Raw genomic sequence first — 42503 nt, 5'->3', positions numbered from 1 at the left:
CTAATTCACATTTGTTACTGGGATTCAATCATTTAATTGCAGCCATGAATCAATTTAAACCCTTTTATGCTTCTGGATGATTTAGCTCCTGAACTACTTGCTTATTCCGGAAAGTGACAGAAGAGGGATACCAGTGAAATAAATCTACAAATTAAAAATAGCAAATTCTGGTGTTGCATTTTTAGTTTCTTATTGCCACCTTATTTTGCTTTAGTGACAAATTGCTCACTATAGCCAAATTCTACTTGTTTTTATGCAAGTAAAAGCTAATTTACTTTTCAATTAACTATACCTTAAGAAAGTAGTACGGTCACATGAAAGAAATATTTTTTTGTCCTGAAGAATCTAATTTCTATTCAAACTGCTTAGAAAATTTTGTCCTTAGAGATTGTCAAACTCCTGAATTTATTGTTGAATTTGGTTCAGGAGATGGCAGTCCAGTGATCAACTCATTACTAAGAAATAAGTTTGAAGGACTGATTCAGGGATACGAATTAAATACTGCTGCTTGGAAAACTGCAAATTCAACAATCGATGAATACAATCTTACTAATAAGTATATAATTCATAACTCATCTTTGTTTGATTTTGATAAACCTCAGGCTAATTATCTCGTAGCTAATCCTCCCTATCTCCCTGCACCAGATAATGATATTTACATGCCTTTATTATTTGGTGGTATAGATGGAGCTACAATTACTAACGAGCTTTTGTCTTTGGGTTATGAAAATGTTTTAGTTTTAGTATCTAGTTTTTCTAACCCCATAAGCACTATTAAAAAAGCAGAAGATAATGGCTATAATGTGAATAATTTTGTAGTTTTACCTCTAAAATTTGGCTGCTATAGCTCTGAGCCAAAAGTTAAAGAACATATAGAGAAATTGAGAAAAAATGAAATGGCATTTTACTCTGGAGATTATTATTTTTTAGCTGGTGTTTTATTTAAAAATAACCAGAAATCAGAGATTGATTTATCTAATGAACTAGCTCAAGTGATGACAAGCTTGTAACTCATAAGGATATTGCAGAAGCCCAGACATACACAAAAAAAATAGGGTATTACAGAAATGTTAATTACTCTTAGAGGTTATTTGAAAAGTCCCTGGTGATGTATCAAATACTTTCATATCCCTCTGAATTCCCATTAAAAAGGGGGACTTTGATTCTATTTCCCTCCTTATAAAGAAGAGTTATTAGAGGGGGATCAACGAGTGTTTAAAAACATAGCCAACCACTTTTAAAACATCCTCTTATAGCTATTTTCTGCGCCTCTGCATGAAAAATAAATAAACACTTTTAACCAGAAAGAATATTGAGCATCTTAAGCACAATAAGTCTGGACTAAAACCTCTTCTATTGAACCGACACGTTGGAAAACTTCTATAAGTTCATGAGATTTTGTTTTGCGCTGCTCTAGCATGACTTTCAATGGTGTTAATAATTGAATATCTGGATCATCTCCAAGCGCAACTTCCGCTGCTTTTAAAATTTTTGTTGTATTTGCAAAAATATCTTCGTTTTCAAACCCTTCTTTTGCCGATAGTTGATGTAAACTTGCATCGGGTGTAATTGCTCTACCTAGCAAAGTTTCGTCTAATATTAAACCTTTCAATAATGCCAACAAAGCTGCATAAATAGTAAAATCATCACAACTGTCACAAGCTTTAAATTCAATGCGTCCAACTTCCGCAGGAATGCGAGCAACTTTTGTCAATGATGGGACACTAGGAATTAATTCTTCCTGCTTTTCGACAAAAACTAGTGTAGCTGAACGTTTACCTGTTCTAATAAAAGTTCTGACAGAAAGCCCTTCCCACACACTCCCATTATAAAAAGGAGAACTATAGCTAAAAGGGACAATATAAGGACTGTAATAAGTTAACTTTTTACCAATATCAATTAAATCTTCAGTAGACAAATCTGCTACAGAAATATTCAAATCTGGCCCGTAACTAACCATATAAATATTAGCTGTTTGTTCGTCAGGATAAGCTTGTATTTGTTTGATTTCATAATCGTTTAATGGGGGTTGCGGTTCAAAAACAGTTTTATAAGGATTAAAACTAGCTAAGACTGGGTAGTAACCAAAAGTAGCTGCAACCTCCCGCAGTAAATTAAAACTTTCTGATAATTCATTTATTGCACCTTGAATATGAGAATGTATGGTAGTTCTAATTTCAATTCCTTTAGCTAAACAATCTATGGGCTGATCGGAATCAGCAAATCTTTCAAATCCTTCGATATACCATCTCTTCTTCTTGATACCAGCATCACCGACACGTAGTTGAGGATAGTCGCTGGGGTAGGTAGGTAATCTTTCTATAATTTGATCAAAATCGGCAAACTTAGTGTGGGCAAAATCTGCAAATTTGCCTTCTTGATTCAGAAAAGCTACTTCATGCTCAATACCAAAATAAAACACCATGTATACCTCGATTATGCTGATTTGGGGTGAGTCTCATCCTTGATAATCTAACAATAATCTTAAATGACAATTTTTTGCAACTATCGTTTAAAACGAGTCCAATAATTAATCCGATATCTGTACTGAGTAAAAATCGTTTTTTATGGGTTTTGGTGTGTGCAGTTCATGGTTTGTAATTACACCAAGGTTTTCTGCTTACGTAAACTTTGAATGGTTGCGATGGGCTACGCCCGCCGGAGGCGATCGCATGTTTCGCTACTTTATGAATTTACTCGGCAGCGTTAAATCTGCCAAAGTTGTTTTACCCAAGCAATAATTGTCTATGGTAAACACCTTTAACTCGTTAAATCGCTCTAAAACCCATGCCAGTATAGAGAAAGTTTGAGCTAGAGATATGTGGCATCTCACCAGTCATCTCAATCGTAAAATTTTAGCTCATACCGTCTGTTTCTGGCTTAATCGTCACAGTTGCGACCCTCTTCAGTTCGGCCAACTTGTTACGGAATATTAAGTCGTACATCGCGTTAGATAATACCAATTTAAAAAAAGAATGCGACAGATGCGTAGGTTGGGTAGTAGCTTGCTTCCCGTTCGCGTAGCGTCTCCGTCAGGAGAAGGGTACGAAGTGAAACCCAACATCTACAAGGTTTTAAGGCGTTGGGTTTCGTCCCTCAACCCAACCTACATCTGTAGCGATCATTCTTCAAATTGGTATAACTCCTCCATTTTCTTCCTCAAACTTAGGGGTCTCATATCAATCCAAACTTCCTTAATATATTCCAGACATTCTGATTTGAGTCCAGTTTTACCTGCATCTCTCCAACCAAGAGCATTTTCTCTATCAGCAGGCCAAATAGAATACTGCTCTTCATGATTAACTACAACTTTGTAAATTGTTTGGTCTTCTATATCTACACTACTCATTGTTTATTTGACTCCAGATTTGTTTATTTAGATTGCTTGCGTCCGGAAAAGATAACATGAAGATTATATTCAGCATCTGCTACATTTCCCTCTCTATCATAGATATTAACGTTTGTAAATCCTACACTCTCTAAAGCCGTAACAATTTCTGTTCGAGAATACCCTCTAATCAGATTATTAATATCTAAACGTTGCCAAGATTCTTCTACCTTTTGAAAAATGGTAATTTTAAATTGCCCTATTTTTGTTTCTGGGTTATAGCTATCACAACAAGCCCAAGCAAAATCATCTTTCACATCACCATCTGAAATAGTAGCATTCCAAGATTTATAACCATCTTCTAAAGTTAAACCAAACAAAAAAACTCCATTATCAAGAAGTGAATCATACACTTTGGCAAAGACTTTAGTTAGGTCTTCGACATTCATCATGTGGTTCAGACTGCCACTGGGACAAATCACTGCATGAAACGTAGATGGCAAATTAAAAAATCTGGCATCATCAAGAATTAATTTAGCCCTGGGTGCATTTTCACGAGCATATTGCAACATTCCTTCCGAAATATCAAGACCTGTTACTTGATAGCCTTGCTCGATTAAATGTTGTGCCATGTGTCCAGTACCACAACATAAATCAAGAATATTTGCACCTTGATGAACATTATATTGTTGTAGTAACTCTTCAAAATGGGGCAAAATATGTTTACAATATCTTAGACCCCAATAATCATTATAAATCTTAGCCCAAGGGTCATAAGTAGCATCAGAATTGATTGTTACCATTTTGCTATTTTCCTACTAATTATTGAATTAATTTATCAATTTCATCTTTATGGCAAAAAACCACTTTCTCGTAGTTCTTTGACGCTATCTTGTACAGCTTGAATGATGTATTCTAAGTCTTCGTCTGTATGAGATGTAGATAGTAAACCACCGTTAGGAATAATGAAAACTCCGCGAGAGATAAGATAATAAAATATTAAGTCCATATCTCCTGATGAAGCATCTCCAGAATCAACAGCATTTCCTAAAGGAAGAGAAGTAAATATAGAGCCACAATTTGCCAATTGAATCGGTACTCCATCTTCTTGAAAGTAAGTGTTCAGTTTTTCTACAAACTGAGAAGTACGCTCATTTAGTTTTTGTTGCAGAGCATTACCTTGGCTTTTTAAATACTTCAGCACTGCACGAGCAGCAGCCATAGCTAGGGGATGTTTGCAATAAGTTCCAGCAAAAAATGTTGTTTCTACTTGAGGGAAAGATGCGTCTCCATAGCTCCAAATTCCACCATCAATTCTATCCATATAAGTCGCTTTACCGGCGATAATTCCAATAGGCAAACCACCACCTACAATCTTTCCATACGTTGCTATATCTGCTTCAACACCAAACCACGCTTGCGCTCCACCTAAATGAATGCGGAAGCCTGTAAGCATTTCATCAAAAATTAAGACAATGCCTGATTTTTGAGTGATTTCTCTTAATTGCAAGAGAAACTCTTGAGGTTGTATATCTGGTCTTTCATCTTGAATAGGTTCGACTAAAACAGCAGCTAATTCATGTTGATAAGCTTTGATGATTTCTAAGGATTTAAAATCTCCATAATCCAAAACTAAAACATCTTGAGATACGTTAGGTAAGACACCAGGAAAACTTGGGACTGTAACTAAATTGCCATCTAATTTTTTTCTCTTAACTAAAGTACCATCAAAATGTCCATGATAAGAACCTGCAAATATAGCAATTTTTTGACGGACTGTTGTAGCGCGTGCTAGACGTATTGCCGTCATTACGGCTTCTGTACCTGTATTACTAAAAGTTACCCGTTCCATACCTGTGAGTTCACAGAACAACTGTGCAACTTCACCAGCTAAATCTGATTGTGTCCCGATATGTATACCTTGTTCTAATCGCTCTTCTATGGCTTCTTTAATGAATCCTGGATTATGACCAAAAAGATTGACTCCAAAGCCCATCACAAGGTCTATATATTCGTTACCATCAATATCCCAAATTTTAGACCCAGAGGCATATTTACCAATGATGGGATAGACCATTTCTTTGATGGTTTTGCGAAATCCTATAGAATTTCTTCTATCTGCAAGTACAGAACGATATGCTTGAGTTAGTTGCTTTGATGTTTTTGTTTTGTTGATGTAACGGGCGATGAACTTTTCTAGATGCTGTTGTTGAGAATTTAAGTGAGTTGGAGATGCTGAATCGGTTAATTGCATGGCATTAATATGTGGTAAATGCTTGGAAAAATTAAATGTTGAGTAATTTTTGTTTTGGAGTTTCCAAAAAGCCTTTTTGCATTAGATAAGATAAGTATGTATTCAGCAAATTCTCATCGACTGGCGGACAAGTAATCGAAGTATTTGCCAGTCCGTGAAGTGTATTTTGGCAGTCAAATTTTAATAATGCTGAGGTAGAATTTTTCTGTTGACTCAGCAATGTTACAAGGGGAAATAGTGGATGTTCTGGATGTTGTTCAGCAATTTTAAGCAAATCTGCTTGCCACTGTTTATAGGTAATTTGTTGTAATGGATAGCCAACAGTCCGGAGTAATTTGATTAGTGTATCTGAATGAAAAGGTTGAGGATTTACAAAGTGAAATGCCTTACCTAAAGATTTTTCTTGTCTAGATAAATGGACTATAGCTTTGCTTACGTAATCTACAGGAGCTATGTCTTCAATCATATTACCATCTGGCACTTTTTCAAGTTTTATACAGCCGATGATCAATCTGTATAAAAAATCATTTTGATTGAAGACTCCAGTTTGGCTGTGTCCAGATACTCTTCCTAATCTATATATACATACAGGAAGACCGCGATCGCCTGCAATGGTAACTAACTTTTCGGCAACCCATTTACTCTGGGTATAGCCACCAGATGGGACTTGATAATCATCTAGGCTATCTTGCTCTTGTACTACTTTTACATCCGAATCACCTTTGAGGGAGAACACTCCATCGGTTGACATAAAATGCACAGGTTTAACTTTAACTTGAGTTGCTAGTCTCAAAACTTCCTGAGTTCCTAATACATTCGCCGCTTTCAGTGTGGTGTATGGGGAAGTATGATTAACCAACGCGCCATTATGGTAAATCACATCAATTAACTCAGCCAACTCTTGAAAATTCTGCCGAGAAAGTCCTAAAAGTGGTTCAGATAAATTTCCTACAACTGTAATAATTCTAGAATTGAAATAACTCTCCCAAAGTAAATATGATTCGAGGCTGTTTTTAATTCTTTTTTTGCCTTCTTCTGGATTAGCTGCACGTACCAAGCAATAGATATGTGCCTGAGTTTGTTGGAGGAGTTCATAAAGTAAAAATGACCCTACAAAACCTGTAGCTCCAGTTAATAAAATGCAAGCAGGCTCAGTTGAATATCTAATTGGTGTCTCTGGATGTATTGCAGAATCAAGGACAGTTTCAGCTTGCCAATTGATTGTATTTTGGGAAGTAATAGCAAGAGTAGAAGACCCGATTTTTTGAGCCGTTTCAATACTCTGAGCTAAACTAGCGACGGTTGGCATTTCCCATAAACTGCTTAAAGATAGTTCGATTTGCCATGTTTGGCGTATCTGAAAAACAAGTTGTGTTAGTAGTAAAGAATGTCCTCCTAAATCAAAAAAGTTATCTTCAATACCAACTTGTTGAACCTTCAGCAACTCAGCCCAAATTCTCGCTAGTTGTTCTTCAATTGGTGTACGTGGTGCAATATAATTTGCAGCAATCTGAGAATATGTTTGCTCAGGTATAGGTAGCGCCCGACGATCTACTTTGCCATTCGGTGTCAGTGGTAATTTTTCCAGTAGTACAAATATAGAAGGTATCATGTACTCTGGTAGACTTCCTTTGAGGAATTGTCGTAATTGTGGGGTGATTTCACTATACTCAGAATTTTGATGATTGGAAACGATATATGCTACTAGTCGCTTGTCATTTAGATTATCTTCTCTAACTATCACCAAAGCATCCTTTACAACCGAATGTTGAACTAATTTAGCTTCAATTTCTCCCAATTCAATACGGAAGCCACGAATTTTTACTTGATAGTCTACGCGATCAAGAATTTCAATATTACCATCACTGCGATAGCGTACTAAATCTCCTGTTTTATATAGCTTTTTGCCTTCTTGAAAAGGGTTGGGGATGAATTTTTCAGCAGTTAACTCAGGTTGATTGAGATAACCTCGTGCTACACCTTTACCGCCAATATACAATTCGCCTAGAATACCAATAGGAACTGGTTGTAAATATTTATCTAATATATAAGTTTGAATATTAGAAATAGGTTTGCCGATAGGTACTTCTTGAGTAAAATTTGGTTCTGCGAAATCATAAATGGTAGCTACTATGGTAGTTTCAGTGGGTCCGTAGCCATTAACTAGTTTAATTTTTTTATCTATACACTTTTGCCAAGTTAATACTTTATCTGCTGAGGCTTTTTCACCACCGATAATTACTAATCTCAGAGATGGAGGTAAAGTTAATTTGTGTGCAGATAATTCAGAAGTTAATTGCTGCCAAAAAGCCGTTGGTAAATCTAATACAGTCAATTCTTGTTGTTGACATTTTTCTAAAAAATGAGGTATTGAACTTAACATCTCATCAGTTCGTAACACCAAAGTTGCTCCCTGCACTAAACAAGGAAAAATTTCCTCGGCGGCTGCATCAAAGCTAATGGAGGCAAATTGGAGAATACGATCGCTAGAATTTATGTCATATTCTGTTATTGCTACTTGTGTGTAATTAACTAAAGACTCTTGTTCAATCATCACCCCTTTGGGTTTGCCTGTTGACCCGGATGTGTATATTACATATGCTAAATTGTCAAGTTTGCTGTGATTGATGAGATTAGTGTGCGGTTGTTGTGCTATTTCTGCGTTATCTATACAGATAAATTTGGCTGGGATGTCGGGAAGATTTGTTAAGAGAAATTCCTGGGTAAGCAACACCGATACTTGAGCATCAGCTAACATGTATGCCAAGCGCTCTTGCGGGTATATTGGGTCTAGCGGGAGATATGCCCCGCCAGCCTTGAGAATTGCCAATAATCCAACTATCATTTCTGGGGAACGCTCTACACAAATCCCTACTAGTATTTCTGGCTTTACTCCCAATTTTTGTAGATAATGGGCCAGTTGATTTGCTTTTTGATTGAGTTCTCGATAGGTTAAAGATTTTTCTTCAAATACTACTGCAACTGCATCAGGTGTTTTCTCAACCTGTGCTTCAAATAGTTGATGAATGCACTGGTCTTGAGGGTAATCAATTTTAGTATTATTCCAGTCAACTAATAAAGTTTGCTTTTCTGCTTCTGTCAATAAAGACAAATCTGATAGGCGCTGCTGGGGATTAGCAACCATACCTGCTAATAAATTTCCCAAATGACCTAACATCCGAGTTATGGCATTATCATCAAAGCGTTGGCGTAACCCGCCGTAGGCATCGCAATTATAGGCAATTTCTAATGTCAACTCTTGTTTAGGTAAGACTGTCAAAGTTAAAGGATAGTTTGTCCAGTCATCCGCAACAACATTCGATATTTCTAGATTATCAATTTGCCGTTTTGCAGTGTCCACTGGGTAGTTCTCAAACACCAAAATGCTGTCAAATAGAGGCATTCCTCGTGGTACTTCACTCCACTTCTGCACTTGTACTAAAGGACTGTATTCATATTGAGAAATTTCTGCTTGTTTAGCTTGAATTTGTTTGAGCAGAGCCAAAATTACAGTGTCATATGATACTTCAATCCTCAGAGGTAAGGTGTTGATGAACAATCCCACCATAGATTCAGCACCCGCCAGCGTTACCGGACGACCAGAGACGGTGACACCAAAAACTACATCTGATTCGCCACTGTAATAGCTAAGAAGCCAAGCCCAAGCGCCTTGTACTAAAGTATTGAGAGTGATTTGCTGCTGACGAACGAGCGATCGCATGGCTGCGGTTTGACTAGCTGATAGTTTGATTTGTTGGGCTGCATGATTTAAAGATTTGCTACTCAGTGTTTTTTGGATACGTAGATCAGTAGGAGCAGAAAAACCACTTAATGTCTGTCGCCAAAAAGTCTCAGCCTTTGATAAATCCTGTTTCTGTAGCCATTTAATGTAGTCTCGGTAAGGACGGGGAGACTCTAACTGTAATTCTTCACCTTGGCAGAAGGCAGTATAGAGTTTAAAAACTTCCTCCAGCAACATTGATGTAGACCAACCATCAGTAATTAGATGATGGGTGCTCCAAACAAATTGGTAAGTATTTTCGCTTAGTTGAATTAACGCCAAACGCATCAACGGTGCTTGGGTGAGATCAATACCGAAAGTGCGATCTGTCTCTAAAAAAGCGGCTAAATTTTCTTGCTGTTCAGTAGATGAAAGACCTTGCCAGTTATAATGTTTTAAAGGCAGTTGTACCTGACGCAATACCACTTGTATAGGCTCTTTTACACCTTGCCAGCGAAAACAAGTCCGCAAAATTGCATGACGCTGAATCACCTGCTGCCAAACTTTTTCAAATACAGGAATATTCAGTTGTCCAAAGAGAGTACAGACTAACTGATTGAAATAAACTCCTGTATCTGGTGCAGATAGAGTATGAAACAATAACCCTTGCTGCATTGGTGAAAGAGGATAGAAATCCTCGACATTTTGCATCCCCATTTCAAACGTCTCCAATTGCTGCAATGATGTTTTCGATGTCAGTTTCGATCCACTCAAAGTCCGATAAATCTGCTGGAAGTAATTGGTTATCAGAAATCTGAGAGTCATGAATTAGCGTTGGCGTTGCGCCCAGCGTAGCTGATCGCAATATCTCAATAAAACTCGTAGCGATCGCTTCAATAGTCTCACGTCGATGAATAGCCTGGCTGTATGTCCAATCTAGTTGCAACTTTCCGCTCACAATAATTCCGTTGATATCTAGTAAATAACTCCGCTTACTCTGTAAGCTGCGAGAAGTTCCGTTAGACTCCAAAGCTGTAGCAAACAGTGAAGATTCAGCTAGAACTTGGTCAGATTGTCCCAGGTAGTTGAATCTAATTTTGGCTTGGGGCTGGGTTTGCAACTTTTCGGTAATTTTCTGGTCATTGCTGAGATAACGTAGTACGCCATAACCAATACCTCGATTAGGTATGGCTCGTAGTTGTTTTTTAACGCCTTTCAAAGCTTCACCAAAATCAGGCGTTTCCTCTAAATGCAGCAACACAGGAAATATCGTAGTAAACCACCCCACCGTCTGTGACAGGTCTACATCATCAAAAATTTCTTCTCGTCCATGACCTTCTAAATCAACTAGTAAATAATTACAGCCTGTCCATTGTTTATATGCTTGTACGAGTGCAGTCAGCAATACATCATTAATTTGGGTTTGGTATGCTGCTGGTACATCTTGTAGCAAAGCTTGAGTTTCTTCAACATTCAGGGCTACAGATACACTACAAGCCTCAGCAAGTGTATTTTTAGCCAAATTTTCAGGACAGTCCAACGGGATAGGGGAAATTTCTTGATTGGGTCGAGCTAACCAGTATTTAAATTCTGACTGTAATGCTGATGAAGATGCGTAATCCTGTAATTTTTGCGCCCACTGTTTAAACGAGGTAGTTTTAGACAGTAAGTTAACTGCTTCGTTGCGCCTGAGATGTTCATAAGCTGTTTGTAAATCTTCCAGCAAAATTCGCCAGGAGACACCATCAACAACTAGATGGTGAATAATTAACAGCAGCCGCATGGGTTTTTCTGCACCCAAATTAAACAAGGCTACCTGGACAAGCTTTCCTTCTGACAAGTTGAGACTGGTTTGTAATTGATTATTAGTTGCCTCGACGGTAGAATTCTGTTTATCTGGTGAAAGCGATGATAAATCAACGTAAGTAAATACCTTTGCCTGATCAGAACCAAAACTAGTGTTAAATTGCTCCCAACCAGATTGTCTGCGAACAAACTGCATACGCAAAGCATCGTGATGTATCAGCAATTGCTCTAAAGCCTGTTGCAACAGAACTGGGTCGAGATTTTGCCGCAGTTCTAAGAAAATTGCTTGGTTCCAATGATGAATATCAGGCTGATTTTGTGCAAAGAACCATTGCTGAATCGGGGTCAAAGGTATTTCACCTGTAACCAATCCTTGTTCTGCTTGAATGACTTTATTGTTTTGCGCTACTGCTGCAAGTTCGGCAATGGTTTGATGGTCAAAAATATCTTTGGGAATCAGCTGCAAACCGGCTTGTCTAGCTTTAGCAATAATTTGCATACTGAGGATAGAATCTCCTCCTAATTCAAAAAAGTTATCGTATATACTTACTTCTTCTATTCCTAAAACTTGAGTCCACAGTTGAACCAGTTTTTGTTCTGAGCTATTGCGAGGTGCGACAAAATTTTCTCCCCCTTCTAGCCTGTTTATATCAGGTGCAGGTAAGGCTTGACGATCTACTTTGCCATTAGGAGTTAACGGTAAAGCTTTCAGTCTCATAAAAACCGACGGCACCATATATTCTGGTAGTTGTGACTGTAAAAATCTGCGTAGTTCGTTTGTTGTGGGATTAATATTTTGCTCAGGTACAATATAAGCCACTAAACGCTTATTACCTGCTTCTTCATAGGCTAAAACTATGGTTTTATTAACCCCTAAATGTTTACCTAGTATGGTTTCAATTTCCTCTAGTTCTATACGGAAGCCTCGAATTTTTACTTGGTTATCTATTCGTCCAATAAATTCTATATTTCCGTCTGGTTGATAGAGGGCAAGATCGCCAGTTTTGTATAGTTGTCCTAAACCAAAAGGATTTGGCACAAATTTCTGTGCTGTAAGTTCGGGTCGATTTAGATAACCCCTAGCCAGTCCTGCACCGCCTATATATATCTCACCAGGTATGCCAATTGGGACTGGTCGCTGTTGTGCATCTAAGATATAAATTTGGGTATTAGCAATGGGACGACCAATAGGAACTGTTTGGCAATTTCTACTCGTTTTCTCTGGCTGAATTTGATAAGTCAACACACCTATTGTGGTTTCTGTCGGGCCGTAGTGGTTGAAAATCAAGCATTCTGGGGCTAATTCTTGTAAACGCTCAATTAAACTCCCACTACAAGCTTCGCCACCAAGAATCAGTCTTTGCTTGGGTATAATCCACTTTGGTTGAGAACAGGATAATAAAGCTTCAAGATGAGAGGGAACAATTTTTAGACAGTCAATGGGATGCTGATGAAAGTATTCTGCTAGTGCTTCAGGATGGGTAGCTTTTTGTTGTGATATCAGATGCAGACATCCACCAGTACACAATGAAGAGAAAATAGTCGTGTTACCCAAGTCTGCGGCAATAGTAGAAACGTTAGCAAAGCTAGTACAAACTCTTAGGTCTAATTTTTCAAGTATGGCCTGTAAATAATTAAATATTTGCCGATGTTCAACCGCTACTCCTTTGGGTTTACCTGTAGAACCAGAAGTAAACAGTACATAAGCTAAATTTTCAGCCGTGACATCGCTAGTTGGGTTTTCTGGGCTTTGTGATGCGATCGCATTCCATTGTGTATCTAAGCATACAGCTTGTGTTTGATATTCACATAACCTTGGGAGTAAATGTTGTTGAGTTAAGACTACCGCCGCTTTGGTATCCTGTAAACGGAAGACTAAGCTTTCTGTTGGTAAAGCAGGATCTAAGGGTAGATATGCACCACCAGCTTTAAGGATACCAAGAAGCCCCACTATTAAATCAAGCGATCGCTCCACAAACAGTCCCACAACTACTTCTTTACCAACTCCCATTTGCTGGAGATAATGGGCTACTTGGTTGGCGCGTGCATTGAGTTCGCTGTAGGTTATGTACTGGTTCTCAGATACAACAGCAATGTTATTTTGTGTACTATCTGCTTGCTTTGCAAACCAGTGATGAATACACTCAGCATCGCCATAATCATGGTATGTTTTGTTAAACTCTACTAACAATTGCTGACTGGCATGAGTATTGATAATTTCTAAATTACTAACACTTGTTTCTGGATTTTTAGGAACATTTTCTAATAAAATTTGAAATTGATTTGCTAAGTTTTCGATAGTTTCTATGCTTAACAAATTGGAATCGTAGTGAAATTCTATTGTTAAAGCATCATGTTGATTAATACAATGCAGTTTAACTTTGAATTGTTCAAAACAAACATACTGCTGTAAAACAGAAACAGAAATATCATTTGTTATATATTTGTTTGGTCGTTCTTCAAATTCAAAGCCAAAAGGTAAAAAAGTGATTTTATTTTGTTTAATTTCCCAATTAAAATATTCTTGCCATTTATATATATTTTGAAGATTGACTTGAACCTGCTGAATAACTTCACTAATTTTAGAATTTTCATCTATATCACAATTAAGGGGTAAGTATTTGGCAAACAAGCCTAATACTTTTTCTAACTCTTCATATTTTCTCCCCTCAAAGGCATGACCGATAACAATTCTTTTTTGACTAGTAATGCGCCATAACAATACCATCCAGCAACTAAGTAAAAATTGAGCACAAGAAGTATTGTATTTTTGTGCTAATAAATTAATCTCAGTAAATAAAGAATCTTCAATTTTTATGCTTAAAGTTTTTGGTAAAAAGAGTGTATTTTCAGAAATAATATTTTCAAATGGTAACTTTAGAGTAAAAGCACTGGAAATATCTTGTTCTTGCCAAAATAGTCTTCCTGTTTCTGTAGTATCTGATTCTACTAATTCATTTTGCCATGCTGCAAAATCTGCATATTGGACTGGCTCATCATTATTTAGTTCTTTATTTTGCAAATAAGCTATATACAAATTGCTAATTTCATCAGCTAAATTTCTTGCAGTAAGGGTATCTGCAATCATCGCTGATAAGCAAAGGAACAGTATATGCTTATTCGGGGATAAAGTTATTACAGCTACTCGCAAAAGACATTCTTTTTCAAAATCAAAGGGTAATTGTCGCAATTCATCAATCAACTCTCCAACTCGTAAATCTTGTTCTGAGGATTTCCATTTACTTAAATCGTAGTGCTGGATTGATGGTTTACCACTTTCATTTATCACCTGAAGTGGGATTGTCATTCCATTTAAACAAGGAAAACTAGTACGGAGTATTTCATGCCTACTGATAATTTCCGCTAAAACAGTTTCTAAAATTTCCAGGCGGAAATTACCCTCGATTAAAAGAGTACAATCAGCGCGAAAAGATGATAAAAGAGAATTTTGCTGTAACAACCATATATGTCTTTGCTGAGGAGAGATTGGATAACCTTCTAGTATCTCAGTTTGCATTTTCATACCCTTGCTTTATTGTAAATACCTATGTTTTAAATATCTCTATTAATTTATGAAGAATGGTGAATTGTTTTACGCTTAGTTTGCTTGAACTTTTGCAAACTCACCTTTTCAAGTTCTTTTTCTTTGAGAACTTGTTGCTGTTGATCAGTTGAAGTGAGTAGGGTAGCTAATTCTTTCAGTTGGATATGGGGCTGATTAGCAAATTGAGAAAGTAGTATCTCAAAATGATTGGTAATTTTGTTAATAATACGAGGTTCTAAGCAACTGCGATCGTACATAATATCCAGCGACAGTTCAGAATCAGGTCGAACTCTAAGTGTAAGGGGATAGTGGTTTCTAATGATCGTACGGGTATTATCAATCTCTAAGTCTAATTCATCCTGTAAAGATGAATTGTTGGGAAAATTTTCAAACACCATTACGCTTTCAAATAATGAAACTCCTTGGGGAACTTCACTAAATTTATGTATATCCGCGAGAGGCGTGTATTCATAGTGTCTGGTTTCGACTTGTTGTGATTGAATTTGCTGGAGCCAAGATATGAGATTTTCGTGATGGAATATTTGCACTCGTACTGGCAGAGTATTTATAAACAGCCCTACCATTGATTCAACACCTATCAAAGCTGCCGGGCGATTAGAAACTGTAGCCCCAAATATGACATCTTTGTTGCTACTATAATGGCTCAAAAGTAACGCCCAAGCCCCTTGTAATACAGTATTTAAAGTTAATTTATTTTGCTTTACCAATAACTGTAAAGCGGTAGTTGTTGCTAGGGATAACTTAATTTCTTGCTCGTGGTATTCTGGGTTGTCATTAACAGATTTTTGAGAATTCCTGTTGATTCCAAAAGCTGTTGGAGTAGTAAATCCTTTAAGCACCCTTCGCCAAAAGTTTTGTGCTTCCAAAAAGTCTTGTTGCTGTAGCCAAGCAATGTAATCACGATAGGGGCGAATCTTTTCCAAAGACGGGAATTGATTGCGGCAAAATGCTTGGTAAAGTACAAATACTTCTTGTAGAAGTACAGGTGTAGACCATCCATCTAATAATAGGTGGTGATGACTCCAGATGAATAGATAAGTATCATCAGCCAATTGAATTAATATCAGGCGCATCAGTGGTGCGATCGCAAGATTGAAGCCTTGTTTATAGTCTGTTTCTAGAAGTATTTCTAGACGTGTTTGCTGATCATTGGGGGTGAGTTCTCGCCAATCTTGTTGCTGATATGGTAGGTCAATGTGTTTTAGTACAACCTGTAGAGGTGTATCTAATCCTTCCCAATAAAAAGCAGTACGCAAAATTGTATGTCGTTCAATTAATTTTTGCCATGCTTGCTGAAAAGCCGATAAGTCCAGTTTCCCACGTAGAATACAGCTAGTTTGGGTAACATAAGCTGCTGAATTTTGGTCATACAGGGTGTGAAAAAGCATACCCTGCTGCATTGGTGAAAGAGGATAAATATCTTCGATTTGCTGTTGTTTTTGCAGCAAATCATCAAGTTGTTGTTGATTTATTGTTACTAGGGGAAAATCTGAAGGTGTGTATCCTCCTACTGCTGGACTGGTACAGTGAGTAATGAGCGATCGCAAAGCATCAACAAAACTCTCACTCAAAGCTGCGATCGTTGAACGACGATGAAGTTCTTCGCTATAACTCCAATTGACTTGCAACTGACCATCTACTACGAAACCGTTAATCTCTAGCAGTTCGTTGCGGTTGTTTTGCACACTGCGTGTTGACCCACAAGACTCTGTAGCAAATTTAAATAATGATGATTCTGCAAGTGTTTGGTCAAAATCACCTAAATAGTTGAACACTACTTCCGATTGGGGAATTCGCAGTGATTTAGCGATAGTAGTGTTCTCGCAAGTGTAGCGCAATGTACCATAACCAATACCCCGATTAGGTATAGCCCGGAGTTGTTCTTTAACTACTTTCAGGGCCTCTCCGACAGAGGAAGTTTCTCTGATATCTAACAATACAGGGAATAGCGACGTAACCCAACCCACGGTACGCGACAAATCGACATCATCAAAAATGTCTTCTCGATTGCGACCCTCTAGATGAATCAAAAGCGACTTATCACCTGTCCATTGTGCAAATGCCTGAACCAAGGCGGTTAGTAAAACATCATTAATTTGGATGCGATAAGCAGATGGTACTTCTTTTAGTAGCAGTTTTGTTTCTTCAACATTCAGTTTCACGGAGACGACACCAGTTGAAGCTACTGTATTCGCGCCTCCTGAAAAATCTATTGGCACAGAAGAAACTTGTTTGGTAGCCTTTTCCAGCCAGTAATCCAACTCTTTTTTTGCTACTGTTGAGTTAGCATACTCTCGGAGCTTTTCCGACCATTTTTTGAAAGAAGTCGTCTTTGCAGGCAGTTTAATTGTCTCACCTCGGCTTAACTGTGTGTAAGCTGTTTCTAAATCTTCAAGTAAAATTCGCCAAGAAACACCATCGACAACCAAATGATGAATAGCTACCAATATACGACTGTGTTGTTTATCACCCAAATTAAAAAGAGCCGCTTTTACTAGAGAGCCTTGGAATAAATTCAGACTGGACTGTAATTCGTTAGCTGCCGCTTCTAAAGCAGATTTTTGCTCATTTTGTGGGATTTCTGATAAATCTATCAATGAAAAAGATACTGTGTCATCAACTGGAGCATGGAACTGCTGCCAACCTGATTCTTTTTGCTCAAACCTCAGCCGGAGAGCATCATGATGAATTACTAACTGCTGTAGTGCTTGATTTAATAGTTGCGGGTCAAGTTCTTGTTGTACCTCTAGCAAAACAGCTTGGTTATCGTGGTGTGGATTTATCAAATTCTGCTCAAAAAACCACTGCTGGACAGGTGTTAGAGGTACATTTCCTGTGATGAGTCTTTGCTCTGGTAGAGTTGCTTCATTTGTAATGCACACACCAGCTAACTCGGCAATATTTTGGTACTGGAATAACTGTTTAGGCGTTAGCTGTAAACCTGACTGGTTAGCTTTGGCAATAATTTGAATAGTGAGGATAGAATCTCCGCCTAAATCGAAGAAATTGTCATAAATACCCACCTGCTCTACACGCAGAACTTCAGCCCAAATTTGAGCTAATTTGCTTTCCACAAAAGTACGGGGAGCCATAAACTGTTTGTCTAATTCTGTCCTAACATCATCAGGTACTGGCAATGCTTTTCTATCTACTTTGCCATTTGGTGTCAGTGGTAAAGCTGCTATCTGCACAAATACAGAAGGTATCATGTATTCAGGTAACTTTTGGCTCAGGAAGCGGCGCAGTTCACTAGTTGAAGGTGCAGCAACCTGTTCGCGTGTAACCAAATAACCTACGATACGCTTTTTGTCATGTTCATCCGTCTGGACAACAACTACAGTCTCTTGTATTGCTGGATGCTGGCTGAGGACTACTTCAATCTCTCCAAGTTCTATGCGGTAGCCGTTTACCTTGATTTGATGGTCAATTCGTCCCAGAAACTCAATTTTTCCATTGGGAAGATAGCAAGCCAAATCTCCAGTTTTGTATAACCGCGCTCCTGCTTCTTTGCTGAATGGGTTGGGTATAAATTTATCAGTGGTTAATTCTGGATGATTGAGGTAGCCTCTTGCTAAACCGGCTCCTCCAATCAGTAACTCTCCTGGCAAGCCAACTGGAACAAGCTGAATTGAACTACTGTTGTGGTATGAATTTGGATCGATTAAGTAAATTTGGGTATTTGCGATCGGATGACCAATGCAAACTGGTATATCTGTAGATTCTATCAATTCCACGGCTGACCAGATTGTTGTCTCTGTGGGGCCATACATATTCCAAACTGAGGCACTTCTTGCCAAGAGTTGATTTACCAAGGTTCGAGGCAGTGCTTCTCCACCACAGAGAATTTTCAACTGTTGATTACCCTGCCAATCGGCTGCTAATAGCATTCGCCAAGTTGCCGGTGTGGCTTGCATCACAGTTGCCCTAGATTCCGTTAGTAATTTAATTAACTGGGTTGCGTCGGTAACAACTTCTCTACTTGCTAAGACAATTCTTGCCCCAACTACAATTGGTAAAAAAAGTTCGAGAACGGCGATGTCAAAAGAAATAGTTGTAACCGCAAGCAAAATGTCTTGTGCAGTTAGCCCTGGGACTTCACGAATTGAAGTTAGGAAATTGACCACTGCTTGATGCAGAATTTGTACACCTTTGGGCTTACCTGTAGATCCAGATGTGTAGATGATGTAAGCTAAGTTGTTAGGTATGACATCAACATCTGGATTAGCATCGCATTCTTGGGCAATTGTCTGCCAATCATTGTCTAGGCAAACTACTTTGGCTTGATATTTTGACAGTCCTACTAGCAAGTGGCTTTGTGTGAAAACAACTGACAACTGCGAATCTTCAATCATCCAAGCCAATCGCTTAGAGGGATAGTTAGGATCTAACGGCACATATGCACCACCTGCCTTGAGAATACCTAATAGTCCCACTAGCATTTCCAGGGAACGTTCTACACAAATCCCCACTAATGCCTCTGGGCCAACACCCAATTTTTGCAAATAATGGGCTAGTTGGTTAGCTTGCTGATTTAGTTCTCGATAAGTGAGTTGCTGGTTTTCAAAGACTACTGCAACTGCATCCGGGGTTTTTTCTACCTGTGCTTCAAATAGTTGATGAATACATTTGTCTTGGGGATAATCAGCTTGCGTTTGATTCCACTCTACTAATAGTTGATGTTGCTCAGTTTGTGTTAATAGGGGTAATTCAGAAAGTTTTTGTTCTGGGTTGGCAATGATCTCAGATAGTAATGTCTGTAAATGCCCTGTCATTTTTTGTATAGTTTGCGGCTCGAATAAGTCAATACTGTACTTCAGAGTTCCGACTAATCCCTCGGCCGTTTCTTTCATCTCCAAGGTCAAATCGAACTTTGCAGTCGCACTGTCATTTTCGAGAGTACTTAAGATCAAACCCGGTAACTCGATTTCTGAATTTTGTGCATTTTGCAGCACAAACATTACTTGGAATAGAGGTGTATGGCTTAAGTTTCGTTGTGGCTGTATTTTTTCCACTAGCACTTCAAACGGCGTATCTTGGTGGGTATAAGCCCCTAAGGCTACTTCTTTAACCCGATGCAGCAACTCTTGAAAACTGGGATTACCTTCTAAATTAGTCCGCAACACTAATGTATTGGCAAAGAAACCAATTAACCCTTCTATCTGACTGTGGTTACGATTAGCGATGGGAGAACCGATGACAATATCATTGCTGCCGGTGTAGCGGTGTAGCAGTATTTTAAAAGCTGCTAACAAAGTCATGAACAAGGTACTTCCCTGCTGTTGGCTCAAAGATTTCAACGCCAGAAATTGGTCTGAAGACAAGCAGAAAGAATGAATGGCACCACGGGAAGATTGAATAGCTGGTCGAGGGTAGTCAGTTGGTAACTCTAGTACTCCTGGCGCACCATCTAGCTGTTTTAGCCAGTAAGCAAGCTGGGTTTCTAGTGCTTCTCCCTCAAGCCATTGCCTCTGCCAAGCTGCGAAGTCTGCATACTGAATTTCGAGTTCGGGTAGAGGTGAAGGTTGCCCGTTACAAAAAGCTTGGTATAGTGTTGCTACTTCACGTACAAGCACATCCATTGACCAACCATCAGAGACAATATGATGCATGGTTAATAATGCTACATATTCCTGTTTACTCAGCCGGAGTAATTTTACTCGTAGCAGAGTGTCAGCCTCCAGGTTAAATGGCCGTTGCGCTTCTGCTAGGGCTAGTTGTCTAACCTTGGTTTCACGTTGGGCTGAAGGTAATTCGCTCAGGTCAATTACTGTTAATAGCTGCTGTGTTGTGGGTGAAATAACTGCTATGGCTTGCCCTTCGACTGTTTGGAAATTAGTTCGTAAGACTTCGTGACGGCGGAGAATTTCATTAAAACTCTGTTCTAGTGCTGCGAGATTTAATTGCCCTTCTAGGCGCACAGCAGCAGGAATATTGTAAAAAGGGCTATTCGGCTCGAACTGGTTAAGAAACCATAATCGCTGTTGGGCAAATGATAGGGGTAATTTTGGCGATCGCGCAATACTCTTGATAGGTGGTACTTCTAATCCTTTGTCGGCATTAATTGCTGTTTGAATCTCTTTACCTAACTCGCTTACTGTGGGCAACTCAAACAAGCGACGTAAAGGTATCTCTACCTCAAATACTTGCCTGATCTGGGATATAACACGAGTTGCCAGTAGGGAATGTCCCCCTAACTCAAAAAAGTTATCTTTTACACCTACCTTTTCTAAACCTAGTACCTCCGCCCAAACTCCAGCAAGCATTTCTTCCACTGGTGTGGCAGGAGCTACAAAATTAGATTCAGATATTAGTTGTGTGAGGTTAGGTGCTGGCAATGCTCGTCTGTCTATCTTGCCATTGGGTGTTAACGGTAACGTCTCTAACACCACAATAGCAATTGGAACCATATAGTTTGGTAGCTTTAACTCTAAGAAGCGGCGCAGTTCAGTGATTGTTACTATTTTGTTTGAATGGAGAGTTATATAAGCTACTAAACTTTGGTTGGCGGATTCATCTTGGCGCACTACAACCGCACTTGTTGATACAGATGGGTGTTGATTGATAGCGGCTTCAATTTCTCCCAGTTCAATTCGGAATCCCCTGAGTTTGACTTGGTTATCAATGCGACCAATGTACTCTAACTCTCCATTAGGCAGATAACGAGCTAAATCACCAGTTTTGTAAAGGCGTACATCTGGTTGATGGCTAAAGGGATTGGTAATAAACTTTTCTTGGGTTAATTCAGGACGGTTGAGATAGCCTCGTGCTAGTCCGGCTCCGCCAATATGTAATTCGCCAGGAACTCCTACAGGAACTAACTGTTGGTTTTGGTCAAGGATATAAAATTCTGTATTGGCAATGGGGCGACCAATTGAAATAATATTCTGTAGACGCGACTGGTTCGTATTTTCTACCTTATGGACAGATGACCAAATAGTTGTTTCTGTGGGGCCGTATAAATTCCAAACTTGTTTGCTACGTTCTAGCAACTGATGAGCCAGGTTACTATCTAACGCTTCACCACCACATAAAATTTTGAGTTGCTGACTGCTTTCCCATCCCGCTGCTAAAAGCATCCGCCAAGTTGCGGGTGTAGCTTGCATGACTGTGGCGTTAGATAATATAAGTTCTTTTAATAAGCGAATGCCGTCAGTAGCAACTTCACGGCTAACAATCACTACACGAGCGCCAACAATAAGCGGTAAATATAATTCTAGTGCAGCAATATCAAAAGATAATGTAGTAACTGATAAGAAAATATCTTCTTGATTTAGCCCTGGAGTTTGGCGCATGGTGCTTAAGAAATTAACTAAGCTACCATGAGTGATTTGCACTCCTTTGGGTTGACCAGTTGAGCCAGAAGTATAAATTACATAAGCTAGATTTTTAGTATTAGTTTTGTTTGTTAGATTATCAAGGCTGTGTTGGCTAATTTTCTCCCAGTCGCTATCTAGGCATACTATTTGAGCTTGGTGTGGTGGTAAGGTTGCTACTAAGTTTTGTTTAGTTATGAGGATTGATAATTGAGCATCTTTTAACATGAAGGCTAGACGCTGTTGGGGATAGCTGGGATCAAGAGGAATATATGCACCACCAGCTTTGAGAATGCCTAAGATACCAACTAGCATTTCTAAGGAACGTTCTATACAAATCCCTACTAAAACCTCTGAAGTAACACCCAATTTTTGGAGGTAATTTGCTAGTTGATTGGCTCGTTGATTTAGTTCTTTATAAGTTAAATGTTGACCTACTCTTCTCCTGTCGGAGACGCTACGCGAACGAGAAGCCGCGCTTTGCGCGTCTACAAATACTACTGCAACTGCATCTGGTGTTTTTTCTACCTGTTCCTCAAATAATTGATGAATACACTTATCTTGGGGATAGTCAACTTGAGTATTATTCCACTCTACTAATAGTTGATGTTTCTCAACTTCTGTCAACATCGGCAATGAAGCCATAGGCTGATTAACATCTGCAATCATATTCTCTAATAGAGTGACAAGATGCCCCAGCATCCGGGTGATAGTATCTGGATGAAAGCGTTGGCGTAGCCCGCCGCAGGCATCGCAATTATAAGATATTGTTACTTCCAACTCAGAAGCAGGTATAACTGTTACTGTCAAAGGATAGTTAGTATTATCAACCGAACTAATAGATTGAATCTCTAAATTTTGCATCCCATTTTTTAATGCAGTGTCAATGGGATAATTCTCAAATACTAATATGCTTTCAAATAAAGGTAAACCTCGCGGTACTTCGCTCCAACCTTGTACATCTACCAGTGGGCTATATTCATATTGCCGTATTTCTGCTAGTTGTGATTGTAATTTTCTCAACCAAGATAATAAAGATTCTTCAGCATCAATTTTCACTCGTACAGGTAGGGTATTGATAAACATCCCCACTATAGATTCGGCTTTGGCTAAATCTGCTGGACGACCGGAGAATGTCACACCATAAACTATATCTATTTCTCTACTGTAGCGGCTTAAAAGTAGAGCGTAAGCTCCTTGAACAAGGGTGTTAAGTGTGAGTTGATTTTGTCTGGCTAAAGATTGTAGTGCTGCGGTGGTTGTTTGCGAAAGCTTGATTAATTGCTGATTGTATTTATCTGGTTGGTTGGATGAGTTTTCACTATTTAAATTAATTAGGGGTGTGGGTGCTGTAAAGCCCTGTAATGACTGTTGCCAAAATTCTTTTGCTTTATTTAAATCCTGTTGTTGTAACCAACCAATATAATTACCAAAAGAACTCTCTAATACTAAAGGTAAATCTTTACCTTGGCAAAGTAATTGGTAAATTCCTACGACTTCTTTTAAGACTAAAGCTGTTGACCAACCGTCTAAAATGAGATGGTGTTTACTCCAAATAAAGTAATAGTAATCATCGGTACAGCGAATTAAATTCAGTCGCATTAAGCATGGTTGTGTCAGGTCAAAATTGCAGGTGCGATCGCCTTTGGCGGGGCGTAGCCCATCGCTCTCCAAAAAATCCTGCAATTTCTGCGACTGCTCATTTGAATTAATATCTCGCCAATCGTGTTGAATTAACGATACTTCGACTTCTCGATGCACAACCTGTAAAGGCTTTTCTAAATTTTCCCAATAAAAAGCCGTGCGTAAAACAGTGTGACGTTTGACTACTTCTTGCCAAGCTCTTTCAAAGGCTACAACATTAAAATTACCTTTTAGAGAGTAACATAACTGGACAAAATAAACAGCCGATTCGGGAGCATACAAACTATGAAAGAGAATGCCCTGTTGTAGTGGTGACAGTTCATAAATATCTTGGATGTTTTCAGCTTTCATATGTTTTACTTCCCACTCCCACGGTTGATTTTTGCCAGTAAAAAGTCAAGGTCTTTTTGGCTTACCTTTGCTTTGGAGAAATCAGAAGGGGTATAACCTCCTGCATCAGCCGATTGACAATAACTAATAATTTCTCGCAGTGCTTGGACAAATTTATCGGCTAGGCTTGACACAGTAGTATCTTTATGAATTGCAGTGCTATAAGTCCAATCCAATTGCAAGCGGCCTCCACTTACAAACCCATTAATATCAAATAAATAACGGCGGCTTCCTAAAGGGCTGCGTGCTGCACCACTCGATTCTGAAGCTAATTTGAATAAAGAAGACTCTTGTAAAACTTGGTCAAATTGTCCTAAATAGTTGAAACAAACTTCAGCTTCTGGCATAGCAGCTAAAGTTTCAGCAGTATCGCTGCACAGATAACGCAATACACCATAATCAAAACCTCGATTGGGAATAGTGCGTATTTGTTCTTTAATTGCTTTTAAAGCATCCCCAACTGTTGCACTATTTTCTAGATATAACAGGGCTGGAAACACAGTAGTAAACCAACCGACTGTACGAGATAAATCAACATCATTAAAAATGTCTTCTCGTCCATGTCCCTCTAAGTTAACTAAGAGTGTTTTTTTTCCTGTCCATTCTGTAAATGTTTTTGCTAGTGCTGTTAATAAAACATCATTTATTTGTGTATGGTACTTGGCTGGTACTTGTTGCAGCAGTGCTTGTGTTTCAGTTTCATTGAGAAATACTGACAGAGTTTTACTTGTGGATATAGTATTTAAATTTCCCAGATAATCCACTGGCAAAGGAGAAACTCGCTGTCTTGAATCAGAACACCAGAAATCTAACTGTGATTGCAATGTTTTTGTGTTTGCATATTTTTGCAAATGTTCACTCCATTGTTTAAAAGCAGTGGTTTTTGCTGCTAATTGAATTGCTTGATTTTGCTGAAGTTGTTCTATAGCTGTTTGCAAATCCGACAATAAAATTCGCCAGGAAACACCATCAACAGCCAAATGATGAATGATGATTAGTAAGCGGTCATTTTGCTGAGAACCTAACTCAAATAGTGCCACCCTCACTATGGAATCATTTGATAAATCCAAACTTGCCTGTAATTCTGTTGCTTTGGCTTCAATAGCTGCTTTTTGTTGCTCTTGGGGTAGATGAGAAAAATCGAATTTAGTAAATGGAATTTCTGGCTCAACACTAGTATTAAACGATTCCCAACCATTAGCTGTTGGTCGAAAACGTAGGCGTAGTGCGTCATGGTGTACTAGTAAATGCTGTATTGCTCGCTGTAAAATACGAGGCTCAATATCTTCCAGTAATTCCAGCAAAAATGATTGATTATAATAGTGGGGTTCAAGTAAATTTTGGGCAAAAAAGCTATTTTGAATTGGGGTGAGAGGTACACTACCAATTACTAATCCTTGTTCTGATTCTGTCTTGTATTTAGTATCTGCTACTAACGCTAATTTAGCAATGGTTTGATATTCAAAAATTTGCTTTGGAGTGAGGCGTAAACCAACTTGATTAGCTTTAGCGATCGCCTGAATACTAATAATCGAATCGCCACCCAATTCAAAGAAGTTATCGTAAATACTAACTTGCTCTAAATTGAGAAGTTCTGACCAAATTTTAGCTAAGGCAATTTCTATCGGGGTACGCGGTGCAACAAAATCAGCTTGTAATTCCGGGTTAACTGTATCGATTGCTGGTAAAGCTTTTTTGTCAATTTTCCCATTAGCTGTTAGCGGTAAAGCCTTCAAAAATACAAATTGTGAAGGCAGCATATAATCAGGCAATTTTTGCTTCACAAAATCGCGCAATTCAACCGATTTCAATTCTTTTTGACCAACTATATAAGCTACAAGTTGCTTTTTCCCTGGATGAGCTTCTTTTGCAACTACAACTCCCTCTCGCACTTGCGGATGTTGACGAAGTACTGCTTCAATTTCTCCTAGTTCGATGCGATAACCATGCAATTTTATTTGGTCATCAATTCTACCTAAAAATTCTAAGTTACCATCAGCTTGATAGCGTCCTAAATCCCCAGTTTTATAAAGTCTTGCGTCGGGTTCACTACTGAATGGATTAGGAATAAATCGCTCGTTAGTTAATTCTTGTTGATTTATATAACCTCTAGCTACATTATCACCACCTATATATATTTCTCCTGTCGCACCGAAGGGTACAAGTTGGTAATAGTTATCGAGTAAATATATTTGGGTATTAGCTAAAGGACGACCCAAAGGTACAGTATTTGATGGCGTATCACTAGAGATTTCTTCCACCGGATAGGTGAGTACACCAACAGTAGTTTCTGTCGGCCCGTAGTGATTAAAAATTTTACATTCTGGTGCTAGTTCATGTACCCGTTTAATCAAATCCCAGTTTGCGGCTTCACCACCAAGAATGAGGCGCTGACGTGGTAGAAGCTTTTCGGGGTGAGAACCTGATAATAAAGCTGATAGGTGTGAAGGAACTATTTTAAGACAATCTATAGCATTGCGATCGCCTGCGGCGGAGCGTAGCTCATCGCAATATTCGGCAAATGCAACAGGATCTGTAGCACATTCCTCTGCAACTATATGCAAGCATCCACCTGTACACAACGCTGAAAAAATTGCTGTGTTACCTAAATCGGCGGCGAAGGTGGAAACAGTGGCAAAATTGGCAACACCGGTTAAATTCAGTTTTTCTAAAATACTGTTAACATAATTAACTATTTGGCGATGTTCAACTGCAACACCTTTGGGTTTACCTGTTGAACCAGAGGTGTAGATAACATAAGCCAAGTTTTCTGAAGTCGCAGGTTTGAGAATGTTGTTTTGAAGCGAATCATTTATGTCTGCGTCAATCAAAACTACCCGCGCCTGGAAATTCATTTGTTCTACAAGGTGCTTTTGAGTTAACAACACCGATACTTGAGCATCTTGCAATCTAAAGGCTAATGCTGCTTCGGGTAAAGAAGGTTCGAGAGGTAAATAGGCTGCATCTGCTTTAAGAATCCCAAGGATACCAACTATCATATCCAAGGAACGTTCAACGCAAAGTGCAACGATAGTTTCCGGTTTAACTCCTAATGATATCAAATGATGAGCTAAGTTGTTAGCTTTGGCATTTAGTTCTTGATAAGTTAAATGTTGGTGACCAAATACAACAGCAATATTATTTGGTGTTTTATTTGCTTGTGCTTCAATCCAGTGATGAATACAAGAGTATGGAGAAGGAGCAGTTTTTGTATTATTAAATTCGCCTAATAGTTGCTGGCGTTCTTGTGGTGAGAGGATTTCAAGTTGGGCGATTGAAGTCTTTGAATTGTTAATTACACTGATTAATAATGTCTGAAACTGTGTCGCTAAACGTTCAATGTCCTTTTGCTCAAATAAATTAGCATCATAATATAATTCTGCTGTAAGTGAATCGCTTTGTTGCCAGCATAATAGTTTTACCTTGAAGCGTTCAATACAACTATATATTTTTTGAATCGAGAAAGATACTTTACCAGCAAAATATTTACTGGGTTGGGATACAAATTCAAAGGCGAAGGGGAGAAATAATGATTGTTGACTATCTTCATTCTCAGCAAAAAATTCTTCTGGATTAAAAAAGTCTTGCCATTGAGAAACTTGATTTATTGCTTCATCTAACTGCTTTAATATATCAGCAAGTATATGTTCTTCTCGTGGTTGAATCCGAATAGGTAAAGATTTAGCTAATAATCCGACTGCTGAGTGTAATTCTTCGTAATTTCTCCCGTCACCACACCAAGCTAAAACAGGTTCAGATTTGTTAGTCAAACGCCATAATAGAATTTGCCAGCACGCTATTAAAACTGTTGCAATATCTACATTGTATTTTTGTGCGATCGCTGCAATGTTATTTGTGGTGGTAGAATCAAATTTGATACTGATAACCTTAGGTTCAAATATTGCTTTTTGATTAACTTTTTTTTCGTTTGGTAACTTACCTATAAGAGAATCAGACACTTTTTGCTTGCGCCAATACTCTCTTGCTATTCCTGCTTCTTTTTCAAGTAATAACTCATTTTGCCAAGCAGCAATATCGACATATTGTAATGGTGTATCTTCTCGCTCATGTTCCTGTAAATAAGCATCATAGCTGGCACTAATATCGCCCAAAAGATGATGTAGGGAAATTCTATCTGCACAAATAGCAGATATTGCTATTTGTAAAAGGTATTGATGGTCAGATTTTTTAATTACATTAATCTGGCTAGTAAAACCTTTCTCTAAGTCAAAATAAAATTTATCATTTATTTCACATAAAGTCTCAATATTTATTTCTTGGATTTCTGTATCTGAATAATAGTTAAACTTAATAGAGACTTTCTCTTCAATAGCTTGTAGAGGAACTGTCATTCCCTCCACTGTCGGAAAGCTAGTACGTAAAATTTCATATTTAGCCCAAACATTATGTATAGCTTTTTCTAAAATTGTATATTCAATAATTCCCTCTATTAAAACTGCACACTGCACTCGATATGGCTGATGGTTGTTTTCTTGTTGCAATAACCATAAGCGTTTTTGCTGAGATGAAATTTGAAAGCCTTCTATTGATAGACCTTGCATAATTTTTCTATTATTGATTTGTATAAGGTTGTGCCATACCTACCAAAACTTTTCTCGCTCCAGTAAATGGCTTACGCCCATGAGCAACTAACATATTATCTAGCAGTAAAATATCACCTGCTTGCCAAGAAAATATTACTGTTTCTTGCTCATAGATTTTTTGAATTTCTGCTAACACAAACGCTTCAATTTCCGAACCATCTCCATAATAAGAATTACGTGGTAATTCCTCAGGATTGAGAACAGCAAGTAAAGATTGACGGACTTCATCTTTTAAACTTGAGACATGAAATAAGTGAGCTTGATTAAACCAAACTAAATCACCAGTTTGAGGATGGGTAGCAACAGCTTGACAAACTTGGCTAGTTCTCAGTTTATTGCCATCTAACCATGCAAAATCAATATCGGTAGATTGACAATAAGCTTCTACTTCGGCTTTATCGTTAGTTTGAAACACAGTTTCCCAAGGTAAATCAATGCCTTGTCCATAATTACGGATATACATAATCTTTTTCTGAATAAATCGCTCTTTGATTTTTGGATTTATTCGTTGAAATACTTTACGACTATCAGCAATTGGTGTTTCTCCACCTTGTTCTGCTGCCTTTACACAAAAGAATGCAATTTTCATTGGCCAATTAAGAGAATAGGCCATTTCGTTATGTAAAGGTATTGATTGATCAGGAGGATATTCTGTTGATGTGTATATTTTACCATCAACTTGAGTACGGGGAGTTGAACGATAAGAATATTCAATTAATTCCCCAGCTATACCTTGCATAAAGTTGGCAAATTCACTATGGCTATTTACCTGAAAGTTACGAAAAAGTAAAGCGCCATATTGAATTAATTGTTGTTCTATCCAGTCACGATTAGTACTTGCCCAACTGACTAAATTAACGCCATCTACAGCAGGTTGAATGACAAAAGGTAGCTGTTGCTCAGATTCCAAAAACTTGGTGACAACCAAGTTTTTGGAAGAAACTTTGATTGATTTTCTAGTAAATGTTTTTAGATTCATTTTTCTTTATCTAAATTATGGTTCAATTTTGCCAGTCATCGCCTTGCGTCCAACTTTGCCTAACTTTTGAATCCGGGCTTGTTGTAATTCTTGATTTTCGAGGATTTGCTGTTGCTTTTCTGTTTCATGCAACAGTTTCACTAGCTGATCAAGTTGAATATCAGGTTGTTCTACAACGGTTGTTAAGAGTGTTTCTAAAACAACTGCCATGCGAATAATAGTGGTAGCATGAAATAAATCGGTTTTATACTCAAAAAAGCCTTGTAATCCCTCTGGCATTTCTGTTAATTGTAGCTTTAAATCATGACGAACTATGCCAGTTTCACTTTCTAAAATACTCAGGTTCAATCCTTCCAGTTCCAGATTTGATTTTGGAGCATTTTGGAGGACAAACCATACTTGAAATAGCGGTGAATGGTTTAAAGTACGTTCTAGTTGTAGTTCTGCTACTAATTTCTCAAAAGGTAAATCTTGGTGTGCATAAGCTCCCAAAGCTCTTTCTCGTACCTGTTGCAATAACTCTTTAAAGCTGGGGTTATGAGAGAGGTTAGTACGTAATACTAAAGTGTTAACAAAAAAGCCTATTAAGCCTTCTAATTCACTGCGGTTACGGTTAGCGATGGGTGAACCTACAAGAATATCTTCTTGCTTTGTATAATAATAAAGCAAGGTATTAAAAGCTGCTAGAAGTGTCATAAATAGAGTGACACGTTCTTGCTGGCTGAGAGATTTAAGATTATTAGATAACGTAGGAGAAAGGGTGAGAGAATGTTTTTTTCCTACAGAAGTTTGCAGTTGAGTGCGGGGCTTATCTGTGGGTAATTCTAAGATTGTCTTCGCATTTTCTAACTGTTGTTTCCAGTAAGTTAATTGGGTATTAAGTCTTTCTCCTTGTAAATATTTTTGTTGCCATACTGCATAGTCAGCATATTGAATTGATAACTCTGGTAGGAGAGAAGCTTTTTTATTTGAAAAGGCTTCATAAAGTGCTGAAACTTCACGGATAAATACTCCTGCTGACCAAGCATCAGAGATAATATGGTGCATTGTCACTAATAAAATATGTTCTTCTTGAGTGAGACGCAAAAGCACTAACCGTAATAACGGTGCTTGTGTCAAATCAAATGGTTGTTGGGCATTTTCTGCCTCTAACCTTTGCACTTCTTGTGCTTTTTCAATTGTTTGTAAATGCTGTAAATCGACGATTGATAGAGGTATTCTTAATTCGGAAATAATCTTCTGAATTGGTCGCCCCTCAACAGTTGCAAAGCACGTCCGTAAAACTTCATGTCGTCTGACAATTTCGTTAATGCTTTCTTCTAGTGCTGTTACATTTAGTGTCCCTTGCAGTTGCACTAAGTCAGAGCCATTGTAGGCGGTTGAATCTGGGTCTAATTGATGGAGGAACCACAATCTTTGTTGAGAAAAAGACAGTGGCAATTCTTGATTTCGGTCAGCAGGTTCTAGAGAAGGGACTGAATTAAATTCAGGTTTAGCCTTCATTTCTATCTCTATATGTTTGGCAAGTTCAGCTACTGTTGGTGATGCAAATAAGTAACGTAGCGGGATTTCTAACCCAAAGGCTTTTCGTACTTGGGAAATTACCTGAGTAGCTAATAAAGAATGCCCGCCTAATGCAAAGAAGTTGTCGTGAATACCTACTTGCTCTATTCCCAGAATTTTTACCCAAATTCCTGTCAGCATTTCCTCAGTTGGGTTGCGTGGAGTAACAAAGGTTTGTTCTAAGTCAGGGCGGCTTTGTTCTGGTTCTGGTAATGCCCTACGGTCTACTTTGCCATTAGGTGTTAACGGTAAACTATCTAGCAGCATAAAAACAGAAGGAATCATGTATTCTGGCAAGCATTGCTGTAGATAGTTTCGTAGCTCGTTAATAAGATTTGTAGCGTTTTGATGAAAGACTATATAGGCTACAAGAGATTGATTTTGCTGTACAACCACAACAGATTCTCTCACAGATGGATGTTGAGATAATACTGTTTCAATCTCTCCTAATTCAATCCGAAAACCTCGAATTTTGACTTGATGATCTATTCTTCCCAGATACTCAATGTTGCCATCGAGTAAATATCGAGCTAAGTCTCCGGTTTTGTAAAGCCGACTTTGTGGTTCTTCACTAAAAGGATTAGAAATAAATTTTTCATTTGTTAAATCTGGACGATTTAAATAACCTCTAGCAACGCCAACTCCACCAATATGTAATTCTCCAGCAACGCCAATAGGTACTGGTTGCAACTGGGAATCTAATAAATAAATTTGAGTGTTGGCAATAGGGCGACCAATCGGAACTATAGATTTATCACTTTCTTTTTGGCATTTCCAAAATGTGACATCAATTGCGGCTTCTGTAGGGCCATAAAGATTATGTAGTTCGGCATCTAAAATATCAAAAAAGCGTTGCTGAAGCGCGAAAGATAAAGCTTCACCACTACAAATAACCCGCTTGATAGATTTCAGTTTTTCTACTCCTGGTGCTTCTAAGAATACCTGAAGCATTGCAGGTACAAAATGCAGAGTCGTAATACTTTCTTCAGAAATTACGTTGACTAAATAAGCACTATCTTTATGTCCTTCTGGTTTTGCAAGTACCAAACGAGCGCCTGTTATTAAAGTCCAGAAAAGTTCCCAGACTGAGACATCAAAACTAAAAGGAGTTTTCTGGAGTACGGCATCGCTTGCTGTTAGTTGATAGGCTTGTTGCATCCAGAGGAGACGATTACAAATCCCTCGGTGCGTGTTCATTGCTCCTTTTGGTTTTCCTGTAGAACCAGAAGTGTAAATAATATAAGCCAGATTATCAGGTGTGATTTTGGTATTTGGGTTATCTTTATTATATTTTGCTATGTTTTCCCAATCACTATCTAAACAGATAACTTGACCTTGATATGTTGGCAGTTTGGTTAATATGTTTTGCTGTGTTAATAATAGTGGTGCTTGAGAATCTTCTAAAAGGAAAGCTAAACGCTCTAGAGGATAATTAGGATCTACCGGAATATAACATCCACCAGCTTTTAATATTGCCAATAATCCTATTACCATTTCTAAGGAGCGTTCTAAACAAATGCAAACACGCTCCTCTACCTTAATGCCTAAAAATTGTAAGTAATGTGCTAATTGATTGGCACGATTATTTAATTCTCGATAAGTAAGTTTTTTATCTGCAAAAATGACTGCAATAGCATCAGGTGTCTTTTCTACCTGTTCCTCAATCAAATGATGCAGGCATTGTTCAAGCTGGCTATGAGGAATTTCTATAGTATTTTGATTAAATTCTATTAATAACTGATGTTGCTCAGTGGGTGTTAATAATGGCAATCTAGAAATAGAGCGATCACAATCTGCAATTATCCCCTCTAATAAAGTCTTAAAATGCCCCACCATCCTGTTAATGGTGTCAGCATGAAATAACTCGCTGTTGTATTCCAAAAAGCCGATTAGCCCTTGCTTGGTATCTTCCACATACAAGGTCAAATCAAACTTAGCCGTTCCATTATCTACCATCAAAGGAGCCAAGGTTAAATTTGGCAGTTGTAGGGCTAACATTGGCGCATCTTGGAAGACGAACATTACTTGAAACAGGGGAGTATGGCTTAATGTTCGTTCCGGTTGTAGTTCTTTGACTAGCTGTTCAAAGGGTAATTCTTGATGAGTGTAAGCAGCTAAAGCTGTTTCACAGACTCGTTTTACCAACTCTCTAAAACTCAGTTCTCCAGATACATCAGTGCGGAGAACTAAAGTGTTAACAAAGCATCCGAGTAAATTTTCAATTTCGCTGTGGGTGCGGTTTGCAACGGGAGTACCAACTAATAAATCTGCCTGTCCTGTGTGACGGTAAAGCAAGGTTTTAAACGCTGCAAGCAATACCATGAACAGGGTAACGCCTTCTTGTTGGCTGAAAGACTTAAGTGCATCTGCGATCGCTTGCCCAATTACAATAGTTGTACGCGCACCTTGGAAACTTTGTTGTGCAGGGCGAGGGTAATCTGTCGGTAGGTTGAGAATTGGCGGCGCATCTTTGAGTTGTTGTTTCCAGTATGTCAGCTGGTACGATTTCTCATTTAAATATTGTCTTTGCCACAGTGCAAAGTCTGCATACTGAATTGGTAATTCTGGCAAGGTTGCTGGACTATCCTGACAGAAGCCTTGATATAGGGCTGTTAACTCTCGATAAAAGATTTGCCATGACCAACCATCAGAAATAATGTGATGCTTAGTGAGTAGCAGAATATGTTCTTGCTCACTCAGATGAATTAGAGTACCCCGAAACAGTGGCGCTTGGCTCAAATCAAAAGGTTGACGAGCAAGTTCTGTAACAATCTGGTTGACTTTGGCTTCTGAGTATGTTGGTAATTCTATAGTCGTCAGCGTAAATGCGATCGCCGGAGCAATTATTTGTACAGTTTGCTCGTCTATAACCTGAAAGCTTGTGCGGAGAATTTCGTGTCTTTTAATAATTTCATTAATACTTTTTTCTAAAGCTTTAGTGTTGAGAACACCTGTAAGACGCAATAAACTAGATTCATTATATAAAGGTGTATCTGGCTGTAGCTGATGAAGTAGCCACAACCTCTCTTGATTTAATGATAAAGATAAAATATCTGATGCTATTCTTTTAGAAATTGATGTTGATTTTTGAACTTGTAAGTTTTTCTGCTTTAGCCGCAGTTCAAACAATGCTCGTTGTTCTGGAGATAAAGCGGCAATTCTTGCATTTATATCTTTCACAGTTAATCACCCAAATAAGCTGAGACTTGAATATTTACTTGTGTCTTTTCTTGGCTGATAGTTTTGCTTAAAATCTGTTAATTTATTCAAGCTTGTCATCACTGTGTTGAAATCTAAACCAAAATCAACTAAACAAGCTACTTCATCTACCCCTATTTCTTTAAGACGTGCCATTGTTTGACGACAACTTTCTGGCGTACCAATTAAAACTCTACCTTGTTGGAAATAGCGTTCAAAGGCAAACTCTAAAAGCTGTTGTCTGTCTTCTTCGGTAAAACTTGCGGAATTGAATTGAAAATTGATGCGTTTAGCTAAATTTTCAACTAAGCCAAAATGTGTTTTGAGGTAATTACAAAAAGGCTGTTTTACTTGTTGTTTAACTAATTTTTCATTATCTCCTATGTAGGTGTGCATCATTAGAGAGACTTTACAACTTTTTGGATCGTGACCATGTTGAGCTAAAGTACGACGATAAAGAGATATTTGTTGCGCTAAATCATCAATAGTGGCATACAACAGAGAAGTTAAAACATTAGCTCCTATTTTACCTGCGCCAATAAATGTAGCATCGGCTTGGCAAGTAATCCAAATTGGTACTTGAGATTGTATTGGGCGGGGAAATGTTTTTACTTTAACTTTATTGCTTGAACCATTAACAAATTCAACTTCTTCCCCACACCAAAGTTTTAGTAAAATATCGATGTCGCGCCACATAACTTCTTTACGTTCAGCGTAATTTTCTGGACGTAATAAAAAATCATCAGCGTGCCAACCGGGTGCAAAAGAAAGTCCAACTCTACCACCAGATAAGTTATCAACTACAGCCCATTCTTCGGCTACTCTAACTGGATGTTGTAATGGCATTACAATACTACCAGACCTGAGTTGAATTTTCTCAGTTATCATTGCTAAGGCTGCACTAATTACCGATGGGTTTGGATATAAACCCCCAAAAGGATGAAAATGGCGTTCGGGAGTCCATACTGCTGAAAACTCATTTTTATCAGCAAATTTAGTCGTTTCTAGTAACAGTTGATATTTATCTGATTCAATTGTTGAGCCATCGCCGGAAAAGTATAAAATGCTGAATTCCATAAATAATTCGTAATTCGTAATTCGTAATTAATAGAAACGAACTAATTACGCTAAGTAGGTCGGTGTTAAAAATTGTCGTTATGACAAGGCAGGAGGCAGAGGGCAGAAGGCAGAAGGGAAGAGGTTTTCAAGCTACTTTACTTTCCGTTACATAGTTCGGTTTATTTGCACCTTTCTACTTACTGAAATCTTGTAAAACAGGTGATTTAACTAACTAGTGATTCTTGGGATAGTTGTTTTTGGAGTTCTTCAAGGGATAAGTTTTCTACTTCTGCTAATAATTTGGCCATTTCATCAAGTTCTGCTGATTGTGGTTGTTTTTCAATAATGAGATTAGCTAATTCGCTAACTGTTGGTGCATCAAAAAGTAGGGTACGCAGTGGTAATTCCACTTGAAAAGCTTCTCTGAGACGAGAAATAGTTTGGACTGCTAATAAAGAATGTCCACCTAATTCAAAGAAGTTATCGTGAATTCCTACTTTTTCAATTCCGATGAGTTCTTCCCAGATATGGGCAATAGTTGTTTCAATTTCGTTACGAGGTGCTACATAAGTATTTTCTTGCAGAGTGCGTGAATGTCTGCTGGCAGATACTTGACAAGAATTAACTGGCTTTTGAGCAAATGATAAAGATAAAATTAATTGATTAAGTTGCTCAATTCCTGCTTGTAAATCTTGGGTGGAAACTATAACTTGAGGTAGAGAGTTAGCTAAAATCCGGCTAAAAGCTTCTACTCCTTCTAGTGGCAGAATAGCATTTTTTAAACTTTCTTCGCGCCAGTTTTTCATTTCATCAGGAATAATAGTATTAGCTGCCATACCAACTTCTTGCCAAGCGTCCCAATTAATAGCAAGTGTAAATCGCTTATTTTTTACAGTATTCCAATAAGCAAAGGCATCTAAAAAGGTATTGGCGGCACAATAATCTACTTGTCCAAATCCTCCTTGAATTGAACTTAAGGATGAACATAGAACTAAGAAGTCTAAATCGATGTTTTTGAGAACATTATTTAATGTTAGTGTGCCTTGAATTTTGGGTGCAAAAACTTTTTCAGATATTTCTGGTGTTTTGAGTTGAATTATCCCTGCACCAGCAATACCAGCAGTATGGATGACACCATGAATTGTACCAAAGCGTTCTAGAGATTGCGCGATCGCACTTTGCATCTGTTCATAATTAGTAACATCAGCAGTCAGTACTAATACTTCTGCACCTAATGCTTCTAATTCTTTGATTTTTTCAGTTTTAGTTGCTAAAGAACGTCCTAATAAAATCAGTTTGGCTTGTACATTTTTAGCTAGATATTCAGCTAAAACTAAACCGATGCCACCCATTCCACCTGTAATTAGATATACTCCTCCTTCTTTCAACCGGATTTTATCTTTGGTAGCTAGTTCTAATGCAATGGTTTCAAATGTTTGTATCCAACGGTAGTTATTCCGGTAGGCAATTATTGAATCTTTTGATTCTGCTGTTAATTCATCTATCAATTGACTGACTGATATTGGTAGTAAAATATCAACCAGACGACAACTGATATTTGGATATTCTTGGGGAATTACTTTACAAGCACCCAATATGGTTGTTTTTTCAGGAAATAATTCTTCACACCCTGTTATGTCGTGCAGATGATTAGTGATAACAAAAAGTTGTATGGTATCGCTTATCTGTTGTTGCCCAATAGCTTGTGCCAGGTAAACAAGACTATAGAAACCTAGATTTTGAGTAGTTTCCCAAGATAAATTTTGTGATTGGTTAAGACTCCATAAATGGGTAATTGTATTGGGGATTTTTCCTTGTTTTTGCAACTGTTGCAGCAAGTTATGGTAATCATCCACTTCAGCCGGATTGATAGTATATGTAATGCTATCAAGTTGATTAAATTTTTTTCCTATTTTGACAGTGATAACATCCTGCCCCAGTTGTTGTAATTCTTGAACAAGTTGTGAACCTGCACCATATTCATCAACAAAAATTAGAGAACGATTAGAAGTAATATCTTTGGTTTTAACAAGGGGAACTCGTTTCCAAGAAGGAATATAAAACCAATCGGTAATGTTAGAATTTTTCCCTTGCTTACTTTCAACTTTACCTAATATTTGAGTTTGTATTTCTGGCTCAATCCAGTAACGCTGACGTTCAAAAGGATAAGTTGGTAAAGGTACACGATTACGCTGTTCGTAGGTATAAAAACCAGACCAATTTATTTCAACTCCCGTTAACCACAACCGACTTAAAATGTTGAGTAAGAAATTAACATCTGATTTTTCTTCCTGAGGGTGACGTAAAGAAGGTAATACAACCTGTCCTGCTGCTTGTTGGGCGTGTTGTTTGACGAGAGTACACAAAGTACGCCCTGGCCCTACTTCTAACAAAATGCGTTCAGTTTCTTGCAATAAAACTGACAAACCATCGGAAAACTGTACTGTTTGACGTAAATGCTGCGCCCAATAATCTGGAGATGTAGCTTGTTGTGCAGTAATCCAAGTACCCGTGAGGTTAGAAATAAAAGAAATTTCGGGAGGATTAAGTTTGACTTTTTTCAGTTCCGCCATGAATGGTTCTAACATCGGTTCCATCATGTAGGAATGAAAAGCATGAGAAGTATGCAAACGACGACACTCTACGCCTTTTTCTGTAAGTTTTTCAGCAATTTTATCTACTGCATCATGACTTCCTGAAACCACACATAAAGAAGGTGCATTACTCGCAGCTAAAGCTAAATCTTCGTTGAGAAAAGTTTGAATTTCTGCTGCTGATGCAGAAACAGAAAGCATTGCACCTGTTGACATTTGCTGCATTAGTCGCCCACGCACAGCAACCAAAGTTAACGCGTTTTCCAACGACATCACACCAGCAAGACAAGCGGCTACATACTCCCCAATACTGTGGCCAATCATCGCTTGTGGAGAGATATCCCAAGACATCCACAGTTGAGCCAACGCATACTCAATGACAAATAATGCTGGTTGTGCAAATTGAGTTTGCTTGAGTTGTTCTGTTGCTGCTTTTTCAGATTCTTGTGGATAAATAAGCGATCGCAAATCTAATCCTAAATGCGGTTCGAGTAGCACACAACAACGATCTACCTCTTCGCGGAAAGTAAGCTCAGTCTGATAGAGTTCTCGCCCCATATCTACATACTGAGCGCCCTGTCCAGGAAACATGAAGGTAATAGAGCGTTGAATTGGTTCTTCAAAGTGAGTTAATACTTGTTGAGGATCTATATTTTCTAATGCGTTTATAGCTTCTTGGGTACTTTGACAAACCACCGCACGGCGATAATTAAATACCCCACGCCCTACTTGCAGTGTGTAAGCTACATCTGCCAAATTTAAATCAGGATGCTGTCTAAGATGTTGAGCCAGATTGTTAGTAGCAGTTTCTAAGGCTGAATCAGTTTTAGCTGAAAGTACTAATAACTGATAATCTCTGTTCTGCTTCTGCACTTTCATCACAGAAGCAGCTTCTTCTAAAACGACATGAGCATTCGTCCCACCAATACCTAAAGAACTAACTCCCGCCCGACGCGGTGTGGAAGTTGCATTCCATTCAGTTAATTTTGTATTGACGTAGAAAGGGCTATTAGCAAAGTCAATTTCTGGATTAGGCCGTTCAAAATTTAAGCTGGGAGGAATTAATTTATGATGTAAAGCCAACGCGGTTTTAATTAAACCTGTCACTCCAGCAGCAGCATCTAGATGTCCAATATTGGTTTTGACAGAACCGATCGCACAGAAACCTTTTTTCTCAGTTTCAGCCCGAAATACATTTGTCAATGCAGAGATTTCAATCGGATCGCCTAAAGCTGTTCCTGTACCATGAGTTTCGATATAGCTGATTGTCTCAGCTTCAATGTCTGCTAAGGCTATTGCTTCTGCGATCGCTTCTGCTTGTCCGTTGACGCTGGGTGCTGTATAGCCCACTTTACCAGAACCATCGTTATTGATGGCACTACCTTTAATTACAGCATAGATATGATCGCCATCTGCGATCGCATCCGATAACCGCTTTAATAGCACCACCCCTACACCATTACCAATAATTGTCCCTCTAGCTTTGGCATCAAAGGCGCGACAATGACCATCAGGTGATAAAATTCCTCCTTCTTGATGTAAATACCCTGTTTTTTGGGGTACACGAATTGAAGCACCACCAGCCAAAGCCATATCACATTGATAATTGAGCAAGCTTTGACAAGCTAAAGCTGTAGCGACTAAAGAAGTAGAACAAGCTGTTTGGATGGTGAGACTCGGCCCAGTCAGATTTAACTTATAGGAAACACGAGTAGACAGAAAATCTTTATCGTTTCCAATTAATTTCTGGAAACTATTTGCTGAACCAATTTGGTCAATATTTAACTTCAATGGCAAATAGTTATTTAAACTAGCACCTGCATAAACCCCAATCCGACTGTTACATCTTTGAACATCATAACCAGCGTTTTCTAATACTTCCCAAGCACATTCTAAAAATAACCGATGTTGTGGATCAGTCATCTCTGCTTCTTTAGGATTAAAGCCAAAGAAACCAGCGTCAAATAAATCTGAATCTTCTAATACAGCACCAGCTTTTATATAGTTATGATTCTTGAGTAATGATATATCTATTCCCTCCGCAATTAATTCTTCATCACTGAATTGAGAAATTGCTTCAACTCCATCACATAAATTCAGCCAAAACTCGGTAATATTTTTGGCTCCAGGGAAACGCCCAGCTACGCCAATAATGGCAATATTTTCCATAAATTACTCTTTTTCGATTACTTAAAATTCTTTCGTTGCTTCATTAATAATTGATTGCGTTGGTTGAGAGCTTCTCTTTGTTTATCAACTCTTTCGCGCATTTTTCCTAAAGCGGTTGCTGTGTCTGAATTTTTATTGAAATGTTCTGCCAACAACTTAATAGTTGGATTTTGAAAAATTTCGACAACTGATAAATCCCATTGCAAAATTTCCCTAAGTTTATTGTTTACTTGCACAACCAATAAAGAATGTCCGCCAAGGTCAAAGAAATTATCATGAATACCTACTTTTTCTAGCTGTAATACCTGTTTCCAAACCTTAGCTATTGTTTTTTCCACCTCAGATTGAGGAGCTTGATAATTATTAGCTAATTCTGGACGTAATTTATCTGGTGCAGGTAAAGCACGACGGTCTACTTTTCCATTGGGAGTCAGAGGTAATGCTTCTAACACTATAAAGGCTGAAGGAAACATATATTCAGGCAGTTTTTCTTTTAAAAAATTGCGTAATTCATTTACAGAAAATATTGCTGTAGTAACTACATAAGCAATCAGGCGATTTTCATTAGCAATGACTACTGTCTCTCGCACATTGGGATGTTGTGCTACGACAGTCTCAATTTCTCCTAATTCAATACGAAAACCGCGCAATTTAACTTGATGGTCAATTCTTCCCAAAAATTCAATTGTTCCATCCGCACGATAACGGGCTAAATCTCCTGTTTTGTAAAGGCGGTTTTCTGGTAAAAACGGGTTAATAATAAACTTTTCTTTGGTTAATTCAGGTATATTCCAATAGCCTCGTGCCAAACCCAAACCACCGATATATAACTCACCAACAATACCTATGGGAACCAGTTGCAATTGTTGATCTAATATGTATATTTGTGTGTTAGCAATAGGACGACCAATAGATATTGTTTCTTGGTTGGTACGTGGAATTAAAGTGTATGTAGAGTAGGTTGTATCTTCCGAAGGCCCATAGAGATTCAAGACATTGTGAATATTCTCTAGTTCATATAGTTGTTGTACTAACTTATTTAATAAAGGTTCACCTGCAAGATTAATTGTCCTAACCGAAGTAGGTATAGCTTGCTCTTTCAATAAAGCTGCGATCGCAGACGGTACAGTATTAATTAACGTTACCTTTTGTCGTGCTGCCAAAGTCAGTAAAGATAAAATGTTTTCAACTAAGAGGACTGTGCCACCATAACTTAGGGGTACGAATATTTCAAAAACTGACAAATCAAAACAAATGGAGGTAGAAGCTAAAACACTCGCTAAATCTGCACTCAAAAATACTGTTCTTGACCAATCTATAAGAGCGACTGTACTGTGATGTTCGATCGCAACACCTTTGGGTCTACCTGTAGAACCAGAAGTATAAATCACATAAGCTAAGTTGTTTACAGTTATTTGACTGCAAGGGTTTTGCGTTGGTTCTTGGGCAATTAGAGGCCAATCTATGTCCAGACAAATAACTTTATCTGTGTTACTGCCTACTTTCTCAAGCAAATGCCGTTGTGTTAACAATATATTAGCTTGAGAATTATCTAACATAAATGCTAATCGATCGCATGGATAGGTAGGATCTAGTGGCACATAAGCACCTCCAGCTTTCAAAATGCTCAATAGTCCCACTAACATTTCTAAAGAGCGTTCCATACAAATACCAACTAAAGTATCTGGTTTCACGCCTAGATTTTGTAGATAATGTGCTAGTTGATTTGCTTTATTATTTAATTCCTGATAGGTAAGTTTCTGATTCTCAAATACTACTGCTACAGCATCTGGTGTTTTTTCTACTTGTGCCTCAAACAAGTGATGGATACAAGCTGCTTGAGGATAATCAACCTGAGTACTGTTCCAGTCTACTAGTAGTGTCTGACGTTCAGCAGGAGTCAATATTGGTAACTCACAAATAGGCTGATTGGGATCATTAACTACAGCCTCTAGCATGGTTTGGAAATGCCCAACCATTCTGATTATCGTATCTGGGTTAAATAAATCAGTGTTGTATTCTAGTGTCCCTGTCAATCCTTCTTCACCATCAATCATTGATAGCAGGATATCAAACTTGGCTGTCCCTGTCTCAAGTTCCTCAGTTTTCCAGATGCTATCTGATGCAAGAGGATTTTGAAGCACAAACATCACCTGGAATAGTGGGTTATAGCTTAAATCCCGATTTGGTTCTAATGCTTCTACTAACTTCTCAAAAGGTAAATCTTGATGAGTATAGGCATCAATTGCCACCTTTCGCACTCGTCCCAACAATTCTCTAAATGTGGGATTTTCTTCTACATTGGTACGCAATACT

General features: G+C 38.2%; 15 protein-coding genes and 1 pseudogene (1 of these 16 only partly in view). 3 read left to right on the top strand and 13 right to left on the bottom strand.

Going from position 1 to position 42503, the window contains the following annotated elements:
* Window positions 1-314: 314 nt before the first annotated feature.
* Window positions 315-1010, top strand: a complete 696-nt coding sequence (locus IQ259_RS07510; RefSeq protein ID WP_193883194.1) for an SAM-dependent methyltransferase — start codon at window positions 315-317, stop codon at window positions 1008-1010.
* Between the two features lie 311 nt (window positions 1011-1321).
* Here IQ259_RS07510 and IQ259_RS07505 read toward each other — a convergent pair whose 3' ends face one another.
* Complete coding sequence (locus tag IQ259_RS07505; RefSeq protein WP_193883208.1) at window positions 1322-2422, bottom strand: glutamate--cysteine ligase; 1101 nt, start codon at window positions 2420-2422, stop codon at window positions 1322-1324.
* 145 nt (window positions 2423-2567) lie between these two features.
* Here IQ259_RS07505 and IQ259_RS07500 point away from each other — a divergent pair, with 145 nt between their 5' ends.
* Window positions 2568-2741 carry a hypothetical protein gene (locus IQ259_RS07500; RefSeq protein ID WP_193883192.1) on the top strand — a complete coding sequence of 58 codons (174 nt, stop codon included), beginning with the start codon at window positions 2568-2570 and terminating at the stop codon, window positions 2739-2741.
* A gap of 69 nt (window positions 2742-2810) precedes the next feature.
* Window positions 2811-2936, top strand: a pseudogene (locus IQ259_RS07495) (IS982 family transposase); the annotation flags it as partial.
* Between the two features lie 185 nt (window positions 2937-3121).
* Here the strand turns inward: IQ259_RS07495 and IQ259_RS07490 are convergent.
* From IQ259_RS07490 to IQ259_RS07435, 12 genes are all read right to left on the bottom strand, one after another.
* The gene (locus IQ259_RS07490; protein WP_193883190.1) at window positions 3122-3349 is read right to left on the bottom strand and encodes an MbtH family protein; all 228 of its coding nucleotides are present in this window, start codon (window positions 3347-3349) and stop codon (window positions 3122-3124) included.
* A gap of 23 nt (window positions 3350-3372) precedes the next feature.
* Window positions 3373-4131 (bottom strand): class I SAM-dependent methyltransferase, encoded by a 759-nt coding sequence (locus tag IQ259_RS07485; protein WP_193883188.1) that lies wholly within the window; start codon window positions 4129-4131, stop codon window positions 3373-3375.
* A gap of 47 nt (window positions 4132-4178) precedes the next feature.
* Window positions 4179-5582, bottom strand: coding sequence for an aspartate aminotransferase family protein (locus IQ259_RS07480; RefSeq protein ID WP_193883186.1), 1404 nt, complete (start codon window positions 5580-5582; stop codon window positions 4179-4181).
* A 31-nt stretch (window positions 5583-5613) separates the two neighbouring features.
* On the bottom strand, window positions 5614-10077 hold the full coding sequence (locus IQ259_RS07475; RefSeq protein WP_228014418.1) for a non-ribosomal peptide synthetase: 4464 nt from the start codon (window positions 10075-10077) through the stop codon (window positions 5614-5616).
* Window positions 10022-14626 carry a non-ribosomal peptide synthetase gene (locus IQ259_RS07470; RefSeq protein WP_193883184.1) on the bottom strand — a complete coding sequence of 1535 codons (4605 nt, stop codon included), beginning with the start codon at window positions 14624-14626 and terminating at the stop codon, window positions 10022-10024. Before IQ259_RS07470 ends, IQ259_RS07475 begins: the two co-directional genes overlap by 56 nt.
* A gap of 53 nt (window positions 14627-14679) precedes the next feature.
* Window positions 14680-23982 carry a non-ribosomal peptide synthetase gene (locus IQ259_RS07465; RefSeq protein WP_193883182.1) on the bottom strand — a complete coding sequence of 3101 codons (9303 nt, stop codon included), beginning with the start codon at window positions 23980-23982 and terminating at the stop codon, window positions 14680-14682.
* Between the two features lie 5 nt (window positions 23983-23987).
* Window positions 23988-28583 carry a non-ribosomal peptide synthetase gene (locus tag IQ259_RS07460; RefSeq protein WP_193883180.1) on the bottom strand — a complete coding sequence of 1532 codons (4596 nt, stop codon included), beginning with the start codon at window positions 28581-28583 and terminating at the stop codon, window positions 23988-23990.
* 10 nt (window positions 28584-28593) lie between these two features.
* Entirely contained in the window at window positions 28594-29604 is a 1011-nt protein-coding gene (locus IQ259_RS07455) for a TauD/TfdA family dioxygenase (protein WP_193883177.1), read from the bottom strand.
* 15 nt (window positions 29605-29619) lie between these two features.
* On the bottom strand, window positions 29620-34347 hold the full coding sequence (locus IQ259_RS07450; protein ID WP_193883174.1) for a non-ribosomal peptide synthetase: 4728 nt from the start codon (window positions 34345-34347) through the stop codon (window positions 29620-29622).
* Between the two features lie 6 nt (window positions 34348-34353).
* Window positions 34354-35442 (bottom strand): LLM class flavin-dependent oxidoreductase, encoded by a 1089-nt coding sequence (locus IQ259_RS07445; RefSeq protein ID WP_193883172.1) that lies wholly within the window; start codon window positions 35440-35442, stop codon window positions 34354-34356.
* 206 nt (window positions 35443-35648) lie between these two features.
* Window positions 35649-40187 carry a type I polyketide synthase gene (locus IQ259_RS07440; RefSeq protein WP_193883170.1) on the bottom strand — a complete coding sequence of 1513 codons (4539 nt, stop codon included), beginning with the start codon at window positions 40185-40187 and terminating at the stop codon, window positions 35649-35651.
* A 17-nt stretch (window positions 40188-40204) separates the two neighbouring features.
* Window positions 40205-42503, bottom strand: partial view of a non-ribosomal peptide synthetase gene (locus tag IQ259_RS07435; protein ID WP_193883168.1) — the final stretch only. The gene runs 2999 nt beyond the window's last position; 2299 of the gene's 5298 nt are visible here — the last part of the coding sequence; the start codon falls outside the window, past its right edge; it ends in the stop codon at window positions 40205-40207.

The sequence above is a fragment of the Fortiea sp. LEGE XX443 genome (genome assembly GCF_015206815.1).
GTDB lineage: Bacteria > Cyanobacteriota > Cyanobacteriia > Cyanobacteriales > Nostocaceae > Nostoc_B.
This window is presented reverse-complemented; position numbering and strand designations above follow the sequence as displayed.

Excerpts from the sequence above, each read along its gene's own strand:
- IQ259_RS07460 (WP_193883180.1), bottom strand. The coding sequence starts at position 28,583 with ATGCAAGGTCTATCAATAGAAGGCTTTCAAATTTCATCTCAGCAAAAA.
- IQ259_RS07485 (WP_193883188.1), bottom strand. The coding sequence starts at position 4,131 with ATGGTAACAATCAATTCTGATGCTACTTATGACCCTTGGGCTAAGATT.
- IQ259_RS07465 (WP_193883182.1), bottom strand. The coding sequence starts at position 23,982 with ATGAAAGCTGAAAACATCCAAGATATTTATGAACTGTCACCACTACAA.
- IQ259_RS07480 (WP_193883186.1), bottom strand. The coding sequence starts at position 5,582 with ATGCAATTAACCGATTCAGCATCTCCAACTCACTTAAATTCTCAACAA.
- IQ259_RS07445 (WP_193883172.1), bottom strand. The coding sequence starts at position 35,442 with ATGGAATTCAGCATTTTATACTTTTCCGGCGATGGCTCAACAATTGAA.
- IQ259_RS07455 (WP_193883177.1), bottom strand. The coding sequence starts at position 29,604 with ATGAATCTAAAAACATTTACTAGAAAATCAATCAAAGTTTCTTCCAAA.
- IQ259_RS07510 (WP_193883194.1), top strand. The coding sequence starts at position 315 with ATGAAAGAAATATTTTTTTGTCCTGAAGAATCTAATTTCTATTCAAAC.
- IQ259_RS07500 (WP_193883192.1), top strand. The coding sequence starts at position 2,568 with ATGGGTTTTGGTGTGTGCAGTTCATGGTTTGTAATTACACCAAGGTTT.
- IQ259_RS07440 (WP_193883170.1), bottom strand. The coding sequence starts at position 40,187 with ATGGAAAATATTGCCATTATTGGCGTAGCTGGGCGTTTCCCTGGAGCC.
- IQ259_RS07470 (WP_193883184.1), bottom strand. The coding sequence starts at position 14,626 with ATGCAAACTGAGATACTAGAAGGTTATCCAATCTCTCCTCAGCAAAGA.
- IQ259_RS07490 (WP_193883190.1), bottom strand. The coding sequence starts at position 3,349 with ATGAGTAGTGTAGATATAGAAGACCAAACAATTTACAAAGTTGTAGTT.